Genomic DNA, 57671 nt, shown 5'->3' with positions numbered 1-57671 from the left:
GTGGGTGACCAGTCGGAAAACCCGCGTCCTCCCGGCTCCTTTTGTCAGTCTGTCGTGGAATGCGGACCGGAGTCACCCCGCCGGGCCGGCTCCAGCCAGCGACCCGACATGGTGTCCCACCGCGAGGAGGAAACCATGTCCCACGTTCGTCGCTCCCCCAGTCGCGCACCCGTTCGGGTCGTGCTCGCCGCCGTCGTCGCGGCCTGCCTGTCCGCCCTGACCCTCGCCCCGGCTCACGCCGCTGCCTACCGCTACTGGGGCTTCTACCAGCTCACCGGCGGCACCTGGGCCTACGCGCAGAAGGGCCCGGACCAGACGGTCCCCAAGGACGGCGCCGTCGACGGCTGGCGTTTCGCCGTCGCGGATGAGTCGTCCACCCGCTACCCCCGCGCCGTCCTCACCTTCGACCAGGTCTGCGGATCGACCCCTGCCGAGGCCGGCAAGAAGCGCGTCGGTCTCGTCGTCGACTTCGGGCGCCCGGCGGATTCCGCCGACGGCGCGACCCCGCCCGAGCCGAAGGCCCTGTGTGCCGTCGTCGCCACGGACGCCACGAGCGCGGCCGTGCTGGCCACGGCCGGTGACGTCCGCACCGAGAAGGGACTGGTCTGCGGCGTCGCCGGCTACCCGACGAGCGACTGCGGCGGCGCCGTCAAGGAGGTCAGCCCGGAGGCGAAGGCCGCCGACCAGCCGGTGACCGTCGCCGCGCCGACAGCCACCCCCTCCGCGTCCGCGACGACCCCGGCCACGGGGACCGACGTCGCCGCAGCGCAGACCTCGGGCACGTCGGGTGGCAGCGTGGCGGCATACGTCATCGCGGGCCTCGTCCTGCTCGCCCTCATCGCCTACCTGCTCGTGCGCTCGCGTTCGCGCGCCCGGCAGGACGGCTGAGGAGCCCCGACCACCGTGACGCGGCTCCCGCTCAAGGCCCGCCTCCAGCACCCCGCAGCCTGGTGGCTGTGGGGTGTGGGGCTGGCCACGGCGGCATCGCGCACGACCAACCCGGTGCTGCTGCTCCTCGTCATCGGCGTCTGCGTCCTCGTCGTCAGCGAACGCCATGACCCGGCGACGGTCAACCCGCTGCCGGCCTTCCTCGTCATCGGCGCCGTTCTCGTCGCCTTCCGCATCGTCATGACCGCGCTGCTCGGCAACGGGATCGTCGGTGAGACGGTCGTCGTGACGCTGCCGAGCGTGCCGCTGCCCGACTGGGCCGCGAGCATCCGCATCGGTGGCACCGTGACGCTCGAGTCGCTGCTGTATGCCGCCTACGACGCCCTGCGCCTCGCCGCGGTCCTCGCCTGCCTCGGTGCGGCCAACGCGCTCGCGAGCCCGCGTCGGCTGCTGCGCTACCTGCCCGCCACGCTCTACGACGTGGGGACGGCCGTCGTGGTCGGACTCACGTTCGCCCCTCAGCTGCTGACCGACGCCCGGGACGTGCGGGCCGCTCGCACGCTCCGCGGCCGCGACGGTCGGGGGCTGCGCGAGATGGCCCGTCTCACGGTGCCCGTGGTCGAGACCGCGTTCGAGCGGTCGCTGGGACTGGCCGCGTCGATGGAGTCGCGGGGCTACGGCCGCGCGGTCCGCTCGACCACGACGAGCCGGAGGGCCGCCACGGGGCTCGCGCTCGCCGGCCTCGTCGGCGTCCTCGCTGGCCTCTACGGCCTGCTCGACTCGTCGGCCGGCGGCGTGCTCGGGCTACCGGTGCTCGTGCTCGGGGCCCTTCTCGCCGGCTCGAGCCTGGTCGTCGGCGCCTCGCGCGACCCGCGGTCGGGTCACCGCCGCGACCGGTGGACGTGGACCGAGACCATGACGGTCGTCGTCGGCGCCGTGCCGGCCGCCGTCCTCGTCGTCGCCTCGGCGCGCGGCTGGGAGGGCCTCGTCCCCAGCCAGCGGGCCGAGCTGCCTGCCGTCCCCCTGCTCGCGGTGCTCGCCGCCCTCGTCGCCGCGTCGCCCGCCTGGTTCACACCCCGTCCCCGGGAGGTCGCCTCGTGATCACCTTCGAGCACGTGTCGGTGCAGTATGCCGGCGCCCCCGCCCCCAGCCTCCATGACGTCACGCTCGCGGTACCCGAGGGCGAGCTCGTCCTCGTCGTCGGTCCCACGGGCAGCGGCAAGTCGACCCTGCTGCGCACCATCAACGGGCTCGTGCCGCACTTCAGCGGCGGCACGCTGACGGGCCGGGTCACCGTCGACGGGCTCGACACCGCCGAGCACCGCCCGCGCGACCTCGCGACCGTGGTCGGGCTCGTCGAGCAGAACCCGTCGTCGACGTTCGTCACGGACGTCGTCGAGGACGAGGTCGCCTACGGCATGGAGACGATGGGCCTGGACTCGACGACGATCCGCCGCCGCGTCGAGGAGACGCTCGACCTCTTCGGCCTCACGCCGCTGCGCGCACGGTCGCTGCGCACCCTCTCGGGTGGCCAGCAGCAGCGTGTCGCGATCGCCGCCCTCTTCGCCGCAGGACCCCGGGTGCTCGTGCTCGACGAGCCGACATCGGCGCTGGACCCCGTTGCCGCAGAAGAGGTCCTGGCCTCGCTCCATCGCATCGTGCACGACCTCGGGGTCACGGTCGTGCTGGCCGAGCACCGGCTCGAGCGGGTCGTCCATCACGCCGACCGCGTGGTCCTCGTCGACGACGGGCACGTGTCCGATCTGCTCGACCCCGCCGAGGCGATGCTGCGCTCGCAGATCTACCCTCCCGTCGTGGGGCTCTCGCGCCTCGTCGGATGGTCGCCCACCCCCCTGTCGATCCGTGACGCCCGCCGCAAGGCGGCCGGCCTGCGCGATGCCCTCGGCGCCAGCACGCCGCGCCCCGCGGCCGACCTGCGCGTCATCGGCCCCGGCGACGCCGTGCAGCTCTCCGGCGTCCGGGTCTCGCGGGGTGGCCGGGTCGTGCTCGACGGTGTCGACCTCGACGTGGCCCGCGGGTCGGTGACGACGTTGATGGGCCGCAACGGCGCCGGCAAGTCGACCCTGCTCGGTGCCATCGCGGCACAGCACCGGCTCGTCGGCGGGCGAGTGCGGGTCGGGGCCCAGGGCCTCGACCCGCACGCCCGCCCGCCGCGGGAGCGGGTGCGCACCGTCGGGCTCGTGCCCCAGCAGCCGGAACTGCTCCTCTACGCCGACTCGGTCGCGGCAGAGTGCGCAGCGGCCGACGAGGACTTCGCGGCGGCAGCCGGCACGGCTCGCGCCCTGCTCGACCGCATCTCCGGCGGGATCGACCCCACCGTTCATCCACGGGACCTGTCCGAGGGGCAGCGGCTCGAGCTCGCGCTCGCCGTCATCCTCGCCGGGTCGCCCGAGGTGCTCCTGCTCGACGAGCCCACGCGTGGCCTCGACTACGGCGCCAAGAAGCGTCTCGGCGAGGTGCTCACCGGACTCGCGGCCCAGGGCACGACGGTGCTCCTCGCCACCCATGACGTCGAGCTGGCGGCCGAGGTCGCCGATCGCGTCGTCATCCTCGCCGACGGCGAGGTCGTCACCGACGGGCCCGCCCGCGACGTCCTCGCGTCGTCGCCCGCGTTCGCGCCGCAGGTGACCAAGGTGCTGCTCCCCCAGACCTGGCTCACCGTCGCCGAGGTCGCCGGTGCGCTCGCGAGGATCGCATGACCGGCCGTCGGGTGATCCCGCTGCGGTGGCCGGCCGTCGTGGCGGTGGCCGCGGTCGGTGTCGTCGGGGTCGTGGCGTTCACCTGGCCCTTCTTCGTGACAGGGGACTTCGCCCGCGACCACGGCAACGACGCGCCGTGGTTCTTCGCCGTCCTCCTCGGGCTGCTCGCAGTCGTCTGTCTCGCCGAGGTGACGGCCGGCCGCCTCGACGCCAAGACGATCGCGGTCCTCGGGGTGGCGGCAGCAGCCGGCGGCGGCCTGCGGCTGCTCAGCGCCGGCACCGCGGGCCTCGAGCCGATGTTCTTCGTCGTCATCGTCGCGGGCCGCGTCCTCGGTCCCGGGGTCGGCTTCGTCTCCGGCGCGCTGGCCGTCACGACCGGTGCCCTGCTGACCGGCGGGGTCGGTCCCTGGCTGCCGTTCCAGATGATCTGCGCCGGCGGCATCGGCCTCGGCGCCGGCGTGCTGCCGGCCCGAGCGGGAGGACGCGCCGAGCGATGGGTGCTCGCGGCATACGCCCTCGTGACCGGACTGGGCTTCGGGCTCGTCATGAACCTCTGGTTCTGGCCGTTCCTCGGCGCCAACTCCCCCAGCGGCATGGGCTTCGTCCCCGGTGCTCCCCTGAGCGAGAACCTCGCCCACTACGGCCTCTTCTACCTCGCGACGTCCCTCGGCTGGGACCTGCCCCGCGGCGTGCTCAACGCCGTGCTCGTCGTGGTCGCAGGCCCGGCGCTGCTGCGGGTCTTCCGGCGCGGCGCCCGCCGAGCAGCCTTCGGGGTCCCCGTCGTGTTCCAGCCGGCGACCGCCGCGGAGGCCCGCCCTGGCACGTCGCTTCCCGACGCGGAGCGCCCGCGGTGAGCGGGCGACCAGACGGCGGCGCGATCGACGCGACCGGTGCGTCCGGCGTCGGCGCGGCCCGGACCACGACCCTGGTCACCGGCCCGGTCCGCAGCGGCAAGAGCCGGCACGCCGAGGACCTGCTCCGGGACCACTCCGACGTCACCTATGTGGCGACCGGGCGCCGGGCCGACCCGAGCGACCCGGAGTGGAGCCGGCGCGTGCACGCGCACCGCGGGCGCCGGCCCGAGTCCTGGCTGACCGTCGAGACGGTGGACGTGCCGCGCGTCATCGCCGGCGCCAGAGGGCCCGTGCTCGTCGACTGCCTCGGGACGTGGATGACCGCCGTCGTCGACGACGCCGGGTGGGACGACCTCGAAGCCGCATCGGCGGCGGTGGCTCGTCAGGGCGCCCAGCTCGTCGAGTCACTCTGCACGGCAGCGGTTCCCGTCGTGGTCGTCACGAACGAGGTCGGGTGGTCGCTCGTGCCCACGACGGCGTCCGGACGGCTCTTCCAGGACGAGCTGGGCCGGCTCAACGCCCTCGTCGCCGGTGTGGCCGCTCGGGTGCACCTTGTCGTCGCGGGTCGCGTCGTCGACCTCAGTGACGCTCCCGTCGTGCCCCGGGAGCCGAGGCCCAGGACCCTCGATGCGTGACGCCTGGCGGCTCGCGGTCGGCACGTTCACGGCGTTTCCGGTCGATCCACCCGGCCGCGTCGACCGAGCGGTCCTCGGCCGCGCCATGCTCCTCGCACCGCTCACCTGCGCGCCCGTGGCGGTCCTCTGGAGCGCGTTCGGCGCGTTGTCCACGACGGGGTGGGCGCCCGCGGGGGTCGTCGCCGTGCTGGCGCTCGTCGTCACGGCACTGCTCTCCCGCGCCCTCCACCTCGACGGCCTCGCCGACCTCGCCGACGGGCTCACGTCGGGCCATGACCCGGCGCGGTCACTCCAGGTCATGCGGCGTGGAGACACCGGACCGGCCGGCGCGGCAGCCCTCGTTCTCGTCCTCCTGCTCGACGCCGCCTGCCTGACCGTCCTGCTCGGCAGTGCGACCGGGACGACGCTGGCCGTCGTGGCCCTCGTGGCCAGCCGTCTCGCCTGCGCCGTGTGCGCGCGCGACGGCATACCGTCCGCGCGCCGGGAGGGGTTGGGCCAGGGCGTGGCGGGCACCGTGGGCAGGTCCAGCCTGGTGGGGCTGGTCGTGGCCGTCGGAGCCGGCGCCGCCGTCGTGAACGCCTGGCTCTCCCGACCCGGTGTCGCGTGGTGGGCGGCGGCGCTGGCCGGCCTCGCCGTGGTCCTCACCGCGGCTGCTGCGGCCGTGGTGGTCCGCCGCCAGGCCGTGCGGCGCCTCGGCGGCGTCACGGGCGACGTCTTCGGAGCAGCCATCGAGGTTGCCCTCGCCACCGCCCTCGTCACGGCAACCGTCGCCGTGACGGCCCTGCACCGCCCCTGACGACCCCTCCTCAACCGTCGAGAGGCCAGCTGTTGCCGCCCCGCCCCGGTCGAGAGGCCAATAATGGCCGGCCGCTGATGGCCTCTCGACGGTTGCTAGGCGGCCACACGTGGCCTCTCGACGGTTGGCAGGCGGCCACACGTGGCCTCTCGACGGTTGGCAGGCGGCCACACGTGGCCTCTCGACGGTTGGCAGGCGGCCACACGTGGCCTCTCGACGGTTGGCAGGCGGCCACACGTGGCCTCTCGACGGTTGGCGGGTGGCAGCGTCAGGGCACCACCCGGCATACGCCACCGAGGGCACGGGGTCAGCCCTCGCGGACCTGCACCTGGACGAAGGGCGGCTTGACGACCGTCGCCTCGAGGGCGCGACCGCGCACGTCGATCGACACGGTCTCGCCGTCGGCGATCTCGGGGTTGAGGAGCGCGAGCGCGATGCCCTGCTTGAGGGTGGGCGAGAACGTGCCCGAGGTGACCTCGCCCGCCGCGGAGCCCTGGAACGACACGGTGCAGTGCGCGCGCGGGATGCCGCGACCGGTCACGAGCAGGCCACGCATGAGGCGCGTCGGGTTGGCTCGCTCCGCCTCTAGCGCCTGCTTGCCCCAGAAGGTCTCCTTCTTCCAGCCGACGGCCCAGCCGGCGCGGGCCTGCACAGGCGAGATCTGCAGCGAGAGGTCCTGGCCGTGGAGCGGGTAGCCCATCTCGGTGCGCAGCGTGTCGCGGGCCCCGAGCCCGCACGGCTTGCCGTCGAAGCGTGCCACGGCCTCGACGAGGGCGTCCCAGAGGGCCGGGGCGTCGTCCCAGCGCGGGACGAGCTCGTAGCCGCGCTCCCCCGTGTAGCCGGTGCGGCACACGATGACGGGGACGCCCTGCCAGTCCGCCTCCACGAACGACATGTAGTCGTGGCCCGTCGGCAGGCCGAGCGACTCGAGCACCTCGTCGCTCTTCGTGCCCTGGACGGCGATGACGCCGTAGTCGCGGTGCCGGTTCGTGACCGTGATGCCCTCGGGCGCGGCGGCCTGCAGGCGGCGGACGACCTCGGCGGTGTTGGCGGCGTTCGGGATGAGGAAGACGTCGTCGTCGGACTTGAGGTAGACGATGAGGTCGTCGACGACGCCGCCCGACTCGTCGCAGCACAGCGTGTACTGCGCCGACCCGGGCTGGATGCGCCGCACGTCGTTGGTCAGGCAGGCGTTGACGAAGTCGGCGGCGCCCGGGCCGGTCACCGAGGCCTTGCCGAGGTGGCTCACGTCGAAGACGCCGACGCGCTCACGCACCGCGGTGTGCTCGGCGACGACGCCACCGCCGGGGTACTCGATCGGCATGTCCCAGCCGCCGAAGTCGGCCATCTTGGCGCCGAGGGCGACGTGGCGGTCGTGCAGGGGTGAGGTCAACGGGGAGGTCGTCCCCGACGTCGCTGTCGTCATGGGCGCCAACCTACCGCTCGGCAGTCCGGCCACCGCCGCTCGTTATCATTCGAGCGACGCCCCGGACCCTCGGGACGCGCTGAACTCGTGCGCCCGCAAGCACCTCGACAAAGGAGTCCCTCGTGGCCAACCTGACCATCTCGAACCGCTCGGCCGCCGACACCCCGGCCGACGCCCTCGTCGCGGCGCTCGTGCCGGGTGAAGGCGGCGCGATGCTGGCGCCCGGCCACGGCCTGCCTCGCAAGTCGGTGTCACACCTCAAGTCCGTCATCGCAGACCTCGAGCTGGCCGGCAAGGTCGGCGAGGTGACGACCCTCGCCGCCGTGCCGGACGTCGCGGCGAAGCTCGTCGTGCTCGCCGGTGTCGGGGCCCTCTCCAGCGAGACGGGCGCCCTCGAGGACGTCCGGAAGGGCATCGGCGGCGCGATCCGCTCCCTGAGCAAGAAGAAGAAGGTCGCCGTCATCGTGCCGGGCACCTCGGTCGAGGTCGTCTCCGCCGTGGCCGAGGGCGTGGCCCTCGGGGCGTATGCCGTGTCCAAGGCGGGCACGACGAGCACCGACGCCGTCGCCTCGGTCGCGCTCGTCGGTCCCGCCGACGCAGCCTCGCGCAAGGCCGTCAAGCGTGCTGCGGCGCTCGGCGAGGCCGTCGCGTACACCCGCGACCTCGTGAACCTCCCGCCGAACCTGCTCTACCCGGAGACGTTCGTCGACTCGCTCGCCGACCGCGTCAAGGGCACCAAGGTCAAGCTCAAGTCCTACGACATGAAGGCGCTGCGGGCCGGTGGCTTCGGAGGCACCGTGGGCGTGGGCCAGGGTTCGGCCAACGACCCGAGGATCGCCGTCCTCAGCTACGCCCCGGCCCGGGCCAAGGCGTCCATCGCGTTCGTTGGCAAGGGCATCACGTTCGACTCGGGCGGCCTCTGCATCAAGCCCGCGAACGGCATGCTGACGATGAAGTGCGACATGGCCGGGGCCGCCGCGGTCGCGGGGGCCGTCCTGGCCATCGCCGAGCTCGGTCTGCCCATCGCCGTCACGGGCTACCTCGGCCTGGCCGAGAACATGCCGAGCTCGACGGCGCAGCGCCCGAGCGACGTCGTGACGATGCGCGGCGGCAAGACCGTCGAGGTGCTCAACACCGACGCCGAGGGGCGCATGGTGCTCGGTGACTGCATCGCCCTCGCGTCGGAGACCAAGCCCGACGCGATCGTCGACATCGCGACCCTGACCGGCGCCCAGGTCGTCGCGCTCGCCAACACCGGGGCCGTCATGGGCAACGACGACGCCTTCCGCACCCGGGTGCTCGAGGCGGCGGCGGCGGTGGGCGAGGCGATGTGGCCGATGCCCCTGCCCCAGGAGCTGCGTCCGGCCCTCGAGTCCATCAACGCCGACCTGGCGCACAAGGGTGGCGTCGAGGGCGGCATGCTGACGGCCGGCATCTTCCTGTCCGAGTTCGTCGGCGAGGGCATCCCGTGGAGCCACCTCGACATCGCCGGGCCCGCCTTCAACGACAAGGCGCCGACGGGCTACTGGCCCAAGGGCGGCACGGGCTTCGGCGTGCGCACCCTGGTCGGGCTCGCCGAGTCCTACGTCTGAGGCGTTCCAGCTCGTCTCGCGCGAAGAGGCCACGTTCCGCAGGGGACGTGGCCTCTTCGGCTACCAGGGTCGGTCAGCCGCCGGACTTGCGACGGAACATCTGCTGGGCCTTGGCGGGGCCGTGCGCCCCGTGCACCTTGGAGTGGTCGTGGTCGTCGGAGACGTCCTTGCCACCGTGCGCGTGCTTCTTGTCGAGGGCGGCCCGGAACTTGGCCTTCATCTCCTCGCTCGGACCGCTGGATGCGCCATCCTGCTTCGACATTCGAGAACCTCCTGTGTGCTGCGGCGCCGGATCCGGCACGGACTGAACATCTTTCACCCTGTCAGCGAACCGGGGCCCGGTCCACTCTCTTTCCTCTGCACCCCGCCGACAAGCGAGCCGACGAGGCCGTATGCCGCGTCGCCACGTCGCCGTGCGGGCGTGTCACTCGGTCAGGCGTCCCCCTGCCGACGGCGCTTGCTCCACTCACGCATCCGGTTCGGGTAGCCGGTCTGGTTGACGTCGTAGACGGGAACGCCGAGCTTGTGGCTGATCTCGAACCCGTCCCTGGGCGAGGCCACCGCGCGGCGCGTCCACTCGCCGTCCCAGGCGATGAGCACGATCGTCGTCGGCGTGACGCTGGTGGCGGGCTCGACGTAGGCCTCGACCCCGAGACGGGACTCGACGAACGACCGCAGGTGCTGCTCGACCGCCTTGCGGTCGATCTCCATCTTCGGCCCGTCAGAACGGCCGGGACGCGTGTCGCCCTTGCCGCCGCCGCGTCGTGAGAACCAGCCCATGTCGGCACTGTACGTGGTCGCCCCGTGCACACCGGCGCAGCACGCGCGGGCGCGACGACCTGCCTGTGCCGTCTCACAGGATCAATGACAAGATGCTGTTGCACGACCGGCCGTACGCTCACTCGCGCGTACTCCCGCACGTCCCCCGTTCGGCTGCTGCACGACGGCAGGAGCGGACGATCCACCCCGAAGGAGCACATCCACATGTCGGCTGATGCCGCCAGCGACTACGACGTCGTCATCCTCGGTGGGGGGTCGGGCGGCTACGCCTGCGCCCTCCGGTCGGCAGAGCTGGGGCTCTCGGTGGCACTCGTCGAGAAGGGCAAGCTGGGGGGCACGTGCCTGCACCAGGGCTGCATCCCCACCAAGGCACTGCTTCACGCCGCCGAGGTCGCCGACGTCGCGCGTGAGGGTGCGCAGTTCGGGGTCAAGACGACCTTCGAGTCCGTCGACATGACGGGCGTCAACGCCTACAAGGACGGTGTCGTCTCCCGACTGCACAAGGGGCTCCAGGGCCTCGTCAAGGCCGCCACCATCGACTACGTCGAGGGCGCGGGCGTCCTCGACGGCCCGCACACCGTGGTCGTGGGTGACCGCCGGCTCACCGGGCGCAACGTCGTGCTCGCGACGGGCAGCTACGCGAAGTCGTTGCCCGGTCTCGAGATCGGCGGCCGCATCATGACGAGCGAGCAGGCCCTCTCCCTCGACCAGGTGCCGGCGCGCGTCGTCGTGCTGGGCGGCGGCGTCATCGGCGTCGAGTTCGCCTCCGTCTTCCGGAGCTTCGGCTCCGAGGTGACGATCGTCGAGGCGCTGCCCCGACTGGTCGCCGCCGAGGACGAGACCATCAGCAAGCAGCTCGAGCGGTCGTTCCGCAAGCGCAAGATCTCGTTCAAGACCGGCGTCCGCTTCGCCGGCGCGAGCCAGCACGGCGACGTGGTCACCGTGTCCCTGGAGTCGGGCGAGACCATCGAGGCCGACCTGCTGCTCGTCGCCGTCGGCCGTGGGCCCGTCACCGACGGGCTCGGCTACGAGGAGGCCGGAGTCACCGTCGACCGCGGCTTCGTGCCCACCGACGAGCGCCTGCGCACCAACGTCGACGGGGTCTACGCCGTCGGCGACATCGTCCCCGGCCTCCAGCTCGCGCACCGCGGCTTCGCCCAGGGCATCTTCGTCGCCGAGGAGATCGCCGGTCTCGGACCGGCACCCATCGTCGAGAGCGGCATCCCGCGTGTCACGTACTGCGACCCCGAGATCGCGAGCGTCGGCCTGACCGAGGCCCAGGCGCGCGAGAAGCACGGTGACGTCGCGACGTACGAGTACAACCTCGGCGGCAACGGCAAGTCCCAGATCCTCGGCACCCAGGGCTTCGTCAAGCTCGTGCGCCAGGTCGACGGACCGGTCGTCGGCGTCCACATGATCGGTGCCCGGATGGGTGAGCAGATCGGCGAGGCACAGCTCATCGTCAACTGGGAGGCACACCCGGAGGACGTCGCCGGTCTCATCCACGCACACCCCACACAGAACGAGGCTCTCGGCGAGGCACACTTGGCCTTGGCGGGTAAGCCCCTGCACGCACACGCTTGAGCCAGAAACTGGGAAGAGGAGAAAACACGTCATGTCAGAACGCGTGACCATGCCGGCCCTGGGTGAGTCAGTCACCGAGGGGACCGTCACCCGCTGGCTGAAGAACGTCGGTGACCGCATCGAGGTCGACGAGCCGCTGCTCGAGGTCTCGACGGACAAGGTCGACACCGAGATCCCCTCCCCCGTGGCGGGCACCCTCCAGGAGATCCTCGCCCAGGAGGACGACACCGTCCCCGTCGGCGCCGACCTCGCCGTCATCGGAGACGGCAGCGCGCCGGCCTCCGGTGGCGAGGCCCCGGCCGCCGAGGCGCAGCCGGAGCCCGAGCAGGCCCCCGAGGCGGCGGCTGCCCCGGCGCCCGAGGCACCGAGCACCGAGCAGGAGCCGCAGGCGGCGACGAGCGAGCCCGAGGCCCAGCAGGCCGAGCAGCCGCAGGCGGCCGCATCCTCCTCCTCCGGCGGCGAGGGCCAGACCGTCACGATGCCCGCTCTCGGTGAGTCGGTCACCGAGGGCACCGTCACGCGCTGGCTGAAGTCCGAGGGCGACGAGGTCGCCGTCGACGAGCCTCTCCTCGAGGTCTCGACCGACAAGGTCGACACCGAGATCCCGTCGCCGGTCGCCGGCACCCTGACCAAGATCCTCGTCCAGGAGGACGACACGGTGCCGGTCGGCGCCGACCTGGCCGTCATCGGTGGCAGCGCTCCCGCAGCAGCATCCGCGCCCGAGCCCGAGAAGGCCCCCGAGCCCGAGCCTGAGCCCGAGCCCCAGAAGGCGCCGGTCGCCGAGGCTCCGGCGGCTCCGGCGGCTCCCAAGGCCCCCGCACAGGAGACGTCGGAGGAGGCGACCCAGGAGGCCGCCGGCAAGCCGGCCGACGCCGAGCGCCCCCCGGCCCAGCAGTCCCCCGAGGCGACCGCACCGGCCGCCGCGGCACCGTCACGCGACGACGCCGCGGCCTACGTCACGCCGCTCGTGCGCAAGCTCGCGAACCAGCACGGTGTCGACCTCAACGCCATCACCGGAACCGGGGTGGGCGGCCGCATCCGCAAGCAGGACGTGCTCGACGCGGCCGAGGCCGCCAAGGCCCCGGCCGAGCCGGCCCCGGCTGCACAGCCGGCCGCCTCCGCCGCTCCGGCGGCCCCTGCCGCGTCTGCCGCACCGAGTGCGACGGCGTCGGTCTCGCCGAAGCGTGGCACCCGGGAGAAGATGACCAGGCTGCGCAAGGTCATCGCCACGCGCATGGTCGAGTCGCTGCAGGTCTCCGCCCAGCTGACCACCGTCGTCGAGGTCGACCTGACCAGGGTGGCGCGCCTGCGGGCCAAGGTGAAGAGCGACTTCGAGGCCCGCGAGGGCACCAAGCTCAGCTTCCTGCCCTTCCTCGCGCTCGCCGCCACCGAGGCCCTCAAGGCGCACCCGATGGTCAACGCGAGCATCGAGGGCGACGAGGTCGTCTACCACGGCAGCGAGAACCTCTCGATCGCGGTCGACACCGAGAAGGGACTCATCGTCCCGGTCGTCAAGAACGCCGGCGACCTCAACATCGCCGGCCTCGCCCGCGCGATCGCCGACGTCGCCGCGCGCACGCGCAGCAACAAGATCACGCCTGACGACCTCGCCGGCGGCACCTTCACGATCACCAACACCGGTAGCCGTGGCGCGCTGTTCGACACGCCGATCATCAACCAGCCCCAGGTGGCCATCCTCGGCACCGGTGCGATCGTCAAGCGCCCCGTCGTCGTCACCGACGCCGACGGCGGCGAGACCATCGCGATCCGCTCGATGATGTACCTCGCGCTGTCCTACGACCACCGCATCGTCGACGGGGCGGACGCCGCTCGCTTCCTCGGCACGATGAAGGCCCGGCTCGAAGAGGGCCAGTTCGAGGCCTGAGGTCCACCGCATGAGGAGCACGCCATGACGAAGCGCGTCGCCATCACCGGCTCGTCCGGTCTGATCGGCGGCGCGCTTCGTCGTGCGCTCGCAGAGCGGGGTGACGAGGTCCTCCGCCTCGTGCGTCACTCCCCCGCCGCCCCGGACGAGGTCCAGTGGGACCCCGCCCGTGGGCGCCTCGACGAGACGGCGCTGGACGGGGTCGACGCGGTCGTCAACCTCGCCGGTGTCGGCATCGGTGACCGCCGCTGGAACGCCGAGCACAAGCGTGAGGTCGAGCGGTCGCGCACCGACGCCACCGGCACGGTCGTGCAGGCCTTGGTCGCGCACCGTGACCGCACCGCCGTGGCCATCCGTCTCGTCAACGCCTCCGCGGTCGGCTACTACGGCGACCGCGGCGAGGAGCACCTCACGGAGACGAGCGCGCCGGGCCAGGACTACCTCTCGGGTGTCGTCGTGCGCTGGGAGGGCGCGGCGCAGCCGGCCGTCGACGCCGGGCTCCCCGTGGCGTTCGCCCGCACCGGTCTCGTCATGGCCCAACACGGCGGCGCGTTCGAACAGGTGGTGCTGCTCGGCCGGCTGGGCCTCGGCGGCCCGATGGCGTCGGGCCGCGAGTGGTGGCCGTGGATCACCCTGGTCGACGAGGTGCGGGCCATCCTGCACCTCATCGACCGCCCTGAGCTCGTCGGACCGTTCAACCTCGCCGCGCCGGGATCCGCCCGCCAGCGGCAGATCGCGTCGGCCATCGGCTCCGCGCTGTCTCGTCCGGCGTTCGTCCCGGCGCCCCACTTCGCGTTGCGTGCCGTCATCGGCGAGTTCGCCGACTACGTCATCGCCAGCCAACGGGTCGAGCCCGAGGCGCTGCTGGCCTCCGGGTTCACCTTCGAGCACCCCGACCTCGAGGGCGCGGTCAGGTGGCTGGTGCGGCGCTGATCGCGCTGATCCGCCACCCCTGTGCTCCACGCACGATGCGGAAGTCGAGCCGACGCCCCACGTCGGCGGCCCTGTCGAGACGGGCGCCCGTGGACGTGACGACGACGTATGCCGTCCAGTCCACCCGGGCACGCACCACCGCCTCCGAGGGCGAGCCGGACACGAACAGGGCCTCGGCCACCTCGAGCCGGAGCCCCTCCCACCGGATGCGCGCGCCCACGAGCCCTGCGACGAGGGTCCGGTCGCTGGCGAGGCTCGGCGAGCCAGGTGCGTGGACGTCCGCCAGCGCAGCCTGATCCCGAGCGACCAGCGCGGCGGCGCGGCGGTCGCTGAGGGCCTGCAGCAGCTCCTGGGTCCGCGCAGCCGGACTCGTGGCGTCGCGGAGCACGCGGCCGTCAGCGCTCGGCGGGGGTAGCGCGGGTGGCGGTGCAACGGGTGCGGGCGGTGCCCCCGGGCCGGTTGCCGTCCGGGTGGCGACCGGGGCTGGTGGGGTTGCGACAGGTGCCGTTGGGGTTGCGACGGGGCGCACGTCTGGCCCGCGTGCCGCCAGCGCCCAGCCTGCTGCGGCCAGCAGCGGAGCCGCGACGACGGCCGAGACGACGAGCCGTCGGGGCCAGCGGCGCCGTGGAGGCTGGATGACGCAGGGGTCACGACCGGCGTCTGCGCGGAGCCGGTGCGTCAGGGCCGAGGCCTCGTCCGAGCCGACCACGACCTCCACCGGTTCGGGCTGGACCGCGTCGTAGAAGAGCCGGGCGAGCTCGGCAGCACCGGGCCGGAGCCCGGGCTCGGGGTCGATGGCCGCAGCGACGACGTCGGCGAGGCCGGCTCCGACATGGCTGACGACCGTCTCGTGGTCGAGGCGGATCATGGTGTCGGGTGCGCCGTTGCCGGTCAGGCAGAACCAGGCGACAGCACCGAGGGCATAGACGTCGGCGGCCTCGTTCGGCTCGGACCCAAGGCGAACCTCGGGGGCGACGAACCCCGGTGTGCCGTGCACGGCACCGGGCTCACGCCCCGCCACGCGCGCGGCCCCGAGGTCGAGCAGCACGGGGCGCCCGTCGGGGGTCACCGTGATGTTGGCGGGCGAGATGTCGGCGTGCAGACCACCGGCCGCGTGCAGGTGGGCGACGGCCTCGCACACGGGGGTGAGCACGGTGACCACCTCACCCGGCCGCAGATGACCGCGGCTGCGCACCATGCCGACGAGCTGTGCTCCTCGGACGAGATCGAAGACCAGCGCCTCGCGGCCGTCGGCGAGCGGGACCACCGACCGCAAGGGCACGAGATGGTCGTGCTGCACGGCGAGCAGGACCTGCTGCTCGGCCATCGCCTGGTGCCGGTCGATCTCGTCGCGGCCCCGGTGAGGCACCTTGATCGCCACGCGCCGCCCGGCCGCATCGGTGCCCGACCACACGACGGCCGAGGAACCGGTCCCGATCACGGCCTCGACACGGTGCCCCGGGATCTCGGGCCGTGCCGGAGACCGCGGGTCCCGCGGTGGCTCGTTGTCGGTCATCCCCTCATGCAAGCAGCCCGACGGCCACCAGCGAGCCGGTCATCCACAGGCACGAGAACGCCCGGGCACGGTCCCGAGCCGCGAGGACGACGCACGCGACAGGGGGTGGCGCCACACGGCATACGCAGGCAGGAGCAGGGTCGCGAACGGGCTAGGGGGTCTGTCCGGGCGTCACGACCTCGACGACGCGACGGTCGCGGGCACTGATCCGCGCGGCGTCGACGACAGCGAGCACGTGGACCGCGTCCCTCGGGTCGACGGGCATCGTCGACTGCGGGTCCGCCGAGACGAGAGCGGCGGCCACCGCGCGGTAGAAGTTCGCCTGGTCGGCGTCGGTCACCACGGGACCGGGCTCGCGCTCGTCGCCGCGGACGATCCAGCCGACGGCGTCGCCGTCGTTCTCGAACTCCGTGAACGCGCTGACGTCGTCGAACTGTCGCCCGATGACGAACGACCCGGCTGATCCGTTGACGCGGGCGCGCGGCCCGGGGGCGCCGTTGACCGAGCTCGACACGACGTGGCTGACGACGCCGGAGGTGTGCCGGCACGCCAGGAAGGTGTCGTCCTCGGCGACGGTCGTGCGCGAGTCGACCTCGGCATACACCGACTCGACCTCGCCGTGCAGCAGCACGGCCTGGTCGACGAGGTGGGTGTGCAGGTCGAGGAGCAGGCCACCACCCTCCTCGGCGGGAGCCTGCTCGCGCCAGCGCTGCTTGGGCACGGGACGCCAACGGTCCCAACGGTATTCGGCACGCCAGATCTCGCCGACGAGCTCCTGGTCGCGCACGATCCGCAGGGCGGCCAGCTCCGGGTCGAACCGCCGGTTGTTGAAGACCGTCAGGGGGACCCCGTGGTGCGCCGCCTGGTCGAGCACGTCGAGGGCGCGACTCGCGTCGAGGGCAAGGGGCTTGTCCACGACGAGCGGCAGACCCGCCTCGATGACCCGCTCCGCCTGGTCGGCGTGCCCACCGCTGGGCGACGCGAGCACGACGAGGTCGAGACCGTCGACGCCGAGGAGCGCCTCGAGGTCGGGCACCACCTCTGCACCGGGGAGGTCGGCGCGGACCTCGTCGGCGCGGGTCGCGTTCGAGGTCGACACGGCGGCCACGGTGAGACCGGCCCGGACGAGGAGCGGGGCGTGGATGCCGCGGCCCGCGGAGCCGTAGCCGACGAGTCCGACGCGCAGCGGGGTGGACGAGGACGGGTCGGTGGCAGGCACATCGGCATCGTATGCCGCCCGGCGTAGGGTGACCGCATGCGTTTCGTCCACCTGGGCCTCGATCCCGACTTCGTCGACTACGAGCAGGCCTGGCAGGTCCAGCGCGACACTCACGCGAAGGTCGTCGCGGGCGAGGAACCCGACACCGTCTACCTCCTCGAGCACCGCGCGGTCTACACCGCGGGCAAGCGCACCGAGCCGCAGGAGCGCCCCACCGACGGCACGCCGGTCATCGACGTCGACCGCGGCGGGAAGATCACCTGGCACGGACCGGGACAGATCACCGGCTACCCCATCGTCCGCCTCCCGGCGCCGATCGACGTCGTCGGCTACGTCCGGCACATCGAGGAGATGATGATCCGGGTCTGCGCGGACTTCGGCGTCGAGGCCGGTCGGGTCGAGGGCGAGAGCGGCACGTGGATCGCGGCGGACGACCGCGGACCGCGGCGCAAGATCGGCGCCATCGGCATCCGCGTCAGCCGCCAGGTCGCGATGCACGGCTTCGCGCTCAACTGCAACCCCGACCTGTCGTGGGGTGAGGTCATCATCCCGTGCGGCATCGTCGGCGCCGGCGTCACCTCCCTGTCGTTCGAGCTCGGTCGCGACGTGCCCGTCACCGAGGTGATCCCGCACGTCGAGAAGCACCTGGCCGACATCCTCCCGACGCTCCAGCCGAACCGGCGCGTCCTGACCTGACAGCGTCACCTCCGACCCCTAGGGTGTGCCTCACAGCCGACTCTCAGGGGGAGATCGATGGACGTCGCCGTCCGCACCAGCAGCCTGCGCAAGACCTACCTCAGTCGAGGCCGCCGCCGGGTCGCGGTTCAGGGCCTGTCCATGACGGTGCCCCTGGGGGGTGTCCACGGCTTCCTCGGCCCCAACGGGTCGGGCAAGACGACGACGATCCGGATGCTGCTGGGGCTCGTGCGGCCCGACTCCGGCACCGCGGAGGTGCTCGGGCAGACGGTGCCACGACACCTGCCGAAGGTCGTCGACCGCGTGGGCGCCATCGTCGAGGCGCCGAAGTTCTTCCCCTCCTTCACCGGCCGCCAGAACCTGCGACTGCTCGCCGACGCCATCGGCACCCCGCTCCCCCGGGTCGACGAGGTGCTCGAGGCCACTCATCTCGGGGACCGTGGCCGCGACCGTTTCGCCGGCTACTCGCTCGGCATGAAGCAGCGTCTGGCCATCGCCGCGACGCTGCTGAAGGACCCCGACCTGCTCATCTTCGACGAGCCGACCAACGGGCTCGACCCCGCCGGCATCCGCGAGGTGCGCGACACGATGAGGTCCCTCGGGGCCCAGGGCAAGACCGTGCTCGTCAGCTCCCACCTGCTGAGCGAGGTAGAGCAGGTGGCCGACACCGCGTCGATCATCGGGCACGGATCCCTGCTCGCCGAGGGGAGCGTCAGCGACATCCTCGGCAGCACGTCCACCGCCCAGGTGCGGGTGGGGGTCGCGTCCCCCGAGCGCGCCGCCACGATCCTCGAGGGTGACGGGTTCGGCGTGCAGCGCGACGGCGAGCAGCTCATCGTCGCCGCCACAGACCCGTCGGCAGTCACCCGCGCGCTCGCCGGCCACGGCCTCTACGTCAGCGAGCTGGCTCCCGTTCGCGCGGACCTCGAGGCCGTCTTCCTCGCGCTCACCGCCGACGAGGGGCTTGGCTCGGTGGCCGACCGAGAAGCCGGTGGCATGACGACGGGAGGTGCTGCATGAGCCAGCACGCCCTCCTCAGCGACGACACGCAGACCTCCTCCGCGATGCGGCCGCGCGGCACGACGTTGACAGGACTCGTCGGCGTCGAGCTGCGCCGCCTCTGGTGGCGCCGGCTCGCTCGCATGGTCCTGGTCGCGATCGTGCTCTTCGTGGGCTTCGCCTCCTTCACCGCCTTCCAGGACACCCGGCCTGCAGCGATCGCCCAGCGCGTCGCCGACTACAACCGGATGGTCGCCGACATGAAGCAGCAGCTCGACGCCATGTCTCCGGCCGACCGCCAGGCGCAGCTCGACGACTGCCGCAAGCAGCAGGCGCAGGCCCGGGCGAGCGACCCGAGCGCCGACCTGGGCTGCGACCAGATGAACCGACCGCCGACCCTCTCGCAGTTCGGGCTCGTCAACACCTCCCGCACCGAGATGACTCGCAGCACGGCGCAGGAGGGCGTCTACCTCTTCGGCTTCCTCGCCTTCCTCCTCGGGGCGAGCTTCGTGGCGGCCGAGTTCGCCTCGGGCGCCATGGGGACGTGGCTGACGTTCTGCCCGCAGCGGCTGCGCGTGGCGGCCTCGAAGCTGGTCGTCGCCGCCCTCGGAGGTCTCGGCCTCGGCGTGCTCGCAGTCGGGCTGACGGCGCTCGGCGCCTACGTCGTCACGACGCTCAACCGCCCCGACAGCTCGCTCAACCTCCCCGACGCGAGCACGAACGCCGACGACCCCTTGGTGGTGGCACTGCTGCGGGTGGTCGTCGTCATCGCACTGGGCGGCCTCGGGGGTGCGGTGCTGGGACTCCTCGCGCGCGCCACCGCCGGTGTCATCGGGATCGTCGTGGGGTATGCGGTGCTCGTCGAGGGGTTCGTGGCCCATGGCGTGCAGGGCGGGGCCCTGCAGCCGTGGCTCGTGCGCCTCAACGTCGACGCCTTCGTGGGCAAGGGCGCCACGTACTTCGTGGAGTCGTGCGGTCCCGACGGCTGCCAGGGGCGGTCGATGTCGCTCGCCTACACCCACGGCTGGGTCTACCTGCTCGTGCTCTCGGTCGTCGGCGTCGCCGCCGCTCTGGCCGTCTTCCGCCGCCGCGACGTCGGCTGACCCACGCGTCCCGGGCGGACGGCATACGTCTGTGGTCGTATGCCGTCCGCTGGCGTGTGGACGCATCCCGGCTGTCCAGCCTTGTGGGCGGGTGGGCGTAACCTGTGCTGAGCAGTCCAACCCACCAAGGAGCCCGTGTGTCTGTCGTTCCCGACGGCCGTCGTCTGCTGCGCGTCGAGGCGCGCAACGCCGAGACCCCCATCGAACGCAAACCGTCCTGGATCCGCACGACCGCCAAGATGGGCCCGGAGTACACCGCTCTGCACTCGATGGTGAAGTCCGAGGGCCTGCACACGGTGTGCCAGGAGGCCGGTTGCCCCAACATCTTCGAGTGCTGGGAGGACAGGGAGGCCACCTTCCTCATCGGTGGTGACGTCTGCACCCGGCGCTGCGACTTCTGCGACATCGCGACGGGGCGGCCCACGTCCCTCGACCTCGACGAGCCCCGCCGCGTGGCCGAGTCCGTGGCCCGGATGGGGCTGCGCTACTCGACCGTGACCGGCGTCGCGCGCGACGACCAGCCCGACGGCGCCGCCGGCCTGTACGCGGAAACGATCCGCCAGATCCACCTGCTCAACCCCAACACGGGCGTCGAGATCCTCCCGCCGGACTTCGGTGCCAAGCCCGAGCTCGTCGGCCAGGTCTTCGACGCACGGCCCGAGGTCTTCGCCCACAACCTCGAGACCGTGCCGCGGATCTTCAAGCGCATCCGTCCGGCGTTCACCTACGAGAAGTCGCTCGCCGTGCTGACCATGGCGCGCGAGGCGGAGCTGGTCACCAAGTCCAACCTCATCCTCGGCATGGGCGAGACCGACACCGAGATCGAGGAGGCCATCCGCGACCTGCACGACGCCGGCTGCGACATCCTCACGATCACGCAGTACCTCCGTCCCTCGAAGCTGCACCACCCCATCGACCGATGGGTCAAGCCCGAGGAGTTCGTGCACTGGTCCGAGGTCGCCGAGGAGATGGGCTTCAAGGGCGTCATGGCCGGACCGCTCGTGCGCTCGTCGTACCGCGCGGGCCGCCTCTGGGCCACCGCGATGCGCAAGTGGGGACGCGAGATCCCCGCGCACCTCTCGCACCTCGCAGAGGCCGCCGAGTCGCCCGCCCGCCAGGAGGCGGCGTCGTTGGTGGCCCGCGCCCAGAGCGCCGTATCCTGAGCACCATGGCACGCAACAAGGACGGCGACGCGAGCAGCGCGCCCCAGGAGAAGAAGCAGGGACGGCTGTCCCAGATCCGTGACGTCTACCGGGTCTCCAAGGAAGCTGACCCGGTCATCGGCTGGTTCATGCTGCTGTCGTTCCTCGTCGTCTTCGGGGTGTTGCTCGTCATCGGCTTCCTCGTGAAGCTGCCGTGGATCTTCGGCATCTTCGGCGTGCTCTTCGGCGTCCTCGCCGCAACGATCATCATGAGCCGGCGCGCCGAGCGGGCCGCCTACAGCCAGATCGAGGGGCAGGCCGGCGCCGCCGGGGCTGCCCTGACGTCGATCCGTCGTGGCTGGTACACCGATCGCGAGCCCGTCGCCGCCGACGTCGCCCGTCCCGGCGACATCAACTCCGCAGCCATGGTCTACCGCGCGCTGGGCCGTCCCGGTGTCGTCCTCGTCGGGGAAGGCCCCACGGCCCGCGTCCAGAAGCTGCTCGCCGCCGAGAAGAAGCGCGTCGAGCGCGTCGCGCCCGGCGTCCCGGTCACGACGATGCGCGTCGGGTCGGGCGAGAACGAGGTCCCGCTGCCGAAGCTCGCGAGCAAGGTCCAGCGCCTCAAGCCGCAGATCACCAAGGACGAGATGGCTCTGGTCAACAAGCGCCTCAAGGCGCTCGGTGGCCTCCGCGCTCCCCTGCCGCCCGGCGTCGACCCGATGCGCGCCCGCATGGACCGGAAGGCCCTGCGCGGCAAGTGAACCGGCCCGAACGCCGCGCCTGAGCTGCACCTGAGCTGACGCTCCCCAGCAATCGAAAGAGCAGTTCGTCCGAACGGACGAACTGCTCTTTCGCTTGGCTGGGGCGCTCGGGGGAAGTGCTCTGTCGACGGTCAGCGGGTGCGGACGATGACGGTGCCCGGCACCTTGTCGTGGAGGCCTCGACCGTCGCGGTCCCAGACGACGGCGGGGATGAAGGCGCAGAGCAGCAGGGTGCGCGTCAGGGCCTGGAGCGGGAGGACGCGACCGCTGCCGCCGAGCGAGCGGACCTGCAGGCCCATGATCCGGTGGCCGATGGTGAAGCCGACCGTGCCCACGAGCAGCAGGTGCATGACCCCGAAGACGGCGAGCACCACGAAGCCCTGGCTCCCCGACGCCGGCGGCTGCGAGAACGGCAGCGGCACGCCGAAGAGGCCTCGCGCGATGACGGACGCGATCCCCCAGTCGATGAGCACGCCGACGACGCGGATCCCGAAGCCGGCCACCGACCCGGGTCCTCGCGGCGGCAACCCCAGGTCGCGCCCGCGGTACTGCCCATCGGCGCTCGTACGCTCTCGGGGGCCCTGGAGCCATGAGCCGAAGTCCTTGCGGTCCACCACGGCACCAGCGTAACGAGACCTGGTCCGGGCTCTTTGACCGGGCCTGCCCATCCGTAACACCCGCGAAACATGCGGGTCATGGCCGAGAAATCGCCAGTCGGTAGTGTCGTCGACGACAGCACGAGGCCGTCCCTCGATCCGTGGTGCTCGCCAGACCACGACCGGAGGACGACCTCGCCCCACATCAGGAGGTTGGATGTTCAGCTCAGCTGACGAGGTCCTCACGTTCATCAAGGACGAGGACGTCAAGTTCGTCGACATTCGGTTCTGCGATCTGCCCGGTGTCATGCAGCACTTCAACGTGCCGGCTGAGTCGGTCGACGAGGACTTCTTCACCGTCGGGCAGATGTTCGACGGGTCCTCGATCCGCGGCTTCCAGGCGATCCACGAGTCGGACATGAAGCTCGTGCCCGACCCCGCCACCGCGTTCATCGACCCGTACCGCGTCGAGAAGACGCTGGTCATGAACTTCTCGATCCTCGACCCCTTCACGGACGAGCGCTACAGCCGCGACCCGCGCAACATCGCGAGCAAGGCCGAGGAGTACCTCAAGTCCACCGGGATCGCCGACACCGCCTACTTCGGCGCAGAGGCCGAGTTCTACGTCTTCGACGACGTGCGCTTCGAGACGAAGCAGAACGCCGGCTACTACTTCATCGACTCCGTCGAGGCCGCGTGGAACACCGGTCGCGAGGAGGAGGGCGGCAACAAGGGCTACAAGACCCGCTACAAGGGCGGCTACTTCCCAGTCTCCCCCGTCGACCACTTCGCCGACTTCCGCGACAAGATCTGCCTCGAGCTCAAGGAGGTCGGTCTCAACGTCGAGCGCAGCCACCACGAGGTCGGCACCGCGGGCCAGATGGAGATCAACTACCGCTTCAACACGCTGCTGCACTCCGGCGACGACCTCATGAAGTTCAAGTACGTCGTCAAGAACTCGGCGTGGAAGCAGGGTCACACCGCGACCTTCATGCCGAAGCCGCTCTTCGGTGACAACGGCTCGGGCATGCACACGCACCAGTCGCTCTGGAAGGACGGCGAGCCGCTCTTCTACGACGAGCGCGGCTACGGCGGCCTGTCCGACCTCGCGCGCTGGTACATCGGCGGCCTGCTCAAGCACGCCCCGTCGCTACTCGCCTTCACCAACCCGACGGTGAACTCCTACCACCGCCTGGTCCCCGGCTACGAGGCCCCGGTCAACCTGGTCTACTCCGCCCGGAACCGTTCGGCGTGCGTGCGCATCCCGATCACCGGCACGTCGGCCAAGGCCAAGCGCATCGAGTTCCGCGTCCCCGACCCGTCGGCCAACCCGTACCTGTGCTTCGCCGCGCAGCTCATGGCGGGTCTGGACGGCATCAAGAACCGCATCGAGCCCCCCGAGCCGGTCGACAAGGACCTCTACGAGCTGCCGCCCGAGGAGCACGCCGCGATCGAGCAGGTGCCCGGCTCGCTTCCCGAGGTGCTCAACGCCCTCGAGGCCGACCACGACTACCTCCTCGAGGGCGACGTCTTCACGCAGGACCTCATCGAGGCCTGGATCGAGTACAAGCGCAAGAACGAGGTGGACCCGATCCGCTTCCGTCCGCACCCGCACGAGTTCGAGATGTACTTCGACATCTGATGGATCGAAGCGGAGTCAGATGTCGAACGAGAAGCCCAGCGACATCTGAGCAGGACGAGTCCTTTACCTGTCGAAAGGCCACGACGTTGGCCTTCTAGTCCGCACCTGGTCCTCAAGATGGGGAATCCAGCGAGTCCGCTCGTGCTGCCAGCATCACTGCAACGGCAGCGCGGGCGGACTCGTCTGCGTCCGCCCACAGTCAGCGTCGGCGCCGACTTCCGGCGAGTGATGTCTCAGCTGCTTGAGTGCGACGACGACGAGGGCTGCGGCGGCGGTCCCTCCGGCGCACAGTCTGCGCTTGACAAAGCCGGGCCAGGCGACGGACCCGAGAGTAGCGTGGCTGTCCACAGAAGCGCCTGGACCAGGGAGGGTCACGTGGCAAATCGCGAAGACGGCGCGCTGCTTGTGCAAGTGGCGCAGTGGGGTTCCACGATGGGGATCGAGGAGGCCCAGCACGCGGTGTGGGCAGACGACTTCGACCCGGTAACGGCGACGACCGATGACGTCTTGGTGTCCCGGATCCTCAACTGGGGCGAGACCATCGGGACGCTCACGAAGAACGGCCTCTTGGACACTGACCTTGTGCTGGACTGGCTCTGGGTGTCCGGGCTGTGGTCCCGCGTCGGGCCGGCCGCCCTGAAGCTGCGCGAGAAGCACGGAGAGGCCGCGCTGTATGAGAACTTCGAGGCACTAGCCACCCTGCAGGCCTGAGTGGAGCCGTCGACCGGCACGCATACAGACTCAGATGGTGCATCAGTCAACGTCGTCATCAACCACGTCGCCGGCACAGGGACCAGCCCTGGTGGAAGACCGTTCAACCGCACCGCCGGCCGTCGACACGGGCCTGGGCTCTGCAGCGAGGCCCTGACCTACAGAGATGTGGTCAGGGCCTCGCTGGTTGCCGCGGGTGCTCAGGCGTCGACGATGACGGGGATGATGAGGGGGCTTCGGCGAGCGTTCCGGTGCACCCAGGTGGACATCGCCTGGCGCACGACCTCCTCCACCTGCTCGATGTCCTCGATGCCCTCCTTGGTCGCGGTGGTCAGTGCCTTCTGGATCGCCGGCGTGGCCTTGGCGAAGTCACCGGGCTCGTGCTCGAACCCGTGGACGAGGTAGTCGGGCTCCTCGGTGAGCTTGCCGGTGTCGGGGTCGACGATGCAGACGATGGTGATGACGCCCTCCTCGGCGAGGGTCCGGCGCACGTGCAGCGACTCCTCCGTCGCTCCACCGACGCTCATGGCGTCGACGTAGACGAGCCCGGCCGGGACGGTGCCGACGATGGTCGCCTGGCCGTCGACGAGGTCGATCACGGCGCCGTCGTGGCCGATGAGCGCCCGCTTGGGCTCGACGCCGGTGCGGATGGCGATGTCGGCGTTGGCCCGCAGGTGGCGCCACTCCCCGTGGACGGGGAGCACGCTGGAGGGCTGGACGATGTTGTAGCAGTAGGCAAGCTCGCCGGCGCTGGCGTGACCGGAGACATGGACCTTGGCGTTGCCCTTGTGGACGACGTTGGCGCCCCAGCGGGTGAGCTCGTTGATGACGCGGTAGATCGCGTTCTCGTTGCCGGGGATGAGCGAGCTGGCGAGCAGCACCGTGTCGCCCTCGGTGACGCGGATGGGGTGGTCGCGCCTCGCCATCCGCGACAGGGCGGCGAGCGGCTCCCCCTGTGACCCGGTGCAGATCAGGGTGATCTGGTCCGCGGGCAGCCGCTCGAGCTGCTTGAGGTCGACGACCAGGCCCTTGGGGATGGTGAGGTAGCCGAGGTCGGCTGCGATGGCCATGTTGCGCACCATCGAGCGGCCGACGAAGGCGACCTTCCGCCCGTGGTCGCGGGCCGCGTCGAGCACCTGCTGGATGCGGTGCACGTGGCTGGCGAAGCTCGACACGATGACCCGACCGGGTGTCGTCCGGAACACGGCCTCGATCGCCGGGGACAGCTCGCCCTCGGAGACGGTGAAGCCAGGGACCTCTGCGTTCGTCGAGTCGGTGAGGAAGAGGTCGACGCCCTCCTCCCCGAGCCGCGCGAAGGCGCGCAGGTCGGTCACCCGGCCGTCGAGCGGGAACTGGTCCATCTTGAAGTCACCGGTGTGCAGCACGAGGCCCGCGGCGGTACGGATCGCGACGGCGAGCCCGTCGGGGATCGAGTGGTTGACGGCGACGAACTCGCAGTCGAAGGGCCCGAACGTGCGCCGGTCGTCCTCGCTCACCCGCACGGTGACGGGGGTGATGCGGTGCTCCTGGAGCTTCGCTTCGAGGAAGGCGAGCGTGAGACGGGAGCCGACGACGGGGATGTCCGGCCGCTCGCGCAGCAGGTAGGGCACGCCGCCGATGTGGTCCTCGTGGCCGTGCGTGAGCACGATGGCGTCGATCTTGTCGAGACGGTCGCGGATCCAGGAGAAGTCCGGCAGGATCACGTCGACGCCCGGCTGGTGCTCCTCGGGGAAGAGGACGCCGCAGTCGACGACGAGCAGCCGGCCGGCGTGCTCGAAGACCGTCATGTTGCGGCCGATCTCACCCAGGCCCCCCAGCGGAACGATCCGCAGCCCGTCGCGGGCCAGTGCGGGCAAGTCCTGGGACCGTCGAGAGCCACGCCCCCGGCCACGGGACTGCTGCCGGCGGCCGCCGCCCGCGCTCACAGGCCACCCCCGGGACACGAGCTGACCGACGAGCGGTCCGCGGGGGCATGGGCCTGGGAAGGCGCTGGGCGGCCGGTTGGGGTGATCGACTGCGAGGTCATGATGATCCTTCTCGTTCTGAGCACTCGAACTGAGCGCTCGTGCTGAGCAACGAATGGGTGGCGACGAGACCGCGGTCTCGGATGCTCTCACCTGCGGGGCCCCGTCGCCGACGGGGCAGGCAGGTCACAGCGAGCATGATCCCATGAGCGTCCCTGCAGCCATCCCCATGGTCACCGGTCACCAGCGCAACGGCAGTGGCGGCACAGTGGTCGGCGTCCAGCCACGCGATGCCGAGGGCCGGGCGACGTCAGACCCCGGAAGTCCGCGATGCCCCGGATCGGCGGACGTGGCATACGCCAAACGGTGGATCCGGGCAGGCTCAGGTCGGTTCACGCTGGGAGACGGCCCCGGGCAGGCCGGGACCGTTCTTGCCAGAGGGGTATGTCGTGAGAAGACTCGTTTCCACTCTTGCCGCCCTCGCGCTGGCCGCGGCTGTGCCGGTGGCCGCCGCCGGGAGCGCCTCGGCCAACCAAGCCGATCACCCGCACGTCACCACGGTCTGGGTCACCGGGGACGGTTCCCACGTGTCGCTCAGCCGCTGGCGCGTCGACGAAGGTCCCGTCTCCTTCCGTGAGTCCACCACGAACGCCGGTCCCGGCGGGAGCCAGATCGCGCTCTTCCGCCTCCTCGGGAAGGCCACCGTCAACACGTTCAAGGCTGACCTCGCCGACGAGTTTTCACAGGACCCGGCGACTGCCGCCAAGGGCACCCGAGAGCTCAACCGGGACATCAGCGCGACCGGCTTGGCCGACGTCCAGAAGGGCTACCCGGCCTCGGTCCGGGTCGACCTGCGTCCCGGTACGTACTACCTGATGGACCTCGGGAGCTTCTTCGGATCCATGGGGCCGTCTGGAGCGCCCAACCCCGCCCTGACGAAGTTCGTCGTGCGCGACACCGGGCATGACAGCTCGGGCTGGAAGGACAGCTCAGGATGGTCCACCCCCACCATCTGGCTGACCTCGGCAGATCGCTTCATCGGTCCGAGCCACCTGCCGGCCAAGGGAAGCGTCACCTTCCGCAACGTCGCTGACACGATCCACGTGGCGCAGTTCTCGCCGGTGAAGAAGGGCACGACGGACGCGCAGATCCAGGCGTACTACGACTCCGGGGTGATGACCCCTCCGCCGTTCGCGCTCGACGGACCGACCTTCGGTCTGGATGTCCTGTCGGCTGGCACCCACGCGACGCTGACCTATGACATGCCGCCGGGCACCTACGTGCTGCAGTGCTTCGTGGCCGACGACGTGACCGGGATGCCGCACGCGATCATGGGGATGCACAAGGTCGTCGTCCTGAAGTGACCTGAGCTTAAGGACCGACCCGCTCACAGCCGTCCGGGGGCGACGCACCCGGACGGCTGCCGCGTCCTCGCTGCGCGCGCACCCCGTCACTCCCGCTCCCGCGTCGGGTACGACAGGACCATGACCGAGAACTTCCCCGACCTCGAACGGTTCGTGCGCGCCCAGGACTCCGCGGGCACGTACGCCTCCGCCCTGGCCGAGCTGCGGGCGGGTTCCAAGCGCGGGCACTGGATGTGGTTCGTGTTCCCGCAGGTCGCCGGCCTCGGCCGCAGCGAGACGGCCCAGCGGTATGCCGTGTCCGGGCTCTCCGAGGCACGCGCCTACCTGCGCCACCCGGTCCTCGGACCCCGGCTGAGCGAGTGCGCCGAGGCCCTTGACGCCCTCGAGACCGAGGATGCGGTCCACGTGCTCGGCACCGTGGACGCGGTCAAGCTTCGCTCGTCGATGACGCTCTTCGAGCGTGCCGCGGGCGACTCGGTCGAGGCCGAGCCCTTCGCCCGCGTGCTGGAGCACTTCTTCGAGGGGCGGCGCGACGACGCGACGACCGGGATCCTCGGATCGTGACCGGGGACCGCGCCGGCACGGAGCATCCCACCGACGACCCCGTCGACCGGTCCACACCACGCGCCACGCCACAGGCTGCACGACCGTCCGTCCCGGACGACGGCGGCCCACAGAGCCCCGACCCGCGCCGCTGGAAGGCGCTGTGGGTATGCCTCGTGGCCGGTTTCATGACGCTGCTCGACGTCAGCATCGTCAACGTCGCCCTCCCGTCGATCCAGAAGGGCGTGGACGCCACGCCGAGCGACCTGCAGTGGGTCGTGTCCGGGTACGCCCTGGCCTTCGGCCTGACTCTCGTGCCCTCGGGGCGCATCGGAGACGTCCTGGGCCGGCGCACCGTCTTCGTCGTCGGTGTCGTGCTCTTCGGCCTCGCCAGCCTCGGCTGTGGTCTGGCACCCACCAGCGCGCTGCTCGTCGTGGCCAGGCTCGTCCAGGGGGCCGCGGGCGGGATCCTCAACCCGCAGGTGTCGGGCCTGATCCAGCAGCTCTTCCGCGGCCCTGAACGCGGACGCGCCTTCGGCCTGCTCGGTGCCACGATCGGGATCTCAACAGCGGTGGGTCCCGTCGTCGGTGGGGTCATCCTCGACGGGCTGGGCGAGCAGAGCGGTTGGCGGTGGATCTTCTTCGTCAACCTCCCCATCGCCGTGGCCGCCGTCGTGCTCGCGATGCGGTGGCTGCCCGACCCGCCCGTCCGCGACCACAGCCGCCGGATCGACGCCGACCCCGTCGGTGTGGTGCTGCTCGGCGCTGGCGTGCTCGGCATCCTGCTGCCCGTCGTCGAGACGGGTCGCGGTGGCGCGGGCGTGCCGTGGTGGGTCGCGGTCGTCGGGCTTGCCTTCCTCGGCGCCTTCTTCGGGTGGGAGCGCTCCTACACCCGGCGAGGTCGGAGCCCCCTCGTCGACCTGGCCCTCTTCCGGGTCCCGGGCTACGCCTCGGGCGCCGCGGTCGGCACCATCTACTTCGCCGGATTCACCGGCATCTTCTTCGTGCTGACGATCTTCTTCCAGGAACGCCTCGGCTACACGCCGCTGCTCGCCGGTCTGGCGGTGACCCCGTTCGCGGCAGGATCGGCGGTCACCTCCGCGATCGGCGGACGCCTCGTCAGCCGGCTCGAACGGTCGCTGGTCACCGGCGGGCTCGTCATCGTGCTCGTGGGCATCACCGCCGTCGATGTGGTCCTGGCCACCGTCCACGACTCGTCGCTCGGCTGGTGGCTCGCCGGCCCCCTGCTCGTCGCCGGCATCGGCAGCGGCCTCGTCATCTCACCCAACATCACCCTGACCGTCGCCAAGGTCCCCGTCGAGCGGGCCGGCACGGCCGGAGGGCTCCTCCAGACGGGGCAACGCATCGGCACGGCTGCCGGGATCGCGCTCGTCGGCGCGGTCTTCTACTCCGGCGTTGCTGCCGGCGCGGGACTCGACGCGTCCGCTGCGCTGCGCGTGGCGGCCGCTCTCGTGGCCGTGGCCCTGCTCGCGAGCGCTCTCGACCTGCGCGGGCGACGCCGTCGCGAGGGCCGTGCCGCCGGCGCACCGGAGGCCGGGGGTCGCCGCTCCGCCTCGCCCTGAACCTTCGGCGGTCTCGCTCAGGCCGCGTGGGAGGACGTCGTCGCGTAGGCGTGATCCACCGCCGTGCGCACCCGTTGGTGGGGCCAGCTGGCGGCGATGGCCGCGATGAGCACCAGGCTGGCAGCAGCGCAGACGGCGACGCCCACGTGCGGGCTCGTGTGCTGGCCGAGCCAGCCGGCGGCCAGGAACGACACGCCGGCGGCCGCGATGGAGACGCCCCCGGCGAGGCTGAAGATCCGGCCACGCAGCGCCGGCTCGGTGACCAGGGCGAAGGTCGCCTGCAGGGGCACCATGAACGCCTGGAGCGTGCCCGAGGCGAAGAAGAGGAACGCGACGACCCACGTCGAGGGCGCCAGCGCCGTCAGGAGCAGCGGCAGGGGCATCAACAGCGCCAGGGGCACGATCGACCGGTTCTGCTGGTGCACGTCACGTCGTCCGATGACGACGATCCCCACGATGGCACCGACGATGGGGGCCGCCATGAGCACACCGCCCCAGCCGTTGCGACCCGCGATCGGGATGGCGAGCGCCTCGGGCGCAGCGATGCCCAGGCTCGCGACGGCGCTCAGCGTCACGAGCCGCGCCAGCACGGGGTGCCGGGTCAGGTCGCCGGCAGCCGTGGAGAGGTCATGGATGAAGCCGCGCAGGCCGCGTCCGCGATCGCCGGAGACGGCTCGCAGCGGCACGACGAAGAGGATGACCAGCGCGGCGACGACGAAGGTGAGCAGGTCGAAGAGCAGGCCCGTCTCCGGACCGACGAGCGCGATGAGCCCGCCACCGACGGCCAGTCCGAGCGCCTGGTTGAACTGCTCGGACATCGCCGCGAGGCCGACGGCCCGAGCGTAGAGGTGACGGTCCTCGAAGAGGTCGGTGAGCAGCACCATGTTGGACGCCGTCGACGCGCCACCGACCAGCTCGAGCGCGAACAGGACGAGGAAGATGAGCCACAGCGCCGAGCCGGTGAGCGCGAGCCACATGAGTCCGAGCACGCAGGCGGCCCGGAGCAGATGGGACCAGATGAGCACCCACTTGTAGGGGAACCGGTCGACGACGGGGCCCACGAGGCTGCGACCGAAGAAGGTCGGCACGAAGCTCACGGCGAGCGTCGTCGCCGTGGCCAGCGGCGAGCTCGTCCGCTCGTAGACCATGGCCGCGATCGTGACGCGGGCGATGTAGTCACCCCACATGGACAGGGCGCTGGCCAGGAAGATCGGGAGGTACCGAGGGACACGGAGGACGGCGCCATAGGTCGGCACGCGAACGCCCTGTCCCTCCGTCGGATTCACGGGACGACGCTACCCCGAGGCGGGGACTCGTAAAAGTTGAAATCAGTGGCGTGGCGCGATCGCCGCGCCACTCGGCGCCACAGCTCGGCGAGGGCTGCACCCTCGCCGGGCGAACGGCCCATGATCCGACCGATCCCATCGAGGTCGCGCAGGTCGGAGGGAACGCTGTCGATGGGTCTCCCCCGCCACAGGACGCCGGCGTTGCGCATGAGCGCCGCGAGCTGCCAGGCCTCCCGGAGCGCCGCGGCGTCCTCGGCCGCGACGAGTCCTTCCGAGGTGAGCGCGGCGAGGCCTGCCATGGTGCCGGTGACCCGGAGCGCCGGGTGCGCATGGGCGTGCTGGAGCTGATGCAGCTGCACGACCCACTCGACGTCGCTGAGCCCGCCACGTCCGAGCTTGAGGTGGGTGCGCGGGTCGGCGCCCCGCGGCAGGCGCTCGCTCTCCACCCGCGCCTTGAGGGTGCGGATGTCGCGCACCTGGCTCGCCGTGATGCCGCCTTCGGGCCACCGCAACGGGTCGATGAGCGCGAGGAAGGCGTCGGCCAGCTCCGGTGGTCCTGCGATCGGGGTGGCCCGCAGCAGCGCCTGGAACTCCCACGTGAGGGCCCAGCGCTCGTAGTAGGTGCGGAACGAGTCGACGCTGCGCACGAGGGGGCCGGCCTTGCCCTCGGGGCGCAGGTCGGCGTCGAGGCTGAGGCCGGGGTCGGGACCGGATCCGGAGAGGAGCTTGCGCAGCTCCTGGACGACCAGGGTCGCGCGCGCCTGGACCTCCGTCTCCGACGCGCCCGCGTGCGGCTGGTGGACGAACATGACGTCGGCGTCGGAGGCGTAGCCGAGCTCTCGGCCGCCAAGGCTCCCCATGGCGACGACGAGGATGTCACCGCCGATCGGCAGACCCTCGCGCTCCTCGACCGCACGGGTCGCCGCGTCGAGTGCGACCTGGATCGTCGAACCGGTGAGGTCGGTCAGCGCCGCCCCCACCCCGGGGAGATCGATGACCCCGACGAGGTCACTCATGACGATGCGGAGCAGCTCGTGGCGTCGGATCGCGCGCACCGCCGCCACCGCGTCGGCGGCTGAGTCACGCCGGCCCGCGGCGGACTGCATCGTGGCCGTGATGGCCTCACGGGTGCGGGGCGTCAGCCCGTTGTCGTCGCCCAGGATCGAGACGCTCTCCGGTGAGCGCACGAGCAGGTCGGCGGCATACCTGCTCCGGGCCAGGCAGTGCGCCAGACGGTCGGCCGCGCGGCCCTCGTCACGGAGCATCTTGAGGTACCAGTGCGTCGTGCCGAGCTCGTCGGACACGCGCCGGAACGACAGCAGGCCGGCGTCCGGATCGGCCTCGTCGGCGAACCACCCGAGCATGACGGGGAGCAACGTACGCTGGATGGCGGCGCGCCGGCTGACACCGGTGGTCAGGGCCTCGATGTGCCGCAGGGCGCCGGCGGGGTCCCGGAAGCCCAGGGCGAGGAGGCGCTGTCGGGCCGCCTCGGGGCTCAGGCGCGCCTCGGTGGGACTCAGCCTGGCAGCCGCCGCGAGCAGCGGCCGGTAGAAGAGGCGCTCGTGCAGCCTGCGCACCTCGCGCGCCGCCGCCTGGCGGTCGGCGACCACGGCGCGTTCGGGATGCGTCCGGTGCCCCATGGCGCGGCCGAGGCGGCGGAGGTCGGGCTCGGTCACCGGCATGAGGTGCGTGCGACGCAGTCGGTGCAGCTGGATGCGGTGCTCGAGGCAGCGCAGGTGCCGGTAGGCCCGGTCGAGGACGGCGGCGTCCTCGCGCCCGACGTAGCCGCCCCGCGCGAGCGCGGCCAGGGCCTCGAGCGTCGTCGCGGAGCGCAGGCTGGGGTCGCTGCGGCCGTGCACGAGCTGGAGCAGCTGCACGCTGAACTCGACGTCGCGCAGACCGCCCGGTCCGAGCTTGAGCTGGCGCGCCGCCTCGTTGGCCGGCACGTGCTGCTCGACGCGGCGACGCATGGCCTGGACGTCCTCGACGAACTTGTCGCGCCCGGCGGCCTCCCAGACCATCGGCGAGATCTCGGCCTTGTAGCGCAGCCCGATCTCCTTGTCCCCAGCGGAGACCCAGGCCTTCAGGAGCGCCTGGAACTCCCAGGTCTTGGCCCAGCGCTCGTAGTACGCCTTGTGGCTGCTGATGGTGCGCACGAGCGGCCCCTGCTTGCCCTCGGGACGCAGCGCCGCGTCGACGGGCCAGAGGCTCCCCTCCGACGTCGGGGTCGAGCAGGCGCGCATCGTCGCCGTCGCCAGTGCCGTCCCGACGCGGAGGGCTGTCTCCTCATCCGTGCCGTCGGCCGGCTCGGCGACGAAGATGACGTCGACGTCGCTGACGTAGTTGAGCTCGCCCCCACCCGTCTTGCCCATCCCGATGATGGCGAGGCGGCAGGCCTCGTGGCCGTCGCCGTACTCCTCGCGGGCGATGGCGAGCGCGGCCTCGAGCGCGGCCTCGGCCAGCTCGGCGAGGGCCTCGCCGACGGCAGGCATCTCGGCGAGGGGGTCGCCGGCGGTGACGTCGAGCGCGGCGATGCGCAGCAGTCCGCGTCGGTAGGCGATGCGCAGGGCGTCGGACGCCGTCCGTTCCCCTCGTTCCTCGGTCACGGCCCGGACGAGCTCGCTGCGCACCTGCTCCCCGGGGCGGCGCTCCGCCCGGGCGGCGTCGACCCAGTGCTCCGGGTGTCGGACGAGCTCGTCGACGAGCGCGGTCGACGCGCCGAGCACACCGAGGACCCGCTGCCGCCCGACGCCCGGCGTCGCGAGCTCGGCCGCGAAGGCCGAGATCCCCCAGTCCGGGGCGTCACCGAGCCGGCCGAGCGCCTCGGCGACGCGCACCAGCCCGAGCAGGCACTGGTCCGGGTCGGCGGTGTCGCCCATGACGGCGGCGAGGTCGTCGAGCTGGCCGCCGGGGACTGCGGCGCGCACGGGCAGCAGCGCCGGGTCGTCGACGAGCCCGACGGCGCGGTCGGGGTCGGCGAAGCCGAGCCGGGCCAGGGCCCCTTCGGTGGTGCTGGTGCGTGATGACATCGGTGTCGAATCGCTAGGTGCCAGTGGGTGACTCGGCTGACTGGCGGACCGTCAGAGACGGGGCAGGTAGCGGTCGAGCTCGAAGCGGGTGACTTCGTGGCGGTAGTCGAGCCACTCCTGCCGCTTGTTGCGCAGGAAGAAGTCGAAGACGTGCTCGCCGAGGATGTCGGCGACGAGCTCGCTCTCCTCCATGACCTCCAGGGCCCGCCCCAGCGACGACGGCAGGGGGTTGATGCCCATCGCCCGGCGCTCCGCGTCCGTGAGGCTCCACACGTCGTCCTCGGTCTCCGGCGGCAGCTCGTAGCCCTCCTCGATGCCCTTGAGGCCCGCGCCGAGCAGGACCGCAAAGGCGAGGTAGGGGTTGCACGCGGCGTCGAGGGAACGGACCTCGACGCGGGTCGACTGACCCTTGTTGGGCTTGTGCATCGGCACCCGCACGAGCGCGGAACGGTTGTTGTGGCCCCAGGTGAGGTGGGCCGGAGCCTCTCCCCCGCCCCACAGTCGCTTGTAGGAGTTGACCCACTGGTTGGTGACGGCCGCGATCTCGGCCCCGTGGCGCAGCAGGCCGGCGATGAACTGACGACCGACCTTGCTCAGCTGGTAGGGCGCTCCGGCCTCGAAGAACGCGTTGGAGTCGCCCTCGAAGAGGGACAGGTGCGTGTGCATGCCCGAGCCCGGGTGCTCGGAGAACGGCTTGGGCATGAAGGTCGCGTAGATGCCCTGGGTCAGGGCGACCTCTTTGACGACCGTGCGGAAGGTCTGGATGTTGTCGGCCGTGCTCAGGGCGTCGGCGTAGCGCAGGTCGATCTCGTTCTGGCCGGGGGCGCCCTCGTGGTGGCTGAACTCGACCGAGATGCCCATGTTCTCGAGCATCGTGATCGCGGCGCGGCGGAAGTCGTGCCCGGTGCCGTGGGGCACGTGGTCGAAGTAGCCGGCGTCGTCGACCGGGATCGGGCGGCCGTTCGCGTCGCGTCCCTGCTCGAGGAGGAAGAACTCGATCTCGGGGTGGGTGTAGAAGGTGAAGCCGAGGTCGGCGGCCTTGCCGAGGGCCCGCTGGAGCACGTGCCGCGGGTCGGCGAAGCTCGGCGTGCCGTCGGGGAGCTGCAGGTCGCAGAACATCCGCGCCGTGCCGGGCGGGTCACCGCGCCACGGGAGGATCTGGAAGGTCGAGGGGTCGGGCTTGGCCAGCATGTCGGCCTCGTAGACGCGGGCGAACCCCTCGATCGCCGAACCGTCGAAACCGATGCCCTCGGCGAAGGCTCCTTCGAGCTCCGCCGGCGCGATGGCGACGGACTTGAGAGTGCCGAGGACGTCCGTGAACCACAGACGGACGAAGCGGATGTCGCGCTCTTCGATCGTGCGCAGCACGAACTCTTCCTGACGGTTCATGTGTCGATCCTGCCGCATGGGTGTTTCACGGATGTTGCGACACACGACCTTTGGGACGAGGGCCCGGTCGTATGCCGTGTGGCGGGCGCGGGAAGGGCCCCCGGGACGTGTCCCGGGGGCCCCTCCATGGTCATGACCGGCAGGTCATGCCGAGTGTGACGACGTCACTTGAACTGGACCTTCACCTCGAGCTCGTTGCCGCCCTGGCGGGTCTTGGCAACGGTCATCGTCGTGCCGGAACCGGCCACCTTGGTCGACCCCCACGGGTTGTCGGCCGTCCAGTAGCGGTTCGGGTCGCGGTCATCGAAGGTCGGGATCGCCGGCTGCGACGGGACCTTGGTGGCGACACCGTTACGGTGGAAGGTCACCGCGTCGGTCTTCTCCTGCCCGAACGTGGCGTCGAACGGCTGGCGACGGTTGCCCATCATCGTGCGGGTGCCGTCGACGTTGTTCAGCATGACCGGCGCCGGACGGGCGTCGACCGGCAGGACCTCGCCGCCACCGGGGTGGGCGGAGGTGTTGTTGTCTCCGTACTCACCGTTGGCGAACCAGACGAGCATGCCGTTCTGGTACGGGAAGCGCTCCACCCAGTCCGGCTTGCTGTTGCTCCAGCCGAAGTTGTACGGGCCGGTCTTGAGCGTCTGGTCGTAGCCGCTGTAGACGCGGTTCTCGGCGAAGTAGAAGTCCTGCACCTGCTTGGACGTGGTGCCGTTGCTGACGGCGAAGCCGCCCTTGGCGACCCACGCACCGGCGCCCGACTCGACGTCGTCGACCGCTCCGGTCACGCCGTCGGTGGTGACTGCGATGTCGTCGACGAACGCCTCGCTCGAGACGCCGCCGTCGGTGGCGACGCGGAAGCGGAACTGGACGGCCTGGCCCTTGTAGGCCGAGAGGTCCCACGACTTCTGCGTCCAGCCGAAGACGCCGTTGACGGGCGTGCCGACCTGGGTCCAGGTGGCGCCGTTGTCGGTCGACACCTCGCCGTACATGTAGTCGTAGTCCTGCTCGAGGTTGCCCTGGACGAAGGCGCTGATGGACGCCGAGGACGTGGCGCCGCTCAGGTCGACCGGTCGCGACAGGGTCGAGCTCAGGTTGTCGCCATAGCCGCTCCACCACTCGGCCTTGCCCGAATGCGGCGTGTTGCGCTTCGTGGTGACGGTGCGCGACGGGAGCGGGACGACGAGCGCCTGGACCGAGTCGCTCTTCGTGGAGAGGTCGGCCTGGCTCAGCTTGACCGTGGTGTCCGTGCCGAACGGGACGACCTTGTGGTCGAGCCATCCGAGCTGGAGCTTCTCCCACGGACCCATGTAGCCCGGCGTGGTGCCGATGGAGTCGGTGCCGTGGTTGAGCCACGAGCCGCCGCTCATCAGGGTCCAGAAGGCGGTGCTGTTGTCGCCGCCCTGGGTGTCGTAGAGGTCGGGCAGGCCGAGGTCGTGGCCGAACTCGTGGGAGAAGACGCCGAGGCCGCCGTTCTCGGGCTCGGTCGTGTAGTCGCCGATCCAGATGCCGGTGTCACCGATCTGGATGCCACCGAGCTTGTTGCCCGCGGGGCCGACCTTGCCGGCACCGGTGGAGTTGACGTACCAGCGGTGCGACCAGATGGCGTCGGTGCCCTGGGCACCGCCGCCGGCCTCCTCGCCCTCACCGGCGTGGATCGCCTGGAAGTGGTCGATGTAGCCGTCGGGGCGGTTGTAGACGCCGTCGCCCTGGGAGTCGTAGCGGTCGACCTTGTCGAACTGCTGGAGGTAGGCGCGGATCTGCTCCGTCGTCTTGCCCTGGGCCTTCTGGTCGGCGTACCAGGCCTGCGCCGTGTCGTTGATGTAGGCCCAGTAGCCGTTGGACTGCGGGACGGAGTTGGAGCCGTAGCGCGCCTCGTTGTAGGGGACCTTCACCCAGTCGGAGACGTCACCCTTGGCCAGGAAACGGCCGTTGGACTGCTTGAGGTAGAAGTCCTTGAACGACTCGCCGTTGCCGAACATCATGTCCATGTAGTGCTGGCGGTTGAAGTCCTTGAGCCAGTACGTCGAGTTGTCGTCGGTGCTGTTGCCGTCCCACTTGCGGTCGGGCGCCGCGATCTGGTTGTGCACCGGACCCGGGGCCGTCGACTGGCCGGCCATCGTCTTGTCACCGAAGTCGGTGAGGATCGTGAAGATGTCCTCCTCACGGTCGACCGGGTAGTTGACGTACTTGGACTTCTTCGGCTTGCCGTTCTTGTCCGTGCCCTTGGACTTGACCTCGATGACGCGGTTGCCATTGATGGTCTTGGTCGTGGCCTCGCCCTTGAGGAGCTTGGCGACGGCGTCCTTGCGCTCGGCCGTCTGGGCCTCGGCGAGGGGGTTGGGCAGGTTGTCCGGCTGGGAGGCCTGGGCTGCAGCGGGGTCGCCGCTCACCGGGGCCTTGGCAATCGGCGTTGCCTGAGCCTGCATCGGAGCGGTCAGGCCGGTGACGACGAGCGCCCCCACGGCCAGCCCCGATACAGCGCTCCATTGACGCTTGTTCAAGATGAGTCCTCCTGGTTCCTGAGCGCCGTAATCGGCACCTCGCGTATCACAACACACATCACAGACAATGGGGCGCGGAGTCACAGACGATTCGAAAAAACTTGTGCCACAAGGCAGCTGGACGCCAGAAACGTAAATTCTTCGTAAAGGACCTCCCAGAAAGTCTTGGCTTTCGGGTCCTGACCCGATAAGGATCCAGCCGTCACGGTGAACCCCATTCGCACTCGACGCCGGGGCACGTGGCCCCCGATATGCTCCCGAGATGAGCGCAGACGCCCCCGAGGAGCAGAGTCCCTATGGTTCCGGCAGCCGGGCCGAGGATGCCCCGACGGCGACTGCAGCGACCGCTCCGTCACCGCGCAAGGTGCGCATCCCCCACCTGCACGCCATGAAGGCCGAGGGGCGCAAGTGGGCGATGCTCACGGCATACGACATGTATGCGGCCCAGATCTTCGACGAGGCCGGCATCCCCGTCCTGCTCGTCGGTGACTCGGCCGGTAACAACGTCTACGGCTACGAGACGACGGTGCCCGTCACGCTCGACGAGATGATCCCGCTCGTCCGCGCGGTCTCGTCGGCCGCCCGACGAGCCCTCGTCGTGGCCGACATGCCCTTCGGCTCCTACGGCGCCTCAGTGGAGCAGGGCTTCGCGAGCGCCGTACGCCTCATGAAGGAGGGCCTCGCCCACGGGGTCAAGCTCGAGGGTGGCACGGCGATGGTCCCGCTCGTCGCGACCCTGACCGCCGCAGGCATCCCCGTCATGGCCCACATCGGGTTCACCCCCCAGAGCGAGCACCAGCTCGGCGGCTACCGCGTGCAGGGTCGCGGTGACGCGGCCGACGCCCTGGTCGACGAGGCGCGGGCCCTGCAGGACGCCGGGGCATTCGCCGTCGTGCTCGAGATGGTCCCGGCTCCGGTCGCTGCCCGGGTCACGGAGGTCCTGAGCATCCCGACCATCGGCATCGGCGCGGGCAACGGCACCGACGCCCAGGTGCTCGTGTGGAGCGACTTCGCCGGACTGCGCAGCGGCAAGGCGCCGCGGTTCGTCAAGAAGTACGCCGACCTGCGCGGCACGCTGCTCGATGCTGCGCGGGCGTATGCGGCCGACGTCGAGTCCGGCGCCTTCCCGGACACCGAGCACTCGTTCGAGTCCTGACGCGCCGGCGCCCACCCGGTCAGGACCGGATGGGCGCGGTGCGCGGAAGGTGCAGACGGGCTCGCTCAGGCGTCGCCGTCACCGGACGCCGAGCGCCCGCGCTCGTTCCAGTCTCGATCCTCGGAGTCCCACTGCTCGGTCTTCTTGTGGGCGGTGTCGAGCGCTGCCCGCGCCTCCGCCTCGGTGGCGTACGGGCCGAGCACCTGCTCGCCCCGGCTGCGGTTGTCGTCGGTCTCGACCTGACCCGTGTCGACGTTGTACCAGAAGCTCACGTGCGCACTCCTTCTCTCCTCGGACTCTTGCGGACTTCACCCGGCCCGGGCGGGTCCGCGTCATGAACGCGACGCGTGGACGGCACCCGCTGACGACCTAGACTCCACCGTATGCCGTTGCTCCAGCCGCAGGTGTCGCCCCACCCCCTCAGTCCTCGCCGACCGGTCCCTGCCGCCATCGAGCGCCCGCACTACGTCGACGTGCCCCAGCCGCGTGAGGACGGCGACGTGCACATCAAGGACGCGGAGACCCTCGAGAAGATGCGGATCGCGTCGCGCATCGCGGCCACGGCCATGGTCGAGGCCGCCAAGGCCATCGCTCCCGGTGTCACGACCGACGAGCTCGACGCCGTCGCCCACGAGTACATGCTCGACCACGGCGCCTACCCCTCTCCGCTCGGTTACAAGGGCTTCCCCAAGTCGGTGTGCACGAGCGTCAACGAGGTCATCTGCCACGGCATCCCCGATGCCCGTCCGCTCGAGGACGGCGACATCGTCAACATCGACGTCACGGCCTTCATCCACGGCGTGCACGGCGACACCGACGCCACCTACCTCGTCGGCGACGTCGACGAGGAGTCGCGCCTGCTCGTCGAGCGCACTCACGAGGCCATGATGCGCGGCATCCGCGCGGCCCGTCCCGGGCGCGAGATCAACGTCATCGGCCGCGTCATCGAGAGCTACGCCAAGCGCTTCGGCTACGGCGTCGTGCGCGACTTCACCGGGCACGGCATCGGGCTCGAGTTCCACTCCGGCCTCATCGTCCCCCACTACGACGCGGCTCCCCACTACGACACCGTCATCGAGCCCGGCATGACGTTCACCGTCGAGCCGATGCTCAATCTCGGCACCCACGAGTGGGAGATGTGGGACGACCGCTGGACCGTCGTCACCCGGGACGGCAAGCGCTCGGCCCAGTTCGAGCACACCATCGTCATCACCGACGACGGCAACGAGATCCTCACCCTCCCCGAGGACGCCGCTGCCTGAGTCGGCCCCTGGGCGCGCGACAGCCGCGCTCCCCCCGCACGTCGCACCACCTCACGCCCAACCAGCAGCACCTGACACTCGACCACGTCCTCGACAAGGAAGCATGGACCATGGCCAAGCACGGCAAGCCCCTCGGCATCGACATCGGCGGCAGCGGCATCAAGGGCGCGCCCGTCGACCTCAAGGCGGGTGACCTCGCCGGCAAGCGGTTCAAGATCCTGACGCCCAAGCCGGCCACCCCCGACGCCGTGGCCGCGGTCGTCGACGAGATCGTCGACCACTTCGCCGACGTGACGGGCGACTCCCCCATCGGCGTCACCGTCCCGGCCGTCGTGATCCGCGGCACCGTGCTCTCGGCCGCCAACATCGACCCCTCGTGGATCAACACCGACGCCGAGGCCCTCATCAAGGAGCACACCGGTCGTGCGGTGACCGTGCTCAACGACGCCGACGCGGCCGGCCTCGCCGAGATGTACTACGGCGCGGCCAAGGGCGTGCAGGGCCTGGTCATCCTCACCACCCTGGGGACCGGCATCGGCAGCGCCATCATCCAGGACGGTCGCCTCGTGCCGAACTCGGAGCTGGGTCACCTCGAGATCGACGGCTACGACGCCGAGGACCGGGCGGCGTCGTCGGCCAAGGACGCCGAGGGGTTGTCGTGGGACGAGTACGTCGAGCGCCTGCAGACCTACTACGACACCATCGAGAAGCTCTTCTCGCCCGACCTCATCATCGTCGGCGGCGGGATCTCCAAGGACAGCGACGACTTCCTGCCGAAGCTGAAGCTGCGCTGCCCGATCGTCCCGGCCCAGCTGCGCAACCAGGCGGGCATCATCGGTGCCGCCCACCTGGCCGTCGACCTCGCCTGACCGCGCTCCGTAGACAGGCCCGGCACGAACCCGGGCCTGTCTGCGGACGTCTGCGGGCCGGCGGTCATCGCCGGTGCGTGCGCCACACGAGCCGGTGGACCCCCAGGTGTCGCGGCAACGTGCGCAGACCCGGTATCCAGGGGATGCAGACGAAGCCGATGCTGAGCAGGATCATCAGCGCCCAGACGCCGATGTCCGCGTTGTCCGACGTGGAGAACGGGGGCACCTGGTACCACAGGGAATACAGCCACAGCCACGGCTGGCCGGGGTAGTTGCCCGTCTCGTTCATGATGCCCCACTGGTCGCCACCGAGGTTCTGGGCGCGCGCCGCGTCCTCGAGGTGCGTCCCGTCGGCCAGCAGGAGCAGTGCCTTGGTGCTGTCCACACCGAAGAAGCTCGTCCGGGACGTGAGCAGACCCTCGAGCGCGCCGCTGTCGGCGAGGCGCAGCTCGGCGGCCGCGATGGCCGGGACAGGACCGTAGTCGCCTGCTGCGACCTTCGCGGGGTCACCGTCAGGCGCCTTCGCGAGCGCGTCCGAGTATGCCGTCGCCCAGGCCTGTTGCTGGTCCGCGGACGCGCTCTCCCACGCTCGGACAGCGGCGGTCGCCGCAGTGTCGCCGACGAGGGTCCGCACCGGGTCGAGGACGAAGTCCTTCGCGGAGTCGACGGGCAGCGTCACACCGGGCAGCTTCTGGAGGTTGACCGGACCGAGGCTCTGCCCCTCCGCGGCGGTGTTGTAGGGCGCACCGTAGCCGGCGCTCGTCGTGGTGCCTGCGAGCTCCCCGGCCGCGGTGGCAACGACATCGGCCGGCGCCTGACGCGCCCACTGCTGCAACGAGATCGCGGGATCATCCGGGGACGAGAAGACGAGGGCAGCGACGACAGAGAGCACGGTGACCACGCCCAGTGCGATGACGAACTCCTTGACGAGGTCGTAGCGCCGCGTCGGGAACACGTGCGAGTCGGGCGTGGGTCCCCACCCACCGGTGCCGCGGCTCATGCCCCCGGCCCCTGGCTCGAGCCGACGGTCCTCACCGAGTCCGGCTCGCTGCGACTCGCCTCAGGCCCCGGCGCCCCCAACGTGGCCTCCGGTTCGGGAACAGGGAGCGAGGTCGTCGGGCCCAATGCACCGATCGGCGGTGCCACGCCGCGGCGTCGCACGAGCACGACGTGCACGACGACGATCCCGCCGACGACGAGTGGGAGGAGCGAGACGTGCCACAGCACCATCTGCCCGAGGTTCATGACGTTGAAGTAGGCACCGATCCCGGCGGCGTTGAGTCCGTCCTTGGCCTGGGTCGAGATCCACTGCGAGTCGAAGTTCGTCTGGATCAGATAGCCGGTGAACGCCGTCCCCAGAGAGCCGAAGAAGGCGAGTGCGCCTGTCGCCCAGGTCAGTCCGCGGTTGCCTCGCCAGGACGCCATGAAGAACTTGCCCCACAGGTGGATGACCATGGTGGCGAAGAACAGCTCGACGCTCCACAGGTGCACGGAGTTGACGAAGTGCCCCACCGTGCTCGAGTGCCACCACGTCACGCCGCCCAGCGTCAGCACGAGGCCCGAGACGATGATGACGACGAGGCTGGCAAGGCACGCGACGCCGAAGACGTAGATCCACGAGGCGACATAGACCGGCTGCCGATCGGGCAACCACTGCCCCTTGGGCACGAGACCCTCGACCCATCGGGTCAGGGCTGCAGTCCAGGTGTCCCGTCCGCGGCGGCCTCCGGGCTCGGACACCACGGAGGGGTCTGGCGTCGAGGGTCGGCTCATCGGTCCTCGTCCTCACGCGGTTCGGGGAACGGCAGCACGAGCGCGAGCACGAAGACGAGGATCATCAAGAGGATGACCACGAGATTGGCGACGGTGATCGTCACCCATCCCCACTGGACGACCGGCCCTGCGGGAACTGGTTTTGAGACGGCGAGCAACTGGGTGATCATCTCTGGCCTCCGGGAGCACGAAGCTGTGAGTTCTCCTGCCCGGCGCAGATCTACTACACACCGTAAGAGTAAGTTGCCGGTGGATGGCGCGCAGGGTAATCAGATCTTCGAGCCAGTTTCCTAGTTGCGCCGCAGCGCCGACAGCAGCTCGGGGGCCCGCCGGTCGTAGAGACGGGCGCCCGCACCGACGCCGACGACGGCGACGCCCACGCCTGCAACGAGTCCGACGAGGCCGGCGCCCCAGTCGGCTGCCGCCGACCCCTGCCAGGCCAACCACGCGAGCAGGATCGCGGGACCGGCAAGTACGACGGTGCCCAGGCTGGCCATCGACTGCGCGGCGATCGTGATCCCGGCGGCGCCCGGAGGCGCGCTGAAGGGGCTCTCGCCGGCCTGCGGGACGGGGTACGGGAACCCGATGCTCATGACGCTCGACACGGCATACCCGGCGCCGAGCAGGGCCACGGACAGGCCGAGCACCGCCGGCAGGAGGTCCCAGCGGGCGGCGACCGAGACCCCGACGAGGACGTACACCGGCACGAGAACGGCGGCAAGCACGGTGACGGGCACGAGCCGCCCCCGCCGGTCGTCGCGTCCGGACATGCCAGAGACGATGTGCAGCCAGACGGCATCGGACTCGTAGGCCACGGCGTTGTGCTCGCTCCAGCCCAGGAGGAAGGCGACGAGCGGGCCCATGAGCAACGTCGTCCACGCCACACCGTTCGTGGAGAACGGGATGAGCAGCGCGAGGGGGAGCAGCGACGTCATGACGAGGCTGATCTGGAAGCGCGGGTCGCGACGCCAGTAGGTGAGCACCCGCGCAGCCACGGCCCCGACGGGCGTGCCGGGCAGTCGAGCGAGCAGGCCCAGGTCGTCGCCCACGGACGCGCCCGAGTCGGATCGTGACACGGCGCGGGGGTTCTCGACCTCTCCCCGCAGCACCCTCGACCACAGTCGGAAGACGACCACGAGAAGCCCAGCAGCCAGGGCCAGCCGCACCAGCCCGACGCCGACGTCGCCGGCAGCCACGTCACCCGGGGCGGCCCACGCCCAGCCCAGGGGCGACCATGCGACGACACGCGACACGGCGGGTATGAGGTCGCGCAGGCCGGCGCCGACGTTCGCCACGACGGAGATGACCGGTCCGACGACGACGAGCAGCAGCAGGCCCAGCACGGCGATGACGTCACGACCACGACGGCTCGAGACGGCCCTCGTCATGATCGCGGACACCCACCGACTCGTCACGATCGCGCTGAGGAGCCCGATGCCCGTTGCCACGACAGCCACCGCGGTCGATGCCAGCGTGTGCGACCACGCGATCACGACCCCGGCCGAGAGAACCATCGAGGCGATCGCGGGCAGGCCGACGAGTGCAGCTGCCACCAGCCCGACCGCCAGCTCGCGGTGGGGAACGGCGAACGTGGCGAACCGAGCAGGGTCGAGCGTCGGGTCCGACCCGAACGAGAAGAGCGGCACGACCGTCCAGAGGACGATGCCCGCAGCGCCGGCGAGCGGGATCACGACGCGTGCGGCGTCGAGCGACCCGCGGAACGACGCGAGGATGACGGCGAGGCCGGACACGAGCACCGCGAAGTAGACGATGCCGACGACGGCGCCGATGGCCTGGGACCGGCTGCGCCTGAAGATGTTGCGCAGCAGGGTCAGCTTCAGTCGGACGAGGTGCGCAACCACGACAGCCCCACCACCTCCGTGCTGCCCCCGACGAGGTCGACGAACCGCTCCTCGAGCGACCGACCGTCGCGGACGACATCGAGCTCGCCTGCGGCGAGGACGAGCCCGTCGGAGATGACGGCGACATGGGTGCAGATGCGCTCGACGAGGTCCATGACGTGGCTGGAGAGGACCACGGTGCCGCCGGACTCGACGAAACCGGTGAGGATGCGGCGGATCGTCGCCGCCGAGACCGGGTCGACGGCCTCGAACGGCTCGTCGAGCACCAGCACCCGAGGTGCGTGGACGAGGGCCGAGGCCAGCGTCACCTTCTTGGTCATGCCCGCCGAGTAGTCGACGACCAGCTTCCCCTGAGCCTCGGAGAGGCCGAGCGCAGCCACGAGCTCGCCAGCGCGCTCCGACGCGAGCTCGCGTGACATGCCGCGGAGCAGGCCGGCATACGTGATGAGCTGCAGACCGGTGAGCCGGTCGAACAGCCTGAGCCCGTCGGGGAGCACGCCGAGCAGTCGCTTGGCCGCAACAGGGTCCGACCACACGTCGCGGCCGAGGACGAACGCCTGTCCGGCATCGGGACGCAGCAGGCCGGTGACCATCGAGAGGGTCGTCGTCTTGCCGGCACCGTTGGGTCCGACGAGACCGAAGAACGACCCACGCGGCACGTCGAGGTCGACGCCCTTGACGGCGACGAGATCACCGAACCGCTTGCCGAGCCCGCGCATGGCGATGGCAGGCCCTTCGGTCGGACCTCCTTGCGGGGCAGGGAGATCGGCGATGTCGCTCACGGCACTCCCCCGAGCTCGGATGTCAGAAGTGTTCCAGGAGGGTCTCAGAAGGTCGCGGACTCGGCGTCGCGCAGCGGGACGTACGAGAGGCCCTCGACGCCGGAGAACTGCTCCACGTGGCCGGAGTACATCCGGTGCCCGACGTCGCTGAGCAGGGCGTCGTGGATCGGGATGAAGACCTTCGGGGCGATGCGTCCGACGAAGGCGATGGAGTCGCGGCTCGCGGCCCAGGGCGCGTTGAGCGGATGGGCGAGGACGTCGACCTGTCCGGGCTCGCCGTCGTAGGCGTCACCGGGGTGGAAGAGCGAGGGCTCGCCATCGGCCCGGAGGACGACGCCGACGTTCGGGATGCGCGCCATGGCCGCGTGGTTGAACGCGTGCAGCTCGCCGACCGGTGTCACGGTGACGTCACCGACCGTGAAGTCCTCACCCTGGCGCGAGGGGATCGCGGCCAGACCCGCCTCGCGCAGCTTCTCGGCCGTCAGCGGGTCGGTGTGGACGGTTGCGGACGGGTTGGAGCGGATCAGCGCGCCGACCCGCTCCGGGTCGAAGTGGTCGGCGTGGTTGTGGGTCACGAGGACCGCATCGAGACCGGTGAGGTCCTCGAAGCCCGACGAGAAGCTGCCCGGGTCGATGAGGATGCGGCGGTCGGCGGTCTCGACGAGCAGGCAGGCATGTCCGAGGTGAGTCACGCGCATGCGAACACCTAACCACGTATGCCGTCTGCGACCACGTATGCCGTCCGCATCAGGCAGGTGGTCGCGAGTCGTGCTCCCGGCCGCCGTTCACGGGCGAGCACCGGGCGAGCCGGAGCCGTCGCTGACGACAGCGCCCCACGCCCAGGACCCTTCTCGACATCCGGTGCTGCGCGGCAGGCCAGGTCCAGCACTGACAGTGCGGCGCCGGCGGGCTGGCGGGCGGGCCGGGTCGGTGGTTCGGTTCGCGCACGAGGAGAGGTTACGCGGTGGTCGTCACCTGCTGCGGCCGCCCTGCCGACGCAGGCGCGCCCAGACGGGCGACTCGGCCGGGGGCAGGCGCAGGGCACCGGTGTCCGTGGGGACGACGGCCGACTCCCGGGCAGACTCGAGCTCGGCCAGCGCACGCAGGGAGTCGCTGATGAGCGAGCCGTAGACGGGCCATTCGTCAGGATCGTCCAACGGGGTGGTGCGCACCTCCTCCCGCAGCCTCGTGAGGACGTCGAACGCCCGCGCGACCCCGTCGTCGAAGGCGGTCGTCGCCTCCTCGTCGTGACGACCGAACTGCGACACCGCCACGGCGAGGCCGGCGAGGGCGTCGGCATACTCCGTCAGGAAGGAGCTGGAAGGGGTCGGTTGGTGCCGTCGCTCGTCCGCGGCGTCGACGAGCGTCCGGGCGATCCCGGTGACCTGCCACAAAGTCCGGCGCAGGGTCGTGACGGTGTGCTCGTACCCCTCCCAATCCACGTCGGCGGGACGGATGTTGTCGCGGGGGTTGAAGCGCATGCTCTCGCGACCGGTGCGGATGTCCTCGAGCACGTAGGGGGCCTTGTCGGCGATCTCCGTGCCGCGGCGGTACCACCGACCTGCGGTCTCGGCGTCCCAGCCGCCCCTCAGCCCGCTGGCCATCTCATCGAGCAGCTCGCGCACCTGCCGTGCCAGCGCCGACACTCGCTGGCGTGGCTTCGTCAGGTGCAGCGGCGCGAACACGATGGCGTTCGTGGCCACCCCGATCACGCCTCCTGCGAGCGTCTCGACGATCGTCAGGTAGGTGAACTGCGCGTTCGTGCCCTTGGCGGTGATGAGGGACAGCAGCACCATGGCCGGCACCTGGATGCCGTGGTCCCCGAGCCTCGACCACCGGCCGATGACGAGGGCGACGAGGATGACGCCGAACATCGTCCACCACCAGACGCCGAAGACCGTCGCGGCGAACCAGGCGACCCCGAGCCCCAGAACGACGGCGGCGATGCGCTGGGCGCTGGCCGACAGGGAGCGCACCATCGTGCGGTCGACGACGAGCAGGGCCGCCATCGGTGCGTAGAACGGCACCGGACTGTCGAGCACCCGCACGGCGAACTGCCAGGCGAGCACCGTCGCGATCGCGGCCTTGACGAGCAGGAGGAGCGCGTCACGCTCGGGGCCGGCCTGCCGAAGCGCCTGGTGCAGCGCCTGCACGCGGAGCCTCGCGTCGTCTCGCCACTGGCTCATGAGTCACCGCCCCCGCAGGATGCCCGGTCACCGATCGGGTCACGTGCGTCGTTTCCCACGGCCAACACTCTACGGCGGGCGATCAGTCCGACCTGCGCTCGGACGCCTCGGCGACGGCGCGCTTGTCGATGTCGTCCATGGCCCGCGTGTCACGCGGCTCGGCGAAGGGCTCGAGGTCCTCGGGCACTCCCTCCGCGATGGCGCGGCTGCGGTCCAGCTCGGCATTGACCTCCGCGCCGAGCAGGATGGCGATGTTCGTCAGCCAGAGCCAGACCAGGAACACGACGACGCCCGCCAGCGAGCCGTAGGTCTTGTTGTACGACGAGAAGGAGGCCACGTAGACCGCGAAGAGGGCGGACACGACCAGCCAGATCACGACGGCGATGACGCCGCCGGGGCTGACCCACTTGACACCGCCCTGCTTCGCATTGGGGCTGGCCCAGAAGAGGACGGCGAAGAGGACCGACACGAGGACGAGGAGGACGGGCCACTTGAGGATCCCCCAGACGAGGACGGCCGTGTCGCCCGCGCCGACGAGGTTCCCGACCTGCTGGGCGACGGGCCCGCTCACCACGACGATGACGGCGCTGACGACCATGACGAAGACGGCGAACACGGTCACCCCGACCCGGATCGGTACGGTCTTCCAGATCGGTCGCCCCTCCGGGATGTCGTAGATGACGTTCGAGGCCCGCATGAACGCCGACACGTAGCCCGAGGCCGACCACAGGGCCACGAGCAGTCCGAACACCGCGCCCAGACCGGCGCCGGACTTGTTCGCCTGGGCCTGCCCGATGAGGGTGCGCACGAACTCTGCGCTGGACCCGGGCGCGATCGCCTGGACCTGGCTGACGACCTGGGCGGTCGCATCGCGTCCGAGCAGGCCGAGGGCGGCGACGAGCACGACAAGCGCCGGGGCGATGGAGAGCAGTCCGTAGTAGGTCAGCGACGCCGCGAGGTCCGTGAGGTTGTCGCGCTTGAACTCACCACGCGCTCGCTTGAGGACCGCGACGAGCGAGGCGCGAGGGAGGTCTGCCGGGCTCTCGGGCGACGCCTGGCCGGCGTCTCTTCCGGCGTCGCCGGACTCCTGGGGGGTGCGGGAGGGGGTGTGGGAGGGGTTTTGTGCTGGTGCCATGATCTTCGCGTACCCAGTGGGCGGACCCCCGCACCGGAACGGGACCGGTTCGAGCGCTTCGGTGTCGCAATGGCAGCATGGGGCGCTGGTCTGGGTACGACCCACCCGGACCATGGCCCGCGCGACGGGCGCGACCCAGCACGCACCGGAGGGAGACGACGATGACGGACGAGCGGCCCACCGTCATCGCCGGGCGCTACCGGCTGATGAACAGGATCGGTTCCGGGGGCATGGGGCACGTCTGGCTCGCCTGGGACGAGCGGCTCAACCGCGCCGTGGCGGTCAAGCAGCTGCACTCCCCCGTCGGCCTGCCCGAGGCAGAGGCTCGCGTCGCCCACGATCGCGCCATGCGGGAGGCCCGCATCACGGCCCGCCTCCACCATCCGAACGCCGTCCCGGTCTTCGACGTCGTGGACCACGAGGGTCAACCGTGCCTCGTCATGCAGTACCTCCCGTCGCGCAGCCTGCAGGCCGTCCTGACCGAGCGCGGTCCCCTGCCGGCGCGCGAGGCTGCCCGGATCGGCAGCGAGCTGGCAGCCGCCCTCGCGGCCGCACACCGCGCCGACATCGTGCACCGCGACGTCAAGCCGGGCAACGTCCTCCTCGCCGACGACGGCACGGCCCGCATCACCGACTTCGGCATCTCGCACGCCCTCGGGGACGCGTCGCTCACCTCGACCGGCATGGTCACCGGCACACCTGCCTACCTCGCACCTGAGGTCGCTCGCGGCACGTCGTCCAGTGCCGCCTCGGACGTCTTCTCGCTCGGAGCCACGCTGTATGCCGCCGTCGAGGGCGCGCCTCCGTTCGGCACCGGCGAGAACGCGATGGCGCTGCTGCACCGGGTCGCTTCCGGCGCGATCACGCCGCCGTCGGACGGCCCGCTGACCCCGGTCCTGCTCGCGATGCTCGCCGCCGCCCCCGAGGACCGTCCCGCCATGCAGGAGGTGTCCGAGGTGCTCGCCGAGGTCGCAGCCGGACGCGCACCGCGGGGAGTCATGGGCGCCTCGTCCGAGGACGGCCAGGTCCGCACCCGCGTCCTTCCTGCCGCCGGAGCCGCCGCGGGAGTCGGCGCAGCCGGAGCCGCCGGTGCAGCCGCGGGCGCCGGCACAGCCCCGAGCACGGCCTCCACCTCGCGACTGACCCCCACGGCAGCTCCGCGTACCGTGGCCGCCGCGGTCGCCGACCCAACGGACCCAACGGAGGCAGCGGAGCGGCTGCCGGGTGCCCGCCGAGCCGGCGGCACGGCATACTCCGGCCCGGGCGCCACGCCACCGCCGGCCCCACCAGTCGCCCGCGACGGCGCCCCCGCCAGGCGGCGCAGGCTCGTGCTGCTGGTCGGTGTCGTCGCGCTGGTCGGCATCGGCCTGCTCGTCTGGGCGCTGTCGGGCAGTGACACCGGAAGTGGGCAGCCCGCTCCCCCGGTCGTGGCGCCGACCACGTCGAACGCCATACCGCGACCGAGCACGCCGGCTCCCACGACATCGAGGGCCGCCACGCCCTCCGCCTCGACGAGCGCGCCCGCGAGCTCCGCCACGACCGCGCCGACGACTGCCGGCACACCGGTGACGCCCCCTGCCGGGACCTCGGCCGCCGACCTGGAGCGTGCGGTCCGTGACTACTACGCGCTGCTGCCGGGCAACACCGACGCCGGGTGGGCACGCCTCACGGACCGCTACCGGACCACGACGTCGGGCAACCGCGCGACCTACGACCGCTTCTGGACGTCGGTCGACACCGTCGACGTGCTGCAGGCCACGGGATCCGCCCCGGGCTCGGTCGTCGCGACCCTGCGCTACGCGTTCACCGACGGCCGCCGCTACGAGGAGCGGACGTCCTACGCGCTCGTGGACGACGGGGGCGTCCTGAAGATCGACCGCTCGTCGGTGCTCAGCAGCCGCCGGCTCTGACGTCCTTGACCGGTCTGACCGGTCTGACCGGTCTGACCGGCACGGATGGTCCCGACACCGGTGCAGGACGACCCTTGCACCTACAGTGGGCTTCGTGCCCGCCGTGGACGGCTCGACGCCGACGGCGCCCGTCCGTCGTGCGACCGATGTCGTCTACGTCGTCGTGCTCAACCTCTTCATCGAGTGCTTTCCCGCCATCATCAGCGAGTCCTTCACCCTGTCGCTGCTGACAGCCAGCCGCCTCGCGGTACGACGCCTGCTGGCACCAGCGCCTCATGACGCCGATCCCGTTGCCTGAGCTGCGTCGCGGCCACGCAGGGCCGCGGTCCCCGATTTCGCGCTGGGTCAGCGCGGCAGGCGGGCGGTCCCCAGGTCGATGACGTCGCTGGCCACCGAGCCCAGATCGCCGCCGGACTCCTCGGCGCCCACCCGCATCAGCTCGTACGCCTCGTCGGCGGTCAGGCCCCGCTGGAGCATGACCAGGTCGACCGCCACCGCGACGTCGATGCCGGGCTCAGGCCTCGTCGCCGCCGTCTGGCCGGGACAGCGCGGGTCCATCCCGTGGTCTCCGGTCGGCGCCGACTCGCTCATGGGAGAGCCATACCCAGCCAAGCGGCGGCACCCGCACGCGGCTCCCGCACACGGTGCCAGGGTCAGGGACTCGGCTACTGGCCCCAGTCCGCCGACGTCGTGAGCCGGGCCACGCAGGAGCGTTCGGTGACGAAGGGTTGCAGGTCGACCTCGGTGGCGTTCTCCCCCACCACAGCCATCGTGCCCCGGAGCAGGCCGCGGTGGATGCCGCACACGACGGCCGGGTGCGCCCGGGCCATCGAGAGGAACGGACATCCCTGGAGGGTCAGCTCTACGGTCCTGCCCCCGGCCGAGGTGCGCAGCTCCGGCTGGTAGCCCCACTCGTCGAGCAGGTCGACGGCCATGCCCACCTTGCCGAGCCAGGCACCGGCACTGGCGGCCGATCGTGGGGCCGGGCCGCCGGCGCGGGCCTCGACCCACCGTTCACCGGCGCGCTCCGGATCCCCCGGTGAACCGTCCGCGGTGTCGGCCCACGCACTGGTCAGCAGCTCGGTGAAGGCGTGCAGGGCCTCCGGGCTCGCGAGCGAGGGCCGTTCCGCCATGGCGGCGAGGTAGATCTTGCGCGGGCGCCCGACGGACCCCCGCCGCTGGGCTGTCACGACGGCTCCGGCGGCGACCATCCGCTCGAGGTGGAAGCGTGCCGTCGTCACGTGCAGCCCCAGCGCATCCGCCGTGTCGCTCGCGCTGAGGCCCCGCTCGGCCGCGTCGTCGCGTGAGCTGCTGGCGGGGAGGCTCCCGGCTTCCTGCAGCAATTCCATGATCGCTCGTCGGGTGGGCGAGGACAGGACGTCGCTCTCGATGTCGTGCACGCATGCTCCATTTCGTTGATTTGAAGGATACCGGTGGCGTCGGCACCGTCGGCCATCGAGGCCCGACACCCGCTGACGAAGAGTGCGTTTGTCGCGCCGAAACGACCCCGCACCAGTAGCGTTGGGCCCAGTTCGTGGACCCCGCGGCACCTCCGCGCAAGGCCCCGACTGCGCTGCAACCGTCCGTTTGGACGAGTGCCGTCGCCGATTTGGAGGATCCGTGCGCTCCCTACTCCACACGCCGTGCCGACCGTGGGAGCGCCGGTGAGCGCCCCCTCCCGACCCAGCGGTGCCCAGGGCACCCCGGGCGTAGACGGCCCGGCCTCGGCGGCACTGCTCCGGACCGGACGGTTCTTCACCCGGTGGGAGGAGTCCGACGACGGGCGAGCGGTGTTTCGCCAGGGTGGCCGGGCCGGCGACGTCTTCTACCGGGACCGGTGGAGCCACGACAAGGTCGTCCGATCGACCCACGGCGTCAACTGCACCGGATCCTGCTCCTGGAAGGTCTACGTCAAGGACGGGATCATCACCTGGGAGACGCAGCAGACCGACTACCCCTCGGTCGGACCGGACCGCCCGGAGTACGAGCCCCGCGGCTGCCCGCGCGGCGCCGCGTTCTCTTGGTACACCTACTCCCCCACGCGCGTGCGCTACCCCTACGTCCGCGGCGTCCTGCTCGAGATGTACCGCGAGGCCAAGGCGCGGCTGGGTGACCCGGTCGCGGCCTGGCACGAGATCACGACCGACCCCGACAAACGCCGCCGCTACCAGAGCGCCCGCGGCAAGGGCGGGCTCGTGCGTGCGTCGTGGGGCGAGGCCGTCGAGATCGCCGCCGCCGCGCACGTGCACACGATCAAGGAGTACGGCCCGGACCGCGTCGCCGGCTTCTCGCCGATCCCGGCGATGTCGATGGTCTCGCACTGTGTCGGCACGCGGTTCATCCAGCTCATCGGCGGCGTCATGACGAGCTTCTACGACTGGTACGCCGACCTCCCCGTCGCGAGCCCGCAGGTCTTCGGCGACCAGACCGACGTGCCCGAGTCGGGCGACTGGTGGGACGCGACGTACCTCATGATGTGGGGCTCCAACGTCCCCGTCACCCGCACGCCCGACGCGCACTGGATGGCCGAGGTCCGTTACCGCGGCACGAAGGTCGTCACCGTCAGCCCCGACTACGCCGACAACACGAAGTTCGCCGACGAGTGGATGCCGGCCCAGGCCGGCACCGACGCGGCGCTCGCGATGGCGATGGGTCACGTGCTCCTCAAGGAGTTCTTCGTCGACCGCGAGGTCGACTTCTTCACTGACTACGTGCGCACCTACAGCGATCTCCCCTTCCTCATCCGCCTCGAGCCTCCCGTGGAGGCGTATGCCGCCACGTCGGGCGACGGAGCGACGGCTCCCTGGGTGCCGGGCAAGTTCCTCACCGCCGCCGACCTCACCGCCGCCGACCTCGCCGCCGAGGGCAGCGCCGCTGCCGACGAGGACGCTTGGAAGACGGTGCTGCTCGACGAGGCGACGGGCCAGCCGGTCGTGCCGAACGGCTCGATGGGGTTCCGCTACGCCGACTCCGCCAAGGGGCGGTGGAACCTCGACCTCGAGGGCGTCAGCCCCGCGCTGACGATGGCCGGCGACCCGGCCGAGGCGGTGGAGGTGCTGCTCCCGGCCTTCGTCGAGCCGGACGGCACCGGGTCCGTGCTCCGTCGTGGCGTGCCCGCACGACGCGTCGGCGGCCACCTCGTGACGACCGTCTACGACCTGATGCTCGCGCAGTACGGCGTCGAGCGGCCGGGGCTGCCGGGCGTATGGCCCACCGGCTACGACGACGTGTCCGAGCCCTACACGCCCGCGTGGCAGGCCGAGATCACCGGCGTCCCCGCCGAGCAGTGCATCCGCATCGCCCGAGAGTTCGCGACGAACTCCGAGCAGTCACAAGGTCGCTCGATGATCATCATGGGTGCCGGCATCTGCCAGTGGTTCCACGGCGACGCCACCTACCGGGCCATCCTCTCGCTCCTCGTCCTCACCGGCTGCATGGGCCGCAACGGTGGCGGCTGGGCGCACTACGTCGGCCAGGAGAAGTGCCGGCCCATCACCGGCTGGATCTCGCTCGCCAACGCGCTCGACTGGGGCCGGCCGCCACGCACCATGACCGGCACGTCGTACTGGTACATGCACACCGACCAGTGGCGCAACGACGGCTACTCGGCCGACTCGCTGAACTCCCCTCTCGCCAGAGGGCATCTGGCCGGCAAGCACACGGCCGACACCATCGCGCAGTCTGCCCGGATGGGGTGGATGCCGTTCTACCCGCAGTTCGGCACCAACCCCCTGCAGGTGGCCGAGGACGCCCAGGCTGCCGTGGAGGCGGGGGCGGCGGCCAGCCCCGCGGCATACGTCGCCGGCGCCCTGCACGACGGGTCGTTGACCTCGGCCATCGAGGACGTCGACGCCCCCGAGAACTGGCCGCGCACCCTGGTGCTCTGGCGCAGCAACCTCATGGGTTCCTCGGCCAAGGGCAACGAGTACTTCCTCCGTAACCTGCTCGGCACTCACCACAACGTCATGGGCAGCGAGAACCCCAACGCACCAAGGCCGTCCGAGGTGAAGTGGCACGACGAGGCGCCCGAGGGCAAGCTCGACCTGCTCCTGTCGGCCGACTTCCGCATGACGTCGACGACGCTGCTCTCCGACATCGTGCTGCCGGCGGCGACGTGGTACGAGAAGCACGACCTCAGCTCGACCGACATGCACCCCTTCGTGCACGCCTTCACGCCCGCCATCGACCCGCCGTGGGAGGCCAAGAGCGACTTCGAGCTCTTCCACCTGCTCGCCGAGAAGCTGTCCGACCTCGCCCGCACCCACCTCGGAGTGCGCAAGGACCTCGTCAGCGTGCCCCTCATGCACGACACCCCTGGAGAGACGGCACAGCCGGGCGGACGGGCGGTCGACTGGCGCGCCACGGGTCAGCCCGGCACGCCGGGCAAGACGATGCCCGTCTTCCAGCTCGTCGAGCGCGACTACACCGCGATCGCCGAGAAGCTCGCCACGGTGGGCCCTCTCGCGGACAGCCTGGGCTTCACCGTCAAGAACGTCACGTACCGGGTCGAGGAGGAGGTGGCCCGCCTCGCGGCCAAGAACGGCGTCATGCTCGGCGGCGCCGGTGACGGCCGGCCGGCCATCGACACCGACGAGAAGATGGCCGAGGCGATCCTCACCTTCTCGGGCACGACGAACGGCCACCTGGCGGTGCAGGGATTCCGCACCCTCGAGGAGCGCGTCGGCAAGAAGCTCGTCGACCTCGCCGAGGGCTCCGAGGAGAAGCGGATCACCTTCGCCGACACCCAGGTCCAGCCGGTGCCCGTCATCACGTCACCCGAGTGGTCGGGCTCCGAGACAGGCGGCCGACGCTATGCCCCCTTCACCGTCAACATCGAACGGCTCAAGCCGTTCCACACCCTGACCGGTCGCATGCACTTCTACCTCGACCACGACTGGATGCAGGACGTCGGTGAGGCCCTACCGATCTACCGGCCACCCCTCGACATGCACCGGCTGTTCGGCGAACCGCGGCTCGGGGCCGACGGCGGCAAGCAGGTGACGGTGCGCTACCTGACCCCGCACTCGAAGTGGTCGATCCACTCGGAGTACCAGGACAACCTCCTCATGCTCTCGCTCTCGCGCGGTGGCCCGACCGTCTGGATGAGTCCCCAGGACGCCGGGTCCATCGACGTCGCCGACAACGACTGGGTCGAGTGCGTCAACGACAACGGGGTCCTCGTCGGCCGCGCCATCGTCAGCCACCGCATGCCGGAGGGCGTGGTCTACGTCCACCACGCGCAGGAGCGGACCATCGACGTCCCGAAGTCGGAGGCGACCGGTCGCCGCGGCGGCATCCACAACTCGGTGACCCGGCTGCTCGTCAAGCCCACCCACCTCATCGGTGGCTACGCCCAGCTGTCCTACACCTTCAACTACCTCGGCCCGACGGGCAACCAGCGCGACATGGTCTCGACGGTGCGCAAGCGCTCCCAGGAGGTGACGTACTGATGCGTGTCATGGCCCAGATGGGCATGGTCATGAACCTCGACAAGTGCATCGGGTGCCACACGTGCTCGGTCACGTGCAAGCAGGCGTGGACCAACCGCGCCGGCACCGAGTACGTCTGGTTCAACAACGTCGAGACCCGCCCGGGGCAGGGCTATCCGCGCCGCTACGAGGACCAGGAGACCTGGAAGGGCGGTTGGACGCTGACCCACCGCGGCAACCTCAAGCTCAAGGCCGGTGGCCGGGTGCAGAAGCTGCTCGGCATCTTCGCGAGCCCGGTGCAGCCCAAGCTCGCCGACTACTACGAGCCGTGGACCTACGACTACGCGACCCTCGTCGAGGCACCGCTCGGCGACGACTTCCCCGTCGCCCGGCCGAAGTCGCTCATCACGGGCGAGAACACGAAGATCACGTGGTCGGCCAACTGGGACGACAACCTCGGTGGCGCGAGCGAGATGGGCCACCTCGACCCGATCGTCGCCAAGCTCAACGCCTCGGTGCGCCGCGAGTCGGAGGAGAAGGTCCGCTTCGAGCTCGAGCGGACGTTCATGTTCTACCTCCCGCGCATCTGCGAGCACTGCCTCAACCCGTCGTGCATGGCCTCCTGCCCGTCGGGCGCGATCTACAAGCGCGAGGAGGACGGCATCGTCCTCGTCGACCAGGACCGCTGCCGCGGCTGGCGGCAGTGCATCACCGGCTGCCCGTACAAGAAGATCTACTTCAACCACAAGAGCGGCAAGGCCGAGAAGTGCACCTTCTGCTACCCCCGCGTCGAGGTCGGCCTGCCGACGGTCTGCTCCGAGACGTGCGTCGGGCGGCTGCGCTACCTCGGGCTCTTCCTCTACGACGCCGACCGGGTCACCACGGCGGCGGCCACGCCCGACGAGGGTGACCTCTACGAGGCACAGCTGGACCTCATGCTCGACCCGACCGACCCCGAGGTGATCGCGGCGGGCCGGCGTGACGGCATCCCCGACGACTGGATGGAGGCCGCGCGGCGCTCCCCCGTCTACGCGCTGGCCAAGAAGTACCGCGTCGCCCTCCCCCTGCACCCGGAGTACCGCACGATGCCGATGGTCTGGTACGTCCCGCCGCTGTCTCCGGTCGTGGATCTCCTTGCGGCACAGGGACATGACGCCGAGGACCGTGGCG

The 57671-nt window shown here is 71.0% G+C and carries 49 protein-coding genes and 1 riboswitch (2 of these 50 only partly in view); of the genes, 27 read left to right on the top strand and 22 right to left on the bottom strand.

What is annotated here, in order from left to right:
• A riboswitch (cobalamin riboswitch) is annotated at positions 1 to 42 on the top strand (it extends 105 nt beyond the left edge of the window).
• Positions 43 to 135: 93 nt separating this feature from the next.
• From AC1DIW_RS10105 to AC1DIW_RS10080, 6 genes are read left to right on the top strand one after another with little or no spacing between them, the layout of a single operon-like run.
• Positions 136 to 888 (top strand): SCO2322 family protein, encoded by a 753-nt coding sequence (locus AC1DIW_RS10105; RefSeq protein WP_478107903.1) that lies wholly within the window; start codon positions 136 to 138, stop codon positions 886 to 888.
• A 15-nt stretch (positions 889 to 903) separates the two neighbouring features.
• Complete coding sequence (locus AC1DIW_RS10100) at positions 904 to 1989, top strand: energy-coupling factor transporter transmembrane component T (protein WP_478107901.1); 1086 nt, start codon at positions 904 to 906, stop codon at positions 1987 to 1989.
• On the top strand, positions 1986 to 3608 hold the full coding sequence (locus tag AC1DIW_RS10095) for an ABC transporter ATP-binding protein (RefSeq protein ID WP_478107899.1): 1623 nt from the start codon (positions 1986 to 1988) through the stop codon (positions 3606 to 3608). The genes AC1DIW_RS10100 and AC1DIW_RS10095 overlap by 4 nt, the downstream gene beginning before the upstream one ends.
• Entirely contained in the window at positions 3605 to 4462 is an 858-nt protein-coding gene (locus tag AC1DIW_RS10090) for an ECF transporter S component (protein WP_478107897.1), read from the top strand. Before AC1DIW_RS10095 ends, AC1DIW_RS10090 begins: the two co-directional genes overlap by 4 nt.
• Positions 4459 to 5097: a bifunctional adenosylcobinamide kinase/adenosylcobinamide-phosphate guanylyltransferase gene (locus AC1DIW_RS10085; protein WP_478107896.1), complete on the top strand. Its 639-nt coding sequence runs from the start codon at positions 4459 to 4461 to the stop codon at positions 5095 to 5097. The genes AC1DIW_RS10090 and AC1DIW_RS10085 overlap by 4 nt, the downstream gene beginning before the upstream one ends.
• Complete coding sequence (locus AC1DIW_RS10080) at positions 5090 to 5893, top strand: adenosylcobinamide-GDP ribazoletransferase (RefSeq protein ID WP_478107894.1); 804 nt, start codon at positions 5090 to 5092, stop codon at positions 5891 to 5893. The genes AC1DIW_RS10085 and AC1DIW_RS10080 overlap by 8 nt, the downstream gene beginning before the upstream one ends.
• A gap of 307 nt (positions 5894 to 6200) precedes the next feature.
• Here AC1DIW_RS10080 and gcvT read toward each other — a convergent pair whose 3' ends face one another.
• Positions 6201 to 7319 carry a glycine cleavage system aminomethyltransferase GcvT gene (gene gcvT, locus AC1DIW_RS10075; RefSeq protein WP_442278318.1) on the bottom strand — a complete coding sequence of 373 codons (1119 nt, stop codon included), beginning with the start codon at positions 7317 to 7319 and terminating at the stop codon, positions 6201 to 6203.
• A gap of 122 nt (positions 7320 to 7441) precedes the next feature.
• Between gcvT and AC1DIW_RS10070 the strand changes: the two genes are divergently transcribed.
• Complete coding sequence (locus AC1DIW_RS10070; RefSeq protein ID WP_442278319.1) at positions 7442 to 8911, top strand: leucyl aminopeptidase; 1470 nt, start codon at positions 7442 to 7444, stop codon at positions 8909 to 8911.
• A 73-nt stretch (positions 8912 to 8984) separates the two neighbouring features.
• Here the strand turns inward: AC1DIW_RS10070 and AC1DIW_RS10065 are convergent, their stop codons facing one another.
• Positions 8985 to 9173, bottom strand: a complete 189-nt coding sequence (locus AC1DIW_RS10065; RefSeq protein ID WP_442278320.1) for a DUF5302 domain-containing protein — start codon at positions 9171 to 9173, stop codon at positions 8985 to 8987.
• A gap of 170 nt (positions 9174 to 9343) precedes the next feature.
• Positions 9344 to 9691, bottom strand: coding sequence for a hypothetical protein (locus AC1DIW_RS10060; RefSeq protein WP_478107892.1), 348 nt, complete (start codon positions 9689 to 9691; stop codon positions 9344 to 9346).
• A 204-nt stretch (positions 9692 to 9895) separates the two neighbouring features.
• Between AC1DIW_RS10060 and lpdA the strand changes: the two genes are divergently transcribed.
• The 3 genes from lpdA to AC1DIW_RS10045 are packed head-to-tail and all read left to right on the top strand — an operon-like array spanning position 9896 to position 14093.
• Positions 9896 to 11275: a dihydrolipoyl dehydrogenase gene (gene lpdA, locus AC1DIW_RS10055; protein WP_478107890.1), complete on the top strand. Its 1380-nt coding sequence runs from the start codon at positions 9896 to 9898 to the stop codon at positions 11273 to 11275.
• 31 nt (positions 11276 to 11306) lie between these two features.
• Positions 11307 to 13160 (top strand): 2-oxoglutarate dehydrogenase, E2 component, dihydrolipoamide succinyltransferase, encoded by a 1854-nt coding sequence (sucB, locus tag AC1DIW_RS10050; protein WP_478107888.1) that lies wholly within the window; start codon positions 11307 to 11309, stop codon positions 13158 to 13160.
• Positions 13161 to 13184: 24 nt separating this feature from the next.
• Positions 13185 to 14093: a TIGR01777 family oxidoreductase gene (locus AC1DIW_RS10045; protein ID WP_478107887.1), complete on the top strand. Its 909-nt coding sequence runs from the start codon at positions 13185 to 13187 to the stop codon at positions 14091 to 14093.
• On the opposite strand, the gene AC1DIW_RS10040 is transcribed toward AC1DIW_RS10045, so the two are convergent.
• Positions 14071 to 15609: a serine/threonine-protein kinase gene (locus AC1DIW_RS10040; RefSeq protein WP_478107885.1), complete on the bottom strand. Its 1539-nt coding sequence runs from the start codon at positions 15607 to 15609 to the stop codon at positions 14071 to 14073. The genes AC1DIW_RS10045 and AC1DIW_RS10040 overlap by 23 nt on opposite strands.
• Positions 15610 to 15760: 151 nt before the next feature.
• Positions 15761 to 16828: a Gfo/Idh/MocA family protein gene (locus tag AC1DIW_RS10035; protein ID WP_478107883.1), complete on the bottom strand. Its 1068-nt coding sequence runs from the start codon at positions 16826 to 16828 to the stop codon at positions 15761 to 15763.
• 36 nt (positions 16829 to 16864) lie between these two features.
• Between AC1DIW_RS10035 and lipB the strand changes: the two genes are divergently transcribed.
• The 5 genes from lipB to AC1DIW_RS10010 all read left to right on the top strand — a co-directional run bounded on the left by lipB (position 16865) and on the right by AC1DIW_RS10010 (position 21529).
• Positions 16865 to 17524 carry a lipoyl(octanoyl) transferase LipB gene (lipB, locus tag AC1DIW_RS10030; protein WP_442278327.1) on the top strand — a complete coding sequence of 220 codons (660 nt, stop codon included), beginning with the start codon at positions 16865 to 16867 and terminating at the stop codon, positions 17522 to 17524.
• 57 nt (positions 17525 to 17581) lie between these two features.
• The gene (locus tag AC1DIW_RS10025) at positions 17582 to 18544 is read left to right on the top strand and encodes an ABC transporter ATP-binding protein (protein WP_478107881.1); all 963 of its coding nucleotides are present in this window, start codon (positions 17582 to 17584) and stop codon (positions 18542 to 18544) included.
• Complete coding sequence (locus tag AC1DIW_RS10020) at positions 18541 to 19626, top strand: hypothetical protein (protein ID WP_478107879.1); 1086 nt, start codon at positions 18541 to 18543, stop codon at positions 19624 to 19626. Before AC1DIW_RS10025 ends, AC1DIW_RS10020 begins: the two co-directional genes overlap by 4 nt.
• 137 nt (positions 19627 to 19763) lie before the next feature.
• On the top strand, positions 19764 to 20789 hold the full coding sequence (gene lipA / locus AC1DIW_RS10015; RefSeq protein ID WP_478107877.1) for a lipoyl synthase: 1026 nt from the start codon (positions 19764 to 19766) through the stop codon (positions 20787 to 20789).
• Between the two features lie 5 nt (positions 20790 to 20794).
• Positions 20795 to 21529, top strand: a complete 735-nt coding sequence (locus AC1DIW_RS10010; protein WP_442278331.1) for a DUF4191 domain-containing protein — start codon at positions 20795 to 20797, stop codon at positions 21527 to 21529.
• A 131-nt stretch (positions 21530 to 21660) separates the two neighbouring features.
• Here the strand turns inward: AC1DIW_RS10010 and AC1DIW_RS10005 are convergent, their stop codons facing one another.
• Positions 21661 to 22146 (bottom strand): RDD family protein, encoded by a 486-nt coding sequence (locus tag AC1DIW_RS10005; RefSeq protein ID WP_442278332.1) that lies wholly within the window; start codon positions 22144 to 22146, stop codon positions 21661 to 21663.
• Positions 22147 to 22342: 196 nt separating this feature from the next.
• Here AC1DIW_RS10005 and glnA (AC1DIW_RS10000) point away from each other — a divergent pair, with 196 nt between their 5' ends.
• Positions 22343 to 23767 carry a type I glutamate--ammonia ligase gene (gene glnA, locus AC1DIW_RS10000; RefSeq protein WP_442278333.1) on the top strand — a complete coding sequence of 475 codons (1425 nt, stop codon included), beginning with the start codon at positions 22343 to 22345 and terminating at the stop codon, positions 23765 to 23767.
• A 375-nt stretch (positions 23768 to 24142) separates the two neighbouring features.
• Complete coding sequence (locus AC1DIW_RS09995) at positions 24143 to 24478, top strand: DUF4760 domain-containing protein (protein ID WP_478107874.1); 336 nt, start codon at positions 24143 to 24145, stop codon at positions 24476 to 24478.
• 200 nt (positions 24479 to 24678) lie between these two features.
• Here AC1DIW_RS09995 and AC1DIW_RS09990 read toward each other — a convergent pair whose 3' ends face one another.
• Positions 24679 to 26265: a ribonuclease J gene (locus tag AC1DIW_RS09990; RefSeq protein WP_442278399.1), complete on the bottom strand. Its 1587-nt coding sequence runs from the start codon at positions 26263 to 26265 to the stop codon at positions 24679 to 24681.
• 626 nt (positions 26266 to 26891) lie between these two features.
• On the opposite strand from AC1DIW_RS09990, the gene AC1DIW_RS09985 reads away from it, so the two are divergent.
• The 3 genes from AC1DIW_RS09985 to AC1DIW_RS09975 all read left to right on the top strand — a co-directional run bounded on the left by AC1DIW_RS09985 (position 26892) and on the right by AC1DIW_RS09975 (position 29932).
• Positions 26892 to 27806, top strand: coding sequence for a hypothetical protein (locus tag AC1DIW_RS09985; protein WP_478107872.1), 915 nt, complete (start codon positions 26892 to 26894; stop codon positions 27804 to 27806).
• 120 nt (positions 27807 to 27926) lie between these two features.
• Positions 27927 to 28370, top strand: coding sequence for a DUF1810 domain-containing protein (locus AC1DIW_RS09980; protein ID WP_478107870.1), 444 nt, complete (start codon positions 27927 to 27929; stop codon positions 28368 to 28370).
• The gene (locus tag AC1DIW_RS09975; protein ID WP_478107869.1) at positions 28367 to 29932 is read left to right on the top strand and encodes an MFS transporter; all 1566 of its coding nucleotides are present in this window, start codon (positions 28367 to 28369) and stop codon (positions 29930 to 29932) included. Before AC1DIW_RS09980 ends, AC1DIW_RS09975 begins: the two co-directional genes overlap by 4 nt.
• A gap of 17 nt (positions 29933 to 29949) precedes the next feature.
• On the opposite strand, the gene AC1DIW_RS09970 is transcribed toward AC1DIW_RS09975, so the two are convergent.
• From AC1DIW_RS09970 to AC1DIW_RS09955, 4 genes are all read right to left on the bottom strand, one after another.
• A complete protein-coding gene (locus AC1DIW_RS09970; protein ID WP_442278338.1) occupies positions 29950 to 31218 on the bottom strand; it encodes an MFS transporter in 1269 nt (422 codons plus the stop codon).
• Positions 31215 to 34247 carry a bifunctional [glutamine synthetase] adenylyltransferase/[glutamine synthetase]-adenylyl-L-tyrosine phosphorylase gene (locus tag AC1DIW_RS09965; RefSeq protein ID WP_478107868.1) on the bottom strand — a complete coding sequence of 1011 codons (3033 nt, stop codon included), beginning with the start codon at positions 34245 to 34247 and terminating at the stop codon, positions 31215 to 31217. Before AC1DIW_RS09965 ends, AC1DIW_RS09970 begins: the two co-directional genes overlap by 4 nt.
• A gap of 51 nt (positions 34248 to 34298) precedes the next feature.
• Complete coding sequence (gene glnA / locus AC1DIW_RS09960) at positions 34299 to 35636, bottom strand: type I glutamate--ammonia ligase (protein ID WP_442278340.1); 1338 nt, start codon at positions 35634 to 35636, stop codon at positions 34299 to 34301.
• Between the two features lie 164 nt (positions 35637 to 35800).
• Positions 35801 to 38137: an immune inhibitor A domain-containing protein gene (locus tag AC1DIW_RS09955; RefSeq protein ID WP_442278341.1), complete on the bottom strand. Its 2337-nt coding sequence runs from the start codon at positions 38135 to 38137 to the stop codon at positions 35801 to 35803.
• A gap of 262 nt (positions 38138 to 38399) precedes the next feature.
• Between AC1DIW_RS09955 and panB the strand changes: the two genes are divergently transcribed.
• Positions 38400 to 39293, top strand: a complete 894-nt coding sequence (panB, locus tag AC1DIW_RS09950) for a 3-methyl-2-oxobutanoate hydroxymethyltransferase (RefSeq protein ID WP_478107865.1) — start codon at positions 38400 to 38402, stop codon at positions 39291 to 39293.
• A gap of 65 nt (positions 39294 to 39358) precedes the next feature.
• Here the strand turns inward: panB and AC1DIW_RS09945 are convergent, their stop codons facing one another.
• Positions 39359 to 39565, bottom strand: coding sequence for a methionine aminopeptidase (locus AC1DIW_RS09945; RefSeq protein WP_442278343.1), 207 nt, complete (start codon positions 39563 to 39565; stop codon positions 39359 to 39361).
• A gap of 111 nt (positions 39566 to 39676) precedes the next feature.
• Between AC1DIW_RS09945 and map the strand changes: the two genes are divergently transcribed.
• Entirely contained in the window at positions 39677 to 40555 is an 879-nt protein-coding gene (gene map / locus AC1DIW_RS09940; RefSeq protein ID WP_478107863.1) for a type I methionyl aminopeptidase, read from the top strand.
• Between the two features lie 110 nt (positions 40556 to 40665).
• On the top strand, positions 40666 to 41424 hold the full coding sequence (ppgK, locus tag AC1DIW_RS09935; RefSeq protein ID WP_478107861.1) for a polyphosphate--glucose phosphotransferase: 759 nt from the start codon (positions 40666 to 40668) through the stop codon (positions 41422 to 41424).
• A gap of 64 nt (positions 41425 to 41488) precedes the next feature.
• Here the strand turns inward: ppgK and AC1DIW_RS09930 are convergent, their stop codons facing one another.
• The 8 genes from AC1DIW_RS09930 to AC1DIW_RS09895 form a co-directional block, all read right to left on the bottom strand.
• Positions 41489 to 42424, bottom strand: coding sequence for a serine/threonine-protein kinase (locus AC1DIW_RS09930; protein WP_478107859.1), 936 nt, complete (start codon positions 42422 to 42424; stop codon positions 41489 to 41491).
• Positions 42421 to 43197 (bottom strand): cytochrome b N-terminal domain-containing protein, encoded by a 777-nt coding sequence (locus AC1DIW_RS09925; RefSeq protein WP_478107857.1) that lies wholly within the window; start codon positions 43195 to 43197, stop codon positions 42421 to 42423. The genes AC1DIW_RS09930 and AC1DIW_RS09925 overlap by 4 nt, the downstream gene beginning before the upstream one ends.
• Positions 43194 to 43367, bottom strand: coding sequence for a hypothetical protein (locus AC1DIW_RS09920; protein WP_478107856.1), 174 nt, complete (start codon positions 43365 to 43367; stop codon positions 43194 to 43196). Before AC1DIW_RS09920 ends, AC1DIW_RS09925 begins: the two co-directional genes overlap by 4 nt.
• 120 nt (positions 43368 to 43487) lie before the next feature.
• Positions 43488 to 45059: a hypothetical protein gene (locus AC1DIW_RS09915; RefSeq protein WP_478107854.1), complete on the bottom strand. Its 1572-nt coding sequence runs from the start codon at positions 45057 to 45059 to the stop codon at positions 43488 to 43490.
• Entirely contained in the window at positions 45035 to 45841 is an 807-nt protein-coding gene (locus AC1DIW_RS09910) for an ABC transporter ATP-binding protein (RefSeq protein WP_442278350.1), read from the bottom strand. The genes AC1DIW_RS09915 and AC1DIW_RS09910 overlap by 25 nt, the downstream gene beginning before the upstream one ends.
• A gap of 44 nt (positions 45842 to 45885) precedes the next feature.
• Positions 45886 to 46539 (bottom strand): MBL fold metallo-hydrolase, encoded by a 654-nt coding sequence (locus tag AC1DIW_RS09905; RefSeq protein WP_478107852.1) that lies wholly within the window; start codon positions 46537 to 46539, stop codon positions 45886 to 45888.
• Between the two features lie 273 nt (positions 46540 to 46812).
• The gene (locus AC1DIW_RS09900) at positions 46813 to 48027 is read right to left on the bottom strand and encodes an FUSC family protein (protein ID WP_478107850.1); all 1215 of its coding nucleotides are present in this window, start codon (positions 48025 to 48027) and stop codon (positions 46813 to 46815) included.
• 82 nt (positions 48028 to 48109) lie between these two features.
• On the bottom strand, positions 48110 to 49162 hold the full coding sequence (locus AC1DIW_RS09895; RefSeq protein WP_478107848.1) for a YihY/virulence factor BrkB family protein: 1053 nt from the start codon (positions 49160 to 49162) through the stop codon (positions 48110 to 48112).
• Between the two features lie 161 nt (positions 49163 to 49323).
• Between AC1DIW_RS09895 and AC1DIW_RS09890 the strand changes: the two genes are divergently transcribed.
• Positions 49324 to 51072 (top strand): serine/threonine-protein kinase, encoded by a 1749-nt coding sequence (locus AC1DIW_RS09890; RefSeq protein WP_478107846.1) that lies wholly within the window; start codon positions 49324 to 49326, stop codon positions 51070 to 51072.
• A gap of 94 nt (positions 51073 to 51166) precedes the next feature.
• The gene (locus AC1DIW_RS09885; protein ID WP_478107844.1) at positions 51167 to 51370 is read left to right on the top strand and encodes a hypothetical protein; all 204 of its coding nucleotides are present in this window, start codon (positions 51167 to 51169) and stop codon (positions 51368 to 51370) included.
• Positions 51371 to 51417: 47 nt separating this feature from the next.
• Here the strand turns inward: AC1DIW_RS09885 and AC1DIW_RS09880 are convergent, their stop codons facing one another.
• Entirely contained in the window at positions 51418 to 51663 is a 246-nt protein-coding gene (locus AC1DIW_RS09880; RefSeq protein ID WP_442278356.1) for an ANTAR domain-containing protein, read from the bottom strand.
• Positions 51664 to 51737: 74 nt separating this feature from the next.
• Positions 51738 to 52472 carry a helix-turn-helix transcriptional regulator gene (locus AC1DIW_RS09875; protein WP_478107842.1) on the bottom strand — a complete coding sequence of 245 codons (735 nt, stop codon included), beginning with the start codon at positions 52470 to 52472 and terminating at the stop codon, positions 51738 to 51740.
• Between the two features lie 264 nt (positions 52473 to 52736).
• Here AC1DIW_RS09875 and AC1DIW_RS09870 point away from each other — a divergent pair, with 264 nt between their 5' ends.
• Together AC1DIW_RS09870 and narH are read left to right on the top strand one after the other, a co-directional pair.
• On the top strand, positions 52737 to 56522 hold the full coding sequence (locus AC1DIW_RS09870; protein ID WP_478107840.1) for a nitrate reductase subunit alpha: 3786 nt from the start codon (positions 52737 to 52739) through the stop codon (positions 56520 to 56522).
• A protein-coding gene (gene narH / locus AC1DIW_RS09865; protein ID WP_478107838.1) for a nitrate reductase subunit beta crosses the window boundary here: on the top strand, positions 56522 to 57671 show its 5' portion. The gene runs 542 nt beyond the window's last position; only the first 1150 of its 1692 coding nucleotides appear in the window; the start codon lies at positions 56522 to 56524; its stop codon lies off the right edge, out of view. Before AC1DIW_RS09870 ends, narH begins: the two co-directional genes overlap by 1 nt.

The organism is Terrabacter sp. 01T434 (genome assembly GCF_056398545.1).
Note: the sequence above shows the minus strand (reverse complement) of the source record. Positions and strands in the feature narration are given on the sequence as shown.

Bases quoted from the DNA above. Each gene is read 5' to 3' on its own strand.
- AC1DIW_RS10105 (WP_478107903.1), top strand. From the start codon at position 136: ATGTCCCACGTTCGTCGCTCCCCCAGTCGCGCACCCGTTCGGGTCGTG.
- AC1DIW_RS10090 (WP_478107897.1), top strand. From the start codon at position 3,605: ATGACCGGCCGTCGGGTGATCCCGCTGCGGTGGCCGGCCGTCGTGGCG.
- AC1DIW_RS10080 (WP_478107894.1), top strand. From the start codon at position 5,090: ATGCGTGACGCCTGGCGGCTCGCGGTCGGCACGTTCACGGCGTTTCCG.
- gcvT (WP_442278318.1), bottom strand. From the start codon at position 7,319: ATGACGACAGCGACGTCGGGGACGACCTCCCCGTTGACCTCACCCCTG.
- AC1DIW_RS10065 (WP_442278320.1), bottom strand. From the start codon at position 9,173: ATGTCGAAGCAGGATGGCGCATCCAGCGGTCCGAGCGAGGAGATGAAG.
- AC1DIW_RS10060 (WP_478107892.1), bottom strand. From the start codon at position 9,691: ATGGGCTGGTTCTCACGACGCGGCGGCGGCAAGGGCGACACGCGTCCC.
- lpdA (WP_478107890.1), top strand. From the start codon at position 9,896: ATGTCGGCTGATGCCGCCAGCGACTACGACGTCGTCATCCTCGGTGGG.
- sucB (WP_478107888.1), top strand. From the start codon at position 11,307: ATGTCAGAACGCGTGACCATGCCGGCCCTGGGTGAGTCAGTCACCGAG.
- AC1DIW_RS10045 (WP_478107887.1), top strand. From the start codon at position 13,185: ATGACGAAGCGCGTCGCCATCACCGGCTCGTCCGGTCTGATCGGCGGC.
- AC1DIW_RS10040 (WP_478107885.1), bottom strand. From the start codon at position 15,609: ATGACCGACAACGAGCCACCGCGGGACCCGCGGTCTCCGGCACGGCCC.
- lipB (WP_442278327.1), top strand. From the start codon at position 16,865: ATGCGTTTCGTCCACCTGGGCCTCGATCCCGACTTCGTCGACTACGAG.
- AC1DIW_RS10025 (WP_478107881.1), top strand. From the start codon at position 17,582: ATGGACGTCGCCGTCCGCACCAGCAGCCTGCGCAAGACCTACCTCAGT.
- AC1DIW_RS10020 (WP_478107879.1), top strand. From the start codon at position 18,541: ATGAGCCAGCACGCCCTCCTCAGCGACGACACGCAGACCTCCTCCGCG.
- AC1DIW_RS10010 (WP_442278331.1), top strand. From the start codon at position 20,795: ATGGCACGCAACAAGGACGGCGACGCGAGCAGCGCGCCCCAGGAGAAG.
- glnA (WP_442278333.1), top strand. From the start codon at position 22,343: ATGTTCAGCTCAGCTGACGAGGTCCTCACGTTCATCAAGGACGAGGAC.
- AC1DIW_RS09990 (WP_442278399.1), bottom strand. From the start codon at position 26,265: ATGACGGTCTTCGAGCACGCCGGCCGGCTGCTCGTCGTCGACTGCGGC.
- AC1DIW_RS09980 (WP_478107870.1), top strand. From the start codon at position 27,927: ATGACCGAGAACTTCCCCGACCTCGAACGGTTCGTGCGCGCCCAGGAC.
- AC1DIW_RS09965 (WP_478107868.1), bottom strand. From the start codon at position 34,247: ATGTCATCACGCACCAGCACCACCGAAGGGGCCCTGGCCCGGCTCGGC.
- glnA (WP_442278340.1), bottom strand. From the start codon at position 35,636: ATGAACCGTCAGGAAGAGTTCGTGCTGCGCACGATCGAAGAGCGCGAC.
- panB (WP_478107865.1), top strand. From the start codon at position 38,400: ATGAGCGCAGACGCCCCCGAGGAGCAGAGTCCCTATGGTTCCGGCAGC.
- map (WP_478107863.1), top strand. From the start codon at position 39,677: ATGCCGTTGCTCCAGCCGCAGGTGTCGCCCCACCCCCTCAGTCCTCGC.
- ppgK (WP_478107861.1), top strand. From the start codon at position 40,666: ATGGCCAAGCACGGCAAGCCCCTCGGCATCGACATCGGCGGCAGCGGC.
- AC1DIW_RS09930 (WP_478107859.1), bottom strand. From the start codon at position 42,424: ATGAGCCGCGGCACCGGTGGGTGGGGACCCACGCCCGACTCGCACGTG.
- AC1DIW_RS09925 (WP_478107857.1), bottom strand. From the start codon at position 43,197: ATGAGCCGACCCTCGACGCCAGACCCCTCCGTGGTGTCCGAGCCCGGA.
- AC1DIW_RS09920 (WP_478107856.1), bottom strand. From the start codon at position 43,367: ATGATCACCCAGTTGCTCGCCGTCTCAAAACCAGTTCCCGCAGGGCCG.
- AC1DIW_RS09905 (WP_478107852.1), bottom strand. From the start codon at position 46,539: ATGCGCGTGACTCACCTCGGACATGCCTGCCTGCTCGTCGAGACCGCC.
- AC1DIW_RS09900 (WP_478107850.1), bottom strand. From the start codon at position 48,027: ATGAGCCAGTGGCGAGACGACGCGAGGCTCCGCGTGCAGGCGCTGCAC.
- AC1DIW_RS09895 (WP_478107848.1), bottom strand. From the start codon at position 49,162: ATGGCACCAGCACAAAACCCCTCCCACACCCCCTCCCGCACCCCCCAG.
- AC1DIW_RS09890 (WP_478107846.1), top strand. From the start codon at position 49,324: ATGACGGACGAGCGGCCCACCGTCATCGCCGGGCGCTACCGGCTGATG.
- AC1DIW_RS09880 (WP_442278356.1), bottom strand. From the start codon at position 51,663: ATGAGCGAGTCGGCGCCGACCGGAGACCACGGGATGGACCCGCGCTGT.